This window comes from Butyricicoccus sp. AM32-19 (genome assembly GCF_003480365.1).
In the GTDB taxonomy this organism is placed as follows: Bacteria; Bacillota; Clostridia; order Oscillospirales; family Butyricicoccaceae; genus Agathobaculum; species Agathobaculum butyriciproducens.
Genome location: NZ_QUIX01000012.1, coordinates 1 through 57,671, shown reverse-complemented (window position 1 = coordinate 57,671; position 57,671 = coordinate 1). Strand labels below are relative to the sequence as shown.

At 56.2% G+C, this 57,671-nt stretch carries 52 protein-coding genes, 4 tRNA genes and 2 pseudogenes; 41 read left to right on the top strand and 17 right to left on the bottom strand.

Features of this window, described 5'->3' with window-relative positions:
• Nucleotides 1-160 precede the first annotated feature (160 nt).
• From DW806_RS10560 to DW806_RS10390, 35 genes are all read left to right on the top strand, one after another.
• The gene (locus DW806_RS10560; protein ID WP_243022714.1) at nucleotides 161-1,531 is read left to right on the top strand and encodes a TrkH family potassium uptake protein; all 1,371 of its coding nucleotides are present in this window, start codon (nucleotides 161-163) and stop codon (nucleotides 1,529-1,531) included.
• Between the two features lie 91 nt (nucleotides 1,532-1,622).
• Nucleotides 1,623-2,279: a potassium channel family protein gene (locus tag DW806_RS10555; protein ID WP_118285384.1), complete on the top strand. Its 657-nt coding sequence runs from the start codon at nucleotides 1,623-1,625 to the stop codon at nucleotides 2,277-2,279.
• Nucleotides 2,276-3,043: a TrmH family RNA methyltransferase gene (locus DW806_RS10550; protein WP_118729920.1), complete on the top strand. Its 768-nt coding sequence runs from the start codon at nucleotides 2,276-2,278 to the stop codon at nucleotides 3,041-3,043. Before DW806_RS10555 ends, DW806_RS10550 begins: the two co-directional genes overlap by 4 nt.
• 13 nt (nucleotides 3,044-3,056) lie before the next feature.
• Entirely contained in the window at nucleotides 3,057-4,304 is a 1,248-nt protein-coding gene (gene dprA / locus DW806_RS10545) for a DNA-processing protein DprA (protein ID WP_118729919.1), read from the top strand.
• A 286-nt stretch (nucleotides 4,305-4,590) separates the two neighbouring features.
• On the top strand, nucleotides 4,591-7,077 hold the full coding sequence (gene topA, locus DW806_RS10540; protein ID WP_118729918.1) for a type I DNA topoisomerase: 2,487 nt from the start codon (nucleotides 4,591-4,593) through the stop codon (nucleotides 7,075-7,077).
• The gene (trmFO, locus tag DW806_RS10535) at nucleotides 7,074-8,378 is read left to right on the top strand and encodes a methylenetetrahydrofolate--tRNA-(uracil(54)-C(5))-methyltransferase (FADH(2)-oxidizing) TrmFO (RefSeq protein WP_118729917.1); all 1,305 of its coding nucleotides are present in this window, start codon (nucleotides 7,074-7,076) and stop codon (nucleotides 8,376-8,378) included. Before topA ends, trmFO begins: the two co-directional genes overlap by 4 nt.
• Nucleotide 8,379: 1 nt before the next feature.
• Entirely contained in the window at nucleotides 8,380-9,396 is a 1,017-nt protein-coding gene (gene plsX / locus DW806_RS10530) for a phosphate acyltransferase PlsX (protein WP_117489291.1), read from the top strand.
• A gap of 22 nt (nucleotides 9,397-9,418) precedes the next feature.
• Nucleotides 9,419-10,087: a ribonuclease III gene (rnc, locus tag DW806_RS10525; protein WP_117750987.1), complete on the top strand. Its 669-nt coding sequence runs from the start codon at nucleotides 9,419-9,421 to the stop codon at nucleotides 10,085-10,087.
• Between the two features lie 392 nt (nucleotides 10,088-10,479).
• Entirely contained in the window at nucleotides 10,480-14,055 is a 3,576-nt protein-coding gene (smc, locus tag DW806_RS10520; RefSeq protein ID WP_118729916.1) for a chromosome segregation protein SMC, read from the top strand.
• Nucleotides 14,056-14,077: 22 nt separating this feature from the next.
• Nucleotides 14,078-14,281 (top strand): hypothetical protein, encoded by a 204-nt coding sequence (locus DW806_RS10515; protein WP_117492604.1) that lies wholly within the window; start codon nucleotides 14,078-14,080, stop codon nucleotides 14,279-14,281.
• Nucleotides 14,282-14,332: 51 nt separating this feature from the next.
• Nucleotides 14,333-15,301, top strand: a complete 969-nt coding sequence (ftsY, locus tag DW806_RS10510; RefSeq protein ID WP_117492602.1) for a signal recognition particle-docking protein FtsY — start codon at nucleotides 14,333-14,335, stop codon at nucleotides 15,299-15,301.
• Nucleotides 15,288-16,013, top strand: a complete 726-nt coding sequence (rph, locus tag DW806_RS10505; RefSeq protein ID WP_118480377.1) for a ribonuclease PH — start codon at nucleotides 15,288-15,290, stop codon at nucleotides 16,011-16,013. Before ftsY ends, rph begins: the two co-directional genes overlap by 14 nt.
• On the top strand, nucleotides 16,013-16,585 hold the full coding sequence (gene rdgB, locus DW806_RS10500) for an RdgB/HAM1 family non-canonical purine NTP pyrophosphatase (protein WP_118480379.1): 573 nt from the start codon (nucleotides 16,013-16,015) through the stop codon (nucleotides 16,583-16,585). Before rph ends, rdgB begins: the two co-directional genes overlap by 1 nt.
• 63 nt (nucleotides 16,586-16,648) lie before the next feature.
• Entirely contained in the window at nucleotides 16,649-16,948 is a 300-nt protein-coding gene (locus DW806_RS10495) for a YhbY family RNA-binding protein (protein WP_110436450.1), read from the top strand.
• Nucleotides 16,945-17,538, top strand: a complete 594-nt coding sequence (gene nadD / locus DW806_RS10490; protein WP_118480381.1) for a nicotinate (nicotinamide) nucleotide adenylyltransferase — start codon at nucleotides 16,945-16,947, stop codon at nucleotides 17,536-17,538. Before DW806_RS10495 ends, nadD begins: the two co-directional genes overlap by 4 nt.
• Nucleotides 17,539-17,688: 150 nt before the next feature.
• Entirely contained in the window at nucleotides 17,689-18,270 is a 582-nt protein-coding gene (gene yqeK, locus DW806_RS10485; protein WP_118360399.1) for a bis(5'-nucleosyl)-tetraphosphatase (symmetrical) YqeK, read from the top strand.
• Nucleotides 18,271-18,288: 18 nt separating this feature from the next.
• Nucleotides 18,289-19,794 carry an LCP family protein gene (locus DW806_RS10480; RefSeq protein WP_118729915.1) on the top strand — a complete coding sequence of 502 codons (1,506 nt, stop codon included), beginning with the start codon at nucleotides 18,289-18,291 and terminating at the stop codon, nucleotides 19,792-19,794.
• A 67-nt stretch (nucleotides 19,795-19,861) separates the two neighbouring features.
• Nucleotides 19,862-20,227 (top strand): ribosome silencing factor, encoded by a 366-nt coding sequence (gene rsfS, locus DW806_RS10475; protein WP_110436454.1) that lies wholly within the window; start codon nucleotides 19,862-19,864, stop codon nucleotides 20,225-20,227.
• An 84-nt stretch (nucleotides 20,228-20,311) separates the two neighbouring features.
• Nucleotides 20,312-22,720, top strand: a complete 2,409-nt coding sequence (gene leuS / locus DW806_RS10470; protein ID WP_118729914.1) for a leucine--tRNA ligase — start codon at nucleotides 20,312-20,314, stop codon at nucleotides 22,718-22,720.
• Between the two features lie 170 nt (nucleotides 22,721-22,890).
• The gene (rpsU, locus tag DW806_RS10465; RefSeq protein WP_031472056.1) at nucleotides 22,891-23,073 is read left to right on the top strand and encodes a 30S ribosomal protein S21; all 183 of its coding nucleotides are present in this window, start codon (nucleotides 22,891-22,893) and stop codon (nucleotides 23,071-23,073) included.
• Nucleotides 23,074-23,261: 188 nt separating this feature from the next.
• Nucleotides 23,262-23,792, top strand: coding sequence for a TIGR00730 family Rossman fold protein (locus tag DW806_RS10460; RefSeq protein WP_118729913.1), 531 nt, complete (start codon nucleotides 23,262-23,264; stop codon nucleotides 23,790-23,792).
• 631 nt (nucleotides 23,793-24,423) lie between these two features.
• A complete protein-coding gene (locus DW806_RS10455) occupies nucleotides 24,424-26,418 on the top strand; it encodes a DNA gyrase/topoisomerase IV subunit B (RefSeq protein ID WP_117492738.1) in 1,995 nt (664 codons plus the stop codon).
• A 23-nt stretch (nucleotides 26,419-26,441) separates the two neighbouring features.
• Nucleotides 26,442-27,443: an acyltransferase gene (locus DW806_RS10450; RefSeq protein WP_118729912.1), complete on the top strand. Its 1,002-nt coding sequence runs from the start codon at nucleotides 26,442-26,444 to the stop codon at nucleotides 27,441-27,443.
• Nucleotides 27,443-29,659 (top strand): DNA gyrase/topoisomerase IV subunit A, encoded by a 2,217-nt coding sequence (locus DW806_RS10445; protein ID WP_118729911.1) that lies wholly within the window; start codon nucleotides 27,443-27,445, stop codon nucleotides 29,657-29,659. The genes DW806_RS10450 and DW806_RS10445 overlap by 1 nt, the downstream gene beginning before the upstream one ends.
• A gap of 1,095 nt (nucleotides 29,660-30,754) precedes the next feature.
• Complete coding sequence (locus DW806_RS10440; protein WP_110436460.1) at nucleotides 30,755-31,069, top strand: YerC/YecD family TrpR-related protein; 315 nt, start codon at nucleotides 30,755-30,757, stop codon at nucleotides 31,067-31,069.
• Nucleotides 31,062-31,799 (top strand): class I SAM-dependent DNA methyltransferase, encoded by a 738-nt coding sequence (locus tag DW806_RS10435; RefSeq protein ID WP_118480394.1) that lies wholly within the window; start codon nucleotides 31,062-31,064, stop codon nucleotides 31,797-31,799. The genes DW806_RS10440 and DW806_RS10435 overlap by 8 nt, the downstream gene beginning before the upstream one ends.
• Before the next feature lie 3 nt (nucleotides 31,800-31,802).
• A complete protein-coding gene (gene hslO / locus DW806_RS10430; RefSeq protein ID WP_118729910.1) occupies nucleotides 31,803-32,684 on the top strand; it encodes an Hsp33 family molecular chaperone HslO in 882 nt (293 codons plus the stop codon).
• A gap of 110 nt (nucleotides 32,685-32,794) precedes the next feature.
• Nucleotides 32,795-32,871, top strand: a tRNA-Asp gene (locus DW806_RS10425).
• Between the two features lie 30 nt (nucleotides 32,872-32,901).
• A tRNA-Phe gene (locus DW806_RS10420) sits at nucleotides 32,902-32,977 on the top strand.
• 213 nt (nucleotides 32,978-33,190) lie between these two features.
• Nucleotides 33,191-33,266: transfer RNA gene (locus DW806_RS10415), tRNA-Gly, on the top strand.
• Nucleotides 33,267-33,269: 3 nt separating this feature from the next.
• Nucleotides 33,270-33,343, top strand: a tRNA-Cys gene (locus DW806_RS10410).
• 153 nt (nucleotides 33,344-33,496) lie between these two features.
• On the top strand, nucleotides 33,497-34,078 hold the full coding sequence (locus DW806_RS10405; RefSeq protein ID WP_117491049.1) for an S-layer homology domain-containing protein: 582 nt from the start codon (nucleotides 33,497-33,499) through the stop codon (nucleotides 34,076-34,078).
• A 133-nt stretch (nucleotides 34,079-34,211) separates the two neighbouring features.
• Nucleotides 34,212-34,898 carry a response regulator transcription factor gene (locus DW806_RS10400; RefSeq protein ID WP_165815475.1) on the top strand — a complete coding sequence of 229 codons (687 nt, stop codon included), beginning with the start codon at nucleotides 34,212-34,214 and terminating at the stop codon, nucleotides 34,896-34,898.
• Nucleotides 34,899-34,900: 2 nt separating this feature from the next.
• The gene (locus DW806_RS10395) at nucleotides 34,901-36,952 is read left to right on the top strand and encodes a HAMP domain-containing sensor histidine kinase (protein ID WP_158578351.1); all 2,052 of its coding nucleotides are present in this window, start codon (nucleotides 34,901-34,903) and stop codon (nucleotides 36,950-36,952) included.
• 146 nt (nucleotides 36,953-37,098) lie between these two features.
• Nucleotides 37,099-37,446, top strand: a complete 348-nt coding sequence (locus DW806_RS10390; RefSeq protein ID WP_118729908.1) for a cupin domain-containing protein — start codon at nucleotides 37,099-37,101, stop codon at nucleotides 37,444-37,446.
• A 157-nt stretch (nucleotides 37,447-37,603) separates the two neighbouring features.
• On the opposite strand, the gene DW806_RS10385 is transcribed toward DW806_RS10390, so the two are convergent.
• The 17 genes from DW806_RS10385 to DW806_RS15740 all read right to left on the bottom strand — a co-directional run bounded on the left by DW806_RS10385 (nucleotide 37,604) and on the right by DW806_RS15740 (nucleotide 52,002).
• On the bottom strand, nucleotides 37,604-39,331 hold the full coding sequence (locus DW806_RS10385) for an ABC transporter ATP-binding protein (RefSeq protein ID WP_118729907.1): 1,728 nt from the start codon (nucleotides 39,329-39,331) through the stop codon (nucleotides 37,604-37,606).
• The gene (locus DW806_RS10380; RefSeq protein WP_188885469.1) at nucleotides 39,328-41,103 is read right to left on the bottom strand and encodes an ABC transporter ATP-binding protein; all 1,776 of its coding nucleotides are present in this window, start codon (nucleotides 41,101-41,103) and stop codon (nucleotides 39,328-39,330) included. Before DW806_RS10380 ends, DW806_RS10385 begins: the two co-directional genes overlap by 4 nt.
• 168 nt (nucleotides 41,104-41,271) lie before the next feature.
• Nucleotides 41,272-42,114, bottom strand: a complete 843-nt coding sequence (locus DW806_RS10375; protein ID WP_118729906.1) for a class I SAM-dependent methyltransferase — start codon at nucleotides 42,112-42,114, stop codon at nucleotides 41,272-41,274.
• The gene (locus DW806_RS15225) at nucleotides 42,104-42,277 is read right to left on the bottom strand and encodes a hypothetical protein (RefSeq protein WP_158578350.1); all 174 of its coding nucleotides are present in this window, start codon (nucleotides 42,275-42,277) and stop codon (nucleotides 42,104-42,106) included. Before DW806_RS15225 ends, DW806_RS10375 begins: the two co-directional genes overlap by 11 nt.
• Nucleotides 42,278-42,289: 12 nt before the next feature.
• On the bottom strand, nucleotides 42,290-42,925 hold the full coding sequence (locus DW806_RS10370; protein ID WP_118729905.1) for an L-2-amino-thiazoline-4-carboxylic acid hydrolase: 636 nt from the start codon (nucleotides 42,923-42,925) through the stop codon (nucleotides 42,290-42,292).
• A 1-nt stretch (nucleotide 42,926) separates the two neighbouring features.
• Nucleotides 42,927-43,859, bottom strand: coding sequence for an acyl-CoA thioester hydrolase/BAAT C-terminal domain-containing protein (locus DW806_RS10365; protein ID WP_118729904.1), 933 nt, complete (start codon nucleotides 43,857-43,859; stop codon nucleotides 42,927-42,929).
• Nucleotides 43,856-44,632 carry an alpha/beta fold hydrolase gene (locus DW806_RS10360; protein ID WP_118729903.1) on the bottom strand — a complete coding sequence of 259 codons (777 nt, stop codon included), beginning with the start codon at nucleotides 44,630-44,632 and terminating at the stop codon, nucleotides 43,856-43,858. Before DW806_RS10360 ends, DW806_RS10365 begins: the two co-directional genes overlap by 4 nt.
• Nucleotides 44,629-45,492, bottom strand: coding sequence for an MBL fold metallo-hydrolase (locus DW806_RS10355; RefSeq protein WP_118729902.1), 864 nt, complete (start codon nucleotides 45,490-45,492; stop codon nucleotides 44,629-44,631). Before DW806_RS10355 ends, DW806_RS10360 begins: the two co-directional genes overlap by 4 nt.
• Nucleotides 45,493-45,505: 13 nt before the next feature.
• Nucleotides 45,506-45,991 carry a hypothetical protein gene (locus DW806_RS10350; RefSeq protein WP_118729901.1) on the bottom strand — a complete coding sequence of 162 codons (486 nt, stop codon included), beginning with the start codon at nucleotides 45,989-45,991 and terminating at the stop codon, nucleotides 45,506-45,508.
• A gap of 3 nt (nucleotides 45,992-45,994) precedes the next feature.
• On the bottom strand, nucleotides 45,995-46,612 hold the full coding sequence (locus tag DW806_RS10345) for a class I SAM-dependent methyltransferase (protein ID WP_118729900.1): 618 nt from the start codon (nucleotides 46,610-46,612) through the stop codon (nucleotides 45,995-45,997).
• Nucleotides 46,613-46,618: 6 nt separating this feature from the next.
• A complete protein-coding gene (locus DW806_RS10340; RefSeq protein ID WP_118729899.1) occupies nucleotides 46,619-47,407 on the bottom strand; it encodes a class I SAM-dependent methyltransferase in 789 nt (262 codons plus the stop codon).
• 1 nt (nucleotide 47,408) lies between these two features.
• The gene (locus DW806_RS10335) at nucleotides 47,409-48,197 is read right to left on the bottom strand and encodes an alpha/beta fold hydrolase (RefSeq protein WP_118729898.1); all 789 of its coding nucleotides are present in this window, start codon (nucleotides 48,195-48,197) and stop codon (nucleotides 47,409-47,411) included.
• A gap of 3 nt (nucleotides 48,198-48,200) precedes the next feature.
• Entirely contained in the window at nucleotides 48,201-48,815 is a 615-nt protein-coding gene (locus DW806_RS10330) for a class I SAM-dependent methyltransferase (protein ID WP_118729897.1), read from the bottom strand.
• 116 nt (nucleotides 48,816-48,931) lie between these two features.
• Nucleotides 48,932-49,510 carry a TetR/AcrR family transcriptional regulator gene (locus DW806_RS10325; protein ID WP_118729896.1) on the bottom strand — a complete coding sequence of 193 codons (579 nt, stop codon included), beginning with the start codon at nucleotides 49,508-49,510 and terminating at the stop codon, nucleotides 48,932-48,934.
• Between the two features lie 101 nt (nucleotides 49,511-49,611).
• Nucleotides 49,612-50,853, bottom strand: a complete 1,242-nt coding sequence (locus tag DW806_RS15450; protein ID WP_199677302.1) for a hypothetical protein — start codon at nucleotides 50,851-50,853, stop codon at nucleotides 49,612-49,614.
• Between the two features lie 30 nt (nucleotides 50,854-50,883).
• Nucleotides 50,884-51,396, bottom strand: a complete 513-nt coding sequence (locus tag DW806_RS15745; RefSeq protein ID WP_243022713.1) for a DUF6076 domain-containing protein — start codon at nucleotides 51,394-51,396, stop codon at nucleotides 50,884-50,886.
• A gap of 45 nt (nucleotides 51,397-51,441) precedes the next feature.
• On the bottom strand, nucleotides 51,442-52,002 hold the full coding sequence (locus tag DW806_RS15740; protein ID WP_243022712.1) for a hypothetical protein: 561 nt from the start codon (nucleotides 52,000-52,002) through the stop codon (nucleotides 51,442-51,444).
• Nucleotides 52,003-52,185: 183 nt separating this feature from the next.
• Here DW806_RS15740 and DW806_RS10305 point away from each other — a divergent pair, with 183 nt between their 5' ends.
• From DW806_RS10305 to DW806_RS10275, 6 genes and pseudogenes are all read left to right on the top strand, one after another.
• Nucleotides 52,186-52,779 carry a CHC2 zinc finger domain-containing protein gene (locus DW806_RS10305; protein WP_118729893.1) on the top strand — a complete coding sequence of 198 codons (594 nt, stop codon included), beginning with the start codon at nucleotides 52,186-52,188 and terminating at the stop codon, nucleotides 52,777-52,779.
• Nucleotides 52,776-54,135, top strand: a pseudogene (locus tag DW806_RS10300) (DNA primase family protein). Before DW806_RS10305 ends, DW806_RS10300 begins: the two are co-directional and overlap by 4 nt.
• Before the next feature lie 421 nt (nucleotides 54,136-54,556).
• Nucleotides 54,557-54,775, top strand: a complete 219-nt coding sequence (locus tag DW806_RS10290; protein ID WP_118729891.1) for an LLM class flavin-dependent oxidoreductase — start codon at nucleotides 54,557-54,559, stop codon at nucleotides 54,773-54,775.
• 291 nt (nucleotides 54,776-55,066) lie between these two features.
• Nucleotides 55,067-55,384 carry a DUF3847 domain-containing protein gene (locus DW806_RS10285; RefSeq protein WP_118729890.1) on the top strand — a complete coding sequence of 106 codons (318 nt, stop codon included), beginning with the start codon at nucleotides 55,067-55,069 and terminating at the stop codon, nucleotides 55,382-55,384.
• A 2-nt stretch (nucleotides 55,385-55,386) separates the two neighbouring features.
• Nucleotides 55,387-56,347 (top strand): annotated as a pseudogene (gene mobQ, locus DW806_RS15735) (MobQ family relaxase); the annotation flags it as partial.
• A 734-nt stretch (nucleotides 56,348-57,081) separates the two neighbouring features.
• Nucleotides 57,082-57,671, top strand: a 590-nt coding sequence (locus DW806_RS10275) for a recombinase family protein (RefSeq protein ID WP_243022710.1), incomplete at its 3' end; no start/stop codon positions are given.

Sequence of the window (57,671 nt, the reverse complement as noted above, 5' to 3'; positions counted from 1 at the left end):
ATTCCGCAAATCGCTTGACTTCTCGAAAAATTTCGGGTATAAGATTATATTGAACAGACAAAAATTCGATGATATACTACTATATAATTGTATGCCTGTTTAAAGCCTGAACGGTACGTTCAGGCTTTCAGCGTATCATCGTTAAAGGAGGGGATTTATCGTGCAGACGCAGATTTTTATGGTGCATAAGCGGCATCTGGGACTGCGGGCGCCGACGGTGCTTGCCGTCGGCTTTGCGCTGACGATTCTGGTGGGTGCGCTGGTGCTGATGCTGCCGGTTTCGGCGGCAGACGGACAGATAACGCCGTTTCTCGACGCGCTGTTTACAGCAGCCTCGGCGAGCTGTGTTACCGGACTCGTCACGGTCAGCACGGCGGTGCACTGGTCGGTATTCGGCAAGTGCGTCATCCTGCTGCTGATTCAGATCGGCGGACTCGGCTTTATGTCCGTCGCGGCTATTGCGTCGTTTGTCCTGCGGCGAACGATCACGCTGCACGAGCGCATGGTGATGAGCGCGGGGCTTAATCTGTCGGACGGCGGCGGCATTGTCCGTCTGACACGGCGCGTGCTGTTCGGCACGTTCATCATCGAAGGGACGGGAGCGGTTCTGCTGTCCTGCCGGTTCGTGCCGCATTACGGTTTCCCGAAGGGAATCACAATGGGCGTGTTCCACGCGGTTTCGGCATTCTGCAACGCAGGCTTTGACCTGATGGGCACACCGGACGATCCGTTTCAGTCGCTCATCGGCTGGGCGGAGGATCCGCTCGTGAACATTACGGTGATGGCGCTCATCGTGCTCGGCGGTCTCGGCTTTTTCGTGTGGAGTGACGTGTGGGACAAGCACAGTTTCCGCCGCCTGAGCCTGCACACGAAAATCGTGCTGACGGCCACGGCAGGACTGCTGCTGTTCGGCTTCGGCTGGACGCTGCTGTTCGAGTGGAGCAATCCGGCAACGCTCGGTGCGTTTGATACTCCGCACAAGCTGCTTGCGGCGGCGTTTGAGTCCGTGACCCTGCGCACGGCAGGCTTCAACACCATCGACCTCGGCGCGCTTACCGGCCCGAGTCAGGCGGTGTCGTGCCTGCTCATGTTCATCGGCGGATCGCCCGGCTCAACAGCAGGCGGCATCAAGACCGTGACGGCGGCCGTGCTCGTGCTCACGGCCATCAGCGCCTTCTGCGGGCGCACAACGGTTTCGGCGTTCGGCCGGACGATTGCGCCGCGCAGCATCATGAACGCCGTAACCCTGCTCATGGCAGGCGGCGTGCTCTGTCTGGTCGGCGCCTGTGCGATCGCCGGAATCGAGGACGCACCGTTTCACCAGTGCCTGTTTGAAGCGGTCTCCGCGTTCGGCACGGTCGGTGTGTCCATGGGTCTGACACCGACGTTGGCGGCGGCTTCGCGCGTTATTCTGATCGTGATGATGTATATGGGCCGTGTCGGTGTGCTGACGCTCGGCGTTGCCGTTTTCATGCGCCGCAGAGAGCCGCCAAGGCTCAAATACCCGGACGCAGATGTATTTATTGGTTGAGGCAGCATTCCGCAATTACATTTTCGGCATTTTGCGTGATGATGCCTTTATGGTGAAGTAGATTAAGCAGTTATCCAAAGGAGAGACAGATATGAAATCCTTTCTGGTGATCGGCATGGGCCGATTCGGTACCGCCGTTGCGCAGGAGCTGACCGAGCTTGGTCAGGAGGTTCTTGCCATCGACGAGAACGTCGAGAGCGTGCAGCGCATCGCGGATGATGTGACGCAGGTCATGCAGGGCGACGCGCAGGACGAAGCCGTGCTGGGGGCCGTCGGCGTGCGCAACTTCGACTGCTGTATTGTTGCGGTAGGTACGGATATGGAGGCGAGCATCCTCATCACAGTCATGCTCAAGGATCTGGGCGCGCAATACATCATTGCCAAAGCGAGAAGCACTGTGCATGCCAAGGTGCTCGAACGCGTCGGTGCGGACCGTGTTGTCCTGCCGGAGAGCGAAATGGGCTGCAAGCTGGCACAGCGCCTGGCACATACCAACGTGGTGGATTTTATCGGCGTGTCGGACGAATACAGTATTCTGGAGATACACGCGCCGAAAAGCTGGGTCGGCAGATCGCTGGTGCAGCTTGACGTGCGGCAGAAGCATAAAGTGAATGTGCTCGCCGTCCGTCATGGTGAACAGGGTGCACTGGATGCAAGTCCTAAGCCGGATAGAGCCATCGAGGCGGATGATCTTCTGTTTATCATGGGCGAAAATAAATTTGTGAGCAGGGTGGTGGAACTGGATTGATTGAGATACAGAGCCGTCAGAATGCCGCGCTCAAGCACCTTGCGCGGCTGGGACGGGAACGAAAATACCGCCGGAGCACGGAGGAAATGCTGTGCGAGGGCGAAAAAATGCTGGGAGAAGCACTGCGTTCGGGCGCGAAGCTGAAAACCGTGCTTGTGAGAGACGGCTGGGACAGTCCGTTCATCAAAGAGGCGGAAGGGCAGGGAGCTGTCCTGTATTCTGCACCGGATGCGCTGTTCAAACTCGCAAGTGAGGTGGAAACGCCGCAGAACGTCATCTTTTCCTGCGAGCAGCCGCAGTGGACGGCAGACGCGCTGGACGGAGCCGGGCAGGTGCTCCTGCTGGACGGCTTACAGGACCCGGGCAACCTTGGCACGATCTTACGCACCGCCGAAGCGTTCGCGCTCGGCGCCGTTGTGTTGTGCGAGGGCTGCGCCGATCCGTTTTCACCCAAGGTCGTGCGCTCGACGATGGGCGCGGTGTTCCGTCTGCCGTGCGTGACGCTGCCGCTTGCGGAGGCCGCCGAACGGCTGCACCGGAACGGTCTGCCGCTGTATGCCACCGCGCTGCACGAGGACAGCGTGCCGCTTTCCTCGGTGTCGCTTTCCAAAGCCGCCGTTATCATCGGCAGTGAGGGAAAGGGCGTGACCGAGCAGGCGCTCCGTCTGTCCGATAAGCGCGTTATCATTCCCATGAAGGGCCGTGCCGAATCGCTCAATGCGGGCGTTGCCGCGGCCATCGTGATCTACGAAATGACAAAATGAGGAGGCGGGCACTATGCCGTCAAGACTCAGCTATGTTTGGCTTTCGCTCAAGCGCGGACTCGGCTCGCGCACAGCTGCCGAGGTACTCGATGCCTTCGGCTCTCCGGAGGCGGTGTTCGCTGCCGACCGGCAGGCACTGACAGCTGCGCCGTGTGAGCTGCGCAAGACCCATGTCGATCTGCTGTGCGACAAGGATACGTCCGAAGCCGAGCAGGTCATCCGGTCCTGCACGGAAAAGAATATCCAGATCATTACCATCGGCGACAGCGCTTATCCGGACCGCCTGCGGGCGATCCCAGATCCGCCGACCGTGCTGTATGTGCGCGGACGCTGGCCGGATTTCGACAGCGTTCCCGCCGTAGCCGTCGTCGGCACGCGCAAGGCGACGCCGTATGGCCTGAAAGTCGCCGATCAGATCGGCACAACGCTGGCCCGGACGGGCATGATAACCGTCAGCGGCATGGCGCTCGGCAATGACGGCGCGGCACACCGCGGTGCGCTGAAGGCGGGCGGTCTGACCGTCGCCGTGCTGGCGGGCGGTCCCGATGTGTGTTATCCGCCGCAGCACCGCAGCCTGATGGGCGATATCCTGCTCATGGGGGCTATCATCAGCGAATATCCGCCCGGCACCGAGCCGCACGGACGCAATTACCATCAGCGCAACCGCATCATCAGCGGTCTGTCGGTCGCGTCCGTCATCGTGGAGGCGAGCGACTGGCGTTCGGGTGCGCTCATTACCGCGCGTCACGCGCTCGATCAGGGACGCGATGTGTACGCCGTGCCCGGCCCGATAGACGCGCCGCAGTCGCAGTCGTGCAATGAGTTGATCGAAAAAGGCGAAGCCGCGCTGCTCAGCAGCCCGGTGACGCTCGTGCGCGCCTACGGCGGCATGATGCCCGAACAGGCGGTACAGCAGGCGTTCCGGCGCCAGACCGGCGAGTATCCGGAACCGGCTGCCAGAAGTGCATGGGAGGACATTCGCAGGCGTGAGCAGCAGGCCGAACAGCGCCGCGCCGCTGCCGCAGAAAAGGCGAAAGCCGAACCCAAAACACCGTCAGCAGCCGCAAAACCGCTGCCGGACGGCTTAAATGAGGATGAAAAAACCATCGTCACGCTTGTGCGGGATGGTGTGAGCACGCCCGAGGAGCTGATCGACCGCTGCGGTCTGGCAGCGCCGCGGGTGATGAGCCTTGTCACCATGCTGGAAATGGATGGGATTCTGCGCCGCGAAAAGGGCAGACTCATCCTCGGCACCTGGTGATAAGCAGGAGAGAGAAGAAAAGAAATACACGCATTCCGCACCGTTGGGTGCGCATTCAATAGAATTTCCGCAGGAAATTCATAAAAAGGGGGAGCATGGTCCAGACCACCTTCTCTTGCCGCTACGCGGCAATTCACCTTGTGTATCACCCTTTTTATAGAAGTGCGGAGAAAAGATTCGACGAAGGAGAAACTTTTCTCCGCATGGGATGTATCCGAACCCGCGGTTCGGTACATCCTCTCGTACGCAAGCGTGGTTGCGTACGAAATAGTTTTTGGAGGTTTTTATGTCTAAATTAGTCATCGTGGAGTCCCCGGCCAAGGCAAAGACGATCGGAAAATATCTCGGTTCGGACTATGTCGTCAAGGCTTCGATGGGACATCTGCGCGATCTGCCGAAAAAGAAAATGAGCATCGATATCGAGCACGATTTCCAGCCGGAATATGTGCCGATCGAGGGTAAAGATAAAATCATCAAGGAAATCCGCAGCGAAATCCGCAAGAGCGATTTCGTCTATCTCGCAACTGACCCTGACCGCGAGGGAGAAGCGATTTCGTGGCACATCAAGGAGCTGTTCAAGCTCAAGGACAAGAATTCCCGCCGCGTGACCTTTAACGAGATCACCAAGCAGGCGGTCCGCTCGGGCATCGAGAACCCGCGCGATATTGATATCGATCTGGTAAATGCACAGCAGGCACGCCGTATTCTCGACCGAATCGTTGGCTATCAGCTATCGCCGTTCCTGTGGCGCAAGGTCAAGCGCGGTCTGTCCGCAGGCCGTGTGCAGAGCGTTGCAACCCGTCTGGTCGTGGACCGTGAGAACGAAATCCGCGCATTCGTGCCGGAGGAATACTGGTCGATCGAGGCCCTGCTGCAGACCGCGGACGGCGGCAGGTTTTCAGCGCGCTACTATGGCGACGCGAACGGCAAGGCTGAGCTGAAAAACGAAGAGCAGGCGATGCATGTTGTCAACGCTGTTACCGGCAAGCCGTTCACCGTCGGCAATATCAAGCGCGGCAAGAAAAAGCGCACCGCCGCACCTCCGTTCATCACCTCGACGCTGCAGCAGGAAGCCAGCCGCAAGCTGAATATGACGCCGCGCCGCACGATGAGCATCGCACAGGAGCTGTACGAAGGTATTGAACTCGGTGAATACGGTCTGACCGGTCTTATCACCTACATGCGTACTGACTCGCTCCGCCTGGCGGATGAGGCCACCGCTGCCGCTGCCGGATTCATTCGCGGTCGCTACGGCGAGGAATATTATCCGGGCAAGCCGCGTGTGTTCAAGACCAAGGGCAACGCGCAGGACGCGCACGAAGCCATTCGTCCGTCCAACGTGCAGCTGCTGCCTGAAGAAATCCGCAAGTACCTGACGCCCGATCAGTTCAAGCTGTACCGCCTGATCTGGTCGCGCTTTGTGGCTTGCCAGATGGCAGACGCCATTCTCGATACGGTTTCCGCCGACATTGTCTGCGAGGGTCAGGTGTTCCGTGCATCCGGTCATACGGTCGCGTTCCCGGGCTTTACTGCGGTTTACGAGGAGGGCACGGACGACGAGAAAAAGCAGGATTCCGCAGGAAAGCCGCTGCCGCGCTTCGATCAGGGCGACAAGCTGACCGCCGAGAAGATCGAGCCGTCCCAGCACTTTACGCAGCCGCCGGCTCGCTACACCGAGGCATCGCTCATCCGCGCGATGGAGGAACGCGGCATCGGCCGTCCGTCCACCTACGCGCCGACGATTTCCACCATCATTGACCGCGATTACGTCACCAAGGAGAACAAGGCGCTCCGTCCGACACCGCTCGGCGAAGGCGTTACCGGCCTGCTGGTTGACGAGTTCAAGTCGGTTGCCGATTACGAGTTCACCGCCAACATGGAGCACGAGCTGGACGAGGTCGAAGCGGGCAAGCTGAACTATATCCAGCTGCTGCACAACTTCTATGACGGCTTTGAAGCCGCGCTCAAGCAGGCGGAGATCGACCTCGAGGGCAAGCGCATCAAGATTCAGGACGAGGTGACCGACGTTATCTGCGAGAAATGCGGACGCAACATGGTCATCAAGTCCGGCCGGTTCGGCAAGTTCCTTGCGTGCCCCGGTTTCCCGGAGTGCACCAACACCAAGCCCATCACCGAGGACACCGGCGCTGCGTGCCCGGTCTGCGGTGCAAAGGTCGTCAAGAAAAAGTCCGCACGCGGCTATGTGTACTACTCGTGCGACACCTATCCGACCTGCCAGTTTATGACGTGGGACAAGCCGCTCAAGACCAAGTGCCCGAACTGCGATTCCTCGCTGTTCCGCCACACCGACCGCGATTCCAAGGAGGTCACGGACGTTTGTCTGCGTGAGGGCTGCGGCTACAAGGAACTGGTCAAGGAGGGTCTGTCGCCTGAGGAGACCGAAAAGCGCCGCAAGATGCGCGAAGCGCGTGCCGCCAAGGCTGCGGAACGTGCTGCCGCAAAGGAAGCCGCCGAGAAGAACGGCGAGACCGAGGAAAAGGTCAAGAAGGCAACGAAAAAGGCAACGACTAAGAAATCCACCGCAAAGAAAACCCTGCCGTGGATGACCAAGACCACCAATAAATTCAAAAAGCTGAAGGACGAGGCCGTACAGGAGCTGACTGCCAAGCAGCAGGAGCAGTACGCCAAGGCTCTGGCAAAGTATGAAGCAGAAAAGGCGGCTGAGAAGGCGAAAAAAGCCGCTGAGAAGAAAGCAGCAGCGAAAAAGCCTGCCGCAAAGAAAAAGACCACGGCAAAGGAGAGCGCCGAATGAGTGAAATGGTAACAGTAGTCGGCGCGGGACTGGCCGGCTGTGAGGCTGCATGGCAGCTGGCACAGCGCGGTATCTCCGTGCGCCTGTGTGAGATGAAGCCGGTGCAGCACACGCCTGCGCACCACTCGGACGATTTCGCCGAGCTGGTGTGCTCCAACTCGCTGCGCTCGGATGAGCTGGCGAACGCCGCCGGTCTGCTCAAGGAGGAGCTGCGCCGTCTGGACAGCCTTATCCTCTCCTGTGCGGATGCACACCGCGTAGAGGCGGGCGGCGCACTGGCGGTTGACCGCGAAGCCTTCGCGGCAGCCGTCACCGAGAAGATCAAAAACCACCCGAATATCGAGGTGGTCTACGGTGAGGTAACGGAGATTCCGGAAGGCAGAGTCGTAATCGCCTCAGGCCCGCTGACCTCGGATACGCTGTTTGACGCCATCCACGCTAAGGTCGGCGGCGATTTCCTGCACTTTTACGATGCCGCCGCGCCGATTGTCACGGCTGAGAGCATCGATATGGATTCCGCCTACGAGGCTTCCCGCTACGGCAAGGGTACCGCAGATTACATCAACTGCCCGTTCTCCCGCGAGGAGTACGAGGCGTTCTGGAACGCACTGACCACCGCTGAGGAAGCGCCGGTGCACGGCTTCGAGGACTCTAAGGTGTTCGAGGGCTGCATGCCCATCGAGGTCAACGCGCGCCGCGGCTTTGACACGCTGCGCTTCGGCATTTTGAAGCCCATCGGTCTGCCGGACCCGAAAACCGGAAAGGATCCGTATGCGGTCCTGCAGCTGCGCCGCGACAACGCGAACGGTACGCTGTACAATCTGGTCGGCTGCCAGACCCACCTGAAATTCGGTGAGCAGAAGCGCGTGTTCTCCATGATCCCGGCGCTGAAAAACGCCGAGTTCGTGCGCTACGGTGTCATGCACCGCAACACATTTCTGGATTCTCCGCGCCTGCTGGACGCGACTTACGCGCTCAAATCCGACCCGCGCATCCGTTTTGCGGGCCAGATGACCGGCGTAGAAGGCTATGTGGAGTCCACCGCCTCCGGCTGGGTGGCAGGCGTGGCAACGGCCATGGACGTGCTCGGCAAACCGATGCCGACACTCGACCGTCTGACCGCCACCGGTGCACTGGCGACCTATATTTCCGACCACACGGTTGCGAAATTCCAGCCGATGAACGTAAACTTCGGCATTATCGAGCCGCTCGGCTATAAAATCAAGGGCAAGCGGGAGAAGAACACCAAAATCTCCGAGCGGGCGCTCGAGCAGATCGAAAAACTGAAGGGAGAGCTTTAATATGAGGATCATCGTTGATGCGATGGGCGGCGATAACGCGCCCGAATCCGCTGTATGGGGCGGTGCGCTGGCTGCGAAGGAATACGGCGAGGAAGTGCTGCTGGTCGGCAAGCCGGAGGTCGTAGCGAATGTCCTCAAGGAGAAGGGACTTTCCGATGTCAAGGGCATTACCATCATGCCCGCAAACGATCTGGTCGATATGCACGACGATCCCGCAACGGTACTCCGCCGCAAGCCGGATTCGTCCATGGCGGTAGCGTTCAAGCTGCTCAAGGCCGGTGAGGGCGATGCGCTCGTTTCCGCGGGCAACACCGGCGCACTGCTCACCGGCGCGACGCTGTACGGCGGCCGCATCAAGGGCATCCGACGCGGTGCGCTGGCACCGGTTATGCCGTGCGCGAACGGTCAGGTTATGCTGTGCGATGCGGGTGCAAACACCGAATGCACCGCCGAAATGCTGCTGCAGTTTGCGTTCCTCGCTTCGCTGTACGCGGAGAAGATCAACGGGGTCGTCAAGCCGCGTGTCGGTCTTGTCAACAACGGCACGGAGGATACCAAGGGTGATCCGCTCCGCAAGGAGGCTTACGCGCTGCTGAAAAAGGCGGGCGACGAGGGCCGTCTGAATTTTGTCGGCAACGTAGAGGGCAGCATGGTGCCGCTCGGTGCGTGTGATGTTGCTGTCTGCGACGGATTTACCGGCAATGTGCAGCTCAAGACCATCGAGGGTGTAGCCAAGTTCATGTCGAAAGAGATCAAGGGCGTGTTCATGGCCTCTGTCGGTACCAAGCTGGGCTATCTGCTGTGCAAGAAAGGCATGGACGACTTCCGCGAGGTGTTCAATCAGGACAAGATCGGCGGCGCGCCGTTCCTCGGCATCGCAAAGCCGGTCATCAAGGCGCACGGCTCGTCCAACGAAATTGCGGTGATGAACGCGGTCCGTCAGGCCATCGCGTACACCAAATCCGGCATGATCGATGCAGTAAAGGAAAACATTCAGTACATGACGGTTTCCGAGTGATCCACAGGAAGAAGGAACAAAAATGCTGAAAATTGACTATAAATTCAAGGATGAAAGCCTGCTCCGGCTGGCGATGACGCATTCGTCCTACGCGAATGAGCACCACGGCACGCACCTGCAGTGCAACGAGCGCCTGGAGTTTCTGGGCGATTCTGTGCTGGGCTTTGTCACGGCGGGTTACCTGTTCACACACTATCCCGATCTGCCGGAGGGTGATTTGACCAAGCTGCGCGCGGCAGTCGTCTGCGAGGGCGCACTGGATGAGATCGCGCACGAGATCGGTATCCCCGAAGCCATCCGTCTGGGACACGGTGAGGAGATGGGCGGCGGACGCAAGCGTGCGTCCATTCTCGCTGACGCGACAGAGGCTCTGCTCGGCGCTATCTTTATGGACGGCGGCATCGAGCCTGCCCGTGCGTTCGTGCTGCGGTTTATCCCGCATAAGGTCGAGGTTGCGCTGGCAGGCGGCGCGTTCAAGGACTACAAGACCATGCTGCAGGAGATCGTGCAGAAGAACAAGCAGGAAACGCTGGAATACCGTCTGGCAGGGCAGTCCGGCCCGGACCACGACAAGCGGTTCACCATGGAGCTGCTGCTCAACTCCAATGTGTTCGCGCAGGGCATCGGCAAGAGCAAAAAGGAAGCCGAGCAGATGGCGGCGAAGAAGGCTTTGGAAAATATGGGATGCTGACGCTTATCGCCAAACCGCAATAGAGATAAACGGCAAAGAGGTCGAGAAATCGACCTCTTTTGAGGCTGTCGAAAAACTAACGTTTTCCGAGCAGCCTCTCGATCGAAACCACGCTTTCGATCGAATTTCGAAGAAAAACCGCGCCTTGCAGGCACATTTTTTCTTCCCTTGTATAAATTCCGAGATACATGCTCTCGGAATTTATGAATTTGCTCCGCAAATTCTATTTTATGCGTGCTGCCGCACGAAGCAAAAGAGTCGAAATGCAGCTTTTTCGACAGACTGCAAAGAGGTCGAGAAATCGACCTCTTTTTTCTGTGTGACGCAGTTAGTCGTTGAAAAGATACTGCCGCAGTGGTAAAATAAAACTATCTATAATAAAGAGGTGGCATATGGTTCTCAAAAGCCTGATTTTACAGGGCTTCAAGTCGTTCCCGGATCGCACCGAGATCAAATTTCTCGGCGGTATTACGGCGATCGTCGGTCCGAACGGCTCGGGAAAATCGAATATTTCGGATGCCATCCGGTGGGTTCTGGGGGAGCAGTCCTCGCGGTCTCTGCGCGGCGCGAAGATGGAGGACGTGATCTTCGGTGGCACAGCCAGGCGCGGTCCGGTCGGCTTTGCCGAGGTTTCGCTCATTCTGGACAATTCGGCGCATGTGTTCCGCTCGGAATTTACCGAAATTATGGTCACGCGCCGGTACTACCGCTCGGGCGAGAGCGAGTATTTCCTCAACAAAAAGCACTGCCGCCTCAAGGACGTGCACGAGCTGTTTATGGATACCGGTCTGGGCCGCGACGGCTATTCCAGCATCGGACAGGGCCGCATTGACGAGATCCTGTCCTTCAAGAGCGAGGATCGGCGTGAAATCTTTGAGGAAGCCGCAGGCATCACCAAGTTCCGCTACCGTAAGGAGGAAGCCGAGCGCAGATTGTCAGCCACCGAGGAAAATCTGGTGCGTATCCGCGACCTGTACGGCGAGCTGGAAAACCGGCTCGGGCCGCTCGAGCAGCAGGCTGGCAAGGCGAAAAGGTTTCTGCATCTGCGGGATGAGCTGCGCGTGCTTGAGGTCTCGCTGTGGCTGCTGTCGCTTGAGCAGCTCAAGAATGACACTGCCAAGCTGAATAAAGACCGGACAACCTGCGAAAAGCAGCTTGCGGATGCAAAACAGCAGCAGGAAACGCTGTATGCGCAGTCCGAGCAGCTGGCCGAGTCACTGCGCGAGATTGACCGGGAAACTGAGCGTCTGCGGAACGAGCTGCGCGAAGCCGAGCAGTTTGCCGCCGAGCAGATCAGCCGTGAGGCAGTTATTCAGGCGAACATCCGCAACTGCGAGGAGAATATCGAGCGCACACGGCAGGAGAGCGCGCACCGCGCCGAGCAGGTGCAGAGCATGGATGCACAGCTTGCCGAACGGCGCGAGCGTATTTCTGTGCTGAATGAGCAGGAGAAGGCACAGTCGGCTGAACTGGATGCACTCCGAAAACAGTCTGCCGAGCAGGAGCAGCAGCGCACACAGGCCGAGCAGGCACTTCGGCAGGCCGAGCAGGCGCAGCGCGGGCAGGAGCGCACGCTGCATGAGCTCGAACTCGACCGAACAGCCGCCGAGAGCGGTCTGGCGGGCATGAACGACCGCAAAATGACGCTGGATTCCGAAATCGCAGCAGCGGCACAGCAGCTGGATACCGAAAAGCAGGCACAGGACAATCTCGAGCGGGAACTGACCGCGTGCGAGCAAACGCTTGCCGAAACGGCAAAGCAGGCGCAGACGGCCGCCGCTCAGGCGGAGACCTGCCGCCGAAAGGCCGAGCAGGCGCAGAACGACCTGCGAGCAGCGCAGTCCTCGCTGAGCGAAATGCAGAGCCGCGTGAAAATGCTGACCGACATGCAGCATGAGTACGAGGGCTTCTCACGATCGGTGAAAGCCGTTATGCGGCAGGCTGAAAAGGGTGCGATGAACGGCGTGCACGGCCCGGTTTCCGCGCTCATCACGACCGAAAAGCGGTTCGTGACGGCAATCGACACTGCACTCGGTGCGTCAGCGTCCTCCATCGTGGTGGACAGCACGAGCGTGGGCAAGCAGTGCATTTCGTACCTCAAGCGCACGGACGGCGGCCGCGCGACCTTCCTGCCGCTGGATACCATTCGGGCAAACAGCCTGCGGGAGACCGGCCTGGAACGGCAGAACGGCTGCTTCGGCACCGCGGATGCTCTCGTCAGATTTAATGAAAAATATAAGAATATTGTGTGCAATCTGCTGGCGCGCACGGTCATTTCGGAGAATATGGACACCGCGCTAGCACTGGCCAAGGCGTACGGACACCGGTTTCGCATTGTCACCTTAGACGGACAAATCCTGCAGGCAGGCGGTGCCATGACAGGCGGCTCGGCCTCCCGCGGCACCGGCGCACTGGCGCGGGCGGAACGCCTGCACGCCGCCGAGGAGCGCGTGCGCGCACTCGAGCAGGAGCGAAAAACGCTGGCACAGACCGAGCAGGCTGCAGGACAGGAACTGGAATCGCTTGCCGCGCAGGCGCAGGCCATCGAAACCGACCGCCGGCACGCGGAGCAGGAGAGAGCCGGACTTGCTGCTTCGGTAAAACAGCATAAATTCCTGCTGGAAAGCCTGCAGAAACGGTATGACAGCCTGATTTCTGAACAAACTAACTTCACAGCAACGCAGCAGAAGTATGAACAGACACTTGCCGCCTGCACGGAGCGCCGGTCTGCCGCAGAGCAGGCGCTTGCAGCTGCCGAGCAGGTCTGCACCGAGCACCGTACGGCAGTGAACGCCGCCGCGGAACAGCTGGCGCAGACGGCTTCGCGCATCACAGCCGCGCAGACCGCGCTCGCGGAGACGCGCACGGCGCAGGACAGCGAAGCACGCGCACTCGCGGAACTTGAGCGGCTCAAGGCCGACCTCGACGCGGGCGTGTCCGGTGCGGAGCAGACGATTGCAGGCTTTGCGGCGGAAATCGCACGCCTGACCGATGAACTCACCCAAGTCCGCGCAGCCAAGCACGGACGCGACACGACCGCCCGGCTGCTCAGCGAACAGCTTGCGCGGCAGACCGGCAGGCGCGAACAGACCGAGGGCGAACGGGTCCGTCTGGAAAAGGCGGCACAGAGCCGCAACGAGGAAATCCTTGAACTCGAACGCGAGACCGCCCGACTGGAAAACCGCGCCGGACAGCTGAAAACCGAGGAAACACAGATTCTGGATAAAATGTGGGAAAGCTACGAGCTGACACCCACACCGGCGGCAGAGATTGCCAAACCGATTGAAAACCTCGGTGAAACGCGCGGCCGTGTGCAGGAACTGCGCCTGAAAATGCGGGCGCTCGGCAACGTCAATCTGGATGCGGTGGACGAATTTCAGCGCGTGCAGGAGCGGTACAGCTTTCTGCGGGAGCAGAAGGACGACCTCGAGACCGCGCAGACCGATCTGCGCAAGGTCATCGACCAGCTGACCGTCAGCATGAAGGAGATTTTCGCGTCCGAGTTCGCCAAGCTGAATGTGTACTTCCGCGATACCTTCCGCGAGATTTTCGGCGGCGGACACGCCGAACTGCAGCTTGCCGATACCTCGGATATTCTGAACTGCGGTATCGACATCCGCGTGTCTCCACCGGGCAAGGCGGTTAAAACGATTACGCTGCTTTCGGGCGGTGAAAAGGCGTTTGTCGCTATTGCGCTGTACTTTGCGATTCTCAAGCTGCGGCCTACGCCGTTCTGCGTGCTCGATGAGATCGAAGCCGCGCTCGATGATGTAAACGTGCAGCGGTTTGCAAAATACATTCGCCGCCTGACAGATTCGACACAATTTATTGTAATTACCCACAGACGTGGTACAATGGAAGAAGCAGATATGCTCTACGGCGTGACCATGCAGGAGCAGGGCGTTTCCAAAATGCTGATGCTCAATCTGGCTGAGGCAGAAAAACGGCTCAAAAATACCATTAAGTAATGGAAAATGGAGAATTGCGGCAATGGATATGCGAAGCGCAAAATATCCGTATCGGCTGGATGTGGAAAGGCGATTGCCGGACGGCTCTCTTACGACAGACGGCTATGCGGCGCGGCATCCGGTTGAGTTTCGGCACTGGGGACACGCCCGCGGCTATGTTCTCTGGGGTGAGCGGATTGACCGCACGGACTGGGAAAACTGGCGTATCAACTACTATGGGAAATAATAACTAAATACGGATTCCTGATTTGCAAGATAAAAACATAAGGAGATAAGCATGGGATTTTTTGATAAAATTAAGCAGGGCTTCAAGAAAACCTCGGATGCGGTGAGCCATTCGCTGGACAGCGTGTTTGCGGCATTTGTCAAGATCGACGATGATTTGCTCGAGGAGCTGGAAGAAGCACTCATCCTGTCGGACGTCGGTGCATCCACGGCGGCGAAGATCGTCGCTGAGGTGGAAAAGCGCGCCAAGCTGCGCAAGACCACCACGGCAGACGAGCTGCGCGATTTACTCCGCGAGGTGCTGACCGACAACATGCTCGATAACCAGCCGCTGAATACGGACGGCAAGCCGGCGGTCATTCTGGTAATCGGCGTCAACGGTGTCGGCAAGACGACCTCGATCGGCAAGCTGGCGGCCCGCTATGTCAATGAGGGTAAAAAGGTTATGCTGTCGGCGGCGGATACCTTCCGCGCAGCGGCAGCGGACCAGCTCGAAATCTGGGCTAAACGTGCCGGTGCGGACATCGTTCGCCACGGCGAGGGCGCAGACCCGGCAGCTGTTGTGTTTGACTCCATCTCGGCGGCCAAGGCACGCGGCAGCGATATTATCATCGTGGATACGGCAGGCCGTCTGCACAACAAGGCCAACCTGATGAACGAGCTGGCGAAGATCGACCGCGTTATCTCCCGCGAGCTGCCGGATGCGTCGCGCGAAACGCTGCTCGTGCTGGACGCGACCACCGGTCAGAATGCGGTTCATCAGGCTGAGGAGTTCAACAAGGCTGCCGAGCTGACCGGCATTATTCTCACCAAGCTGGACGGCACCGCAAAGGGCGGCATCGTAATCGCCATTTCGGCAGGACTGGGTGTTCCGGTCAAGCTGGTCGGCGTTGGCGAGGGCATTGACGATCTGATCGACTTTGATCGTGCGGCATTCCTGGAGGCCATCCTGCCGCCGGTTCATGAAAACGCAGAAAACGACGAGGAACAGACCGAGGAGGACGAAAATGCAGAGACCTGACGGAAGAACCAAGGGCGCAATGCGTCCGGTGAAGATTACCACTGATTATACGATGTACGCGGAAGGCTCGGTGCTGGTTGAGATGGGCAACACCAAGGTCATCTGCACCGCGTCGGTCGAGGAAAAGGTACCGCCGTTCCTCGAGGGCAAGGGCCTCGGCTGGGTAACCGCCGAGTACGCAATGCTCCCGCGTGCGACCAGCACCCGCAAAAAACGCGATATCAAGTCGCTCAAGCTGGACGGTCGCTCGAGCGAGATCCAGCGTCTGATCGGTCGTGCGCTGCGTGCGGTCGTTGACCGCGAAGCACTCGGTGAGCGCCAGATCACGATTGACTGCGATGTTATTCAGGCGGACGGCGGCACGCGCTGCGCGTCCATCACCGGCGGATTTGTTGCACTGTGGCTTGCATGCAAAAAGCTGCTGGCCGATGGCGTGATCGAGAAAATGCCGCTCACCGCACAGGTTGCAGCCGTTTCGGTCGGCATTTTTGAAGACGAAGCCGTACTCGACCTCAACTACGCCGAGGACAGCCACGCCATCGTGGACTGCAACGTGGTTATGACGAGCAAGGGTGAGTTCATCGAGGTGCAGGGCACCGGCGAGGGCCGTCCGTTCACGGATACCGAGCTGCGCAAGCTGCTCGGACTCGGCAAGCGCGGCTGCCTGACGCTGTGCCGCAAGCAGGCCAAGGTGATGGGGGAAAGTCTGTAATGCAGTTTGTACTTGCTTCCCATAACAAGAAAAAGCTGGCAGAGCTGTCCGCTATCGTGAGCAGCCTCGGCATCGAAATCATTCCGCTGCCGGAGGGTGCGCCCGAACCCGAGGAAAACGGCAAAACCTTCGAGGAAAACGCCATGATCAAGGCAAAATCCGCCGCAGCATTCACCGGTCTGCCCGCTCTCGCGGACGACAGCGGCCTGTGCGTGGATGCGTTGGACGGCGCTCCCGGTATCTACTCCGCGCGCTACTGCGAGGGTACGGACGAGGACCGCAATGCCTTCCTGCTGCAAAATATGCAGGATAAGGAAAACCGCGCCTGCCGTTTCGTGTGCGCGATCGCGTGTGTGCTTGCGGACGGCGAAACGCTCACCGTGCGCGGTGAATGTGAAGGAGAACTGCTCCGCGAGAACCACGGTGCAGGCGGCTTCGGCTATGACCCGCTGTTCTATGTCGAGAAATACGGCTGTACCTTCGGCGAACTGCCCGCAGAGGTCAAGAATACAATCTCTCATCGGGCAAATGCTTTGAATAAGCTGAAAGAAGTCTTAAAGGATAAAATATAAGCGAATCCGTAGGGCAGCCCGCCCTACGAAAAAAATATAACGAAATTACAGGAGTTTACATTTATGCTTAACACAAAACAACGCGCACAGCTTCGTGCAATGGCAAACCCTCTGGCGGTCACGCTGATCATCGGCAAGGAAGGCGTAACCGACGCGGTAGAACGCGAACTGGACGCGCTGCTCGAATCCCATGAACTGGTCAAGGGCAAGGTGCTCGAGAGTGCGATGCTGACGCCGCGCACGGTATCCGAGGCGCTCTGTGAGGCCACCGGCGCGGACGCTGTACAGTGCATCGGCTCCAAGTTTGTGCTGTACCGCCAGTCCAGCGATGAGGACAAGCGCAAGATCGTTCTGGTAAAATGAGAACAGGGATTCTCGGCGGCACGTTCAATCCGCCGCATCTGGGACATCTGCACGCGGCGGAACTCGCGCACCGTGCGCTGAACTTAGATCGGGTGCTGTTCATTCCGACCAATATTCCGCCGCACAAGGCGCTGCCGGAGAACACCGCTTCCGCAGAGGACCGGTGCGAAATGGTGCGCTTGCTGACCGAGCAGACACCGTGGGCGCAGCTCGACACCATCGAGATCGACCGCGGCGGCGCAAGCTACACGGTGGACACGCTCCGCGCGCTTCATGCACGCGGTGAGACCGACCTGCACCTGATCGTCGGCACGGATATGCTGCTCTCGTTTGACAGGATCTGGCGTGCGCCGGACGAGATCGCGCGGCTGGCTTCGCTTGCTGTCTGCGCCCGCGAAAACGAGGACTGGGACGCGCTGCGTGAAAAGGCGGCGGCGCTCAAGGACTCGCTCGGTGCAACCGTAGAACTGGTGCAGGGCGACAGCCTGACCATTTCCTCAACCGAGCTGCGGCAGGGCGGTGCACTGCGATGCTATACACCGGAATCGGTCGCGGATTACATCGAAGAAAAGCATTTGTACGGCTATTAAGCCTGTAAAATACAGGTTTGACAGATAAATACAGCAGCTTGTTCAAAACCAGTATTTTTGTATGACTTAGGAACAGCCTGCGGCTCGTTCCTCCTTGTCGGCAAAGCTGCAGTTTTGCGGCAAGAAATACAGAGAAAGGCGGGAAAAGTTATGTTATGTAATGAAGAAATGCGTAAAAGTATCCTTTCCAGACTGCAGGGCTACCGCTATGAGCACTCTCTCGGCGTGGAGCGTGCGGCGATCATGCTGGCAGAAAAGTACGGCGAGGACCCGGAAAAAGCGGGTACTGCAGGCATTCTGCATGACATAACAAAATATCTTTCTCCGCAAGAACAGTTGAATTTATGCGAGAAATACGGTATAATACCCTGTACCGTCGAAAAAAGCGAGCCGAAAATGCTGCACGGAAAGACGGCGGCAGCCATCGCGCGGGCCGAATACCACATGCCCGAGGATATCTGCGATGCCATCGCCTGCCACACCACCGGCAAGAACCATATGACGCTGCTTGACAAGATCTTGTATTTGGCGGATTACATCGAAGAAACTCGTGATTTTCCCGGCGTGGACAAGGCGCGTGAGCTGGCACAGATCGATATCGACAGTGCCCTGCTCTACTGCTATGACCAGACGCTGACCGAGTTGGTCGCACGCGGAAAACTCATCCACAGTGATACCATTGCCGCTTATAATGATATGATCCGGCAGGGTGTCAGCTGGCGGGACAAGTAAAATGGAGGCAGGAATCGTTTGAAACTATTCGGAGGAAGCGGCGGCAGGAAAAACCGCAACGGAGACAGCACTCCGGCACAGCAGGCAGCGCCCAAGCCGGAAGGGAACCACCAGCCGATCTCGGCACCCAAGCCGGGCGGCAAAAAGGGAAAGGCTCCGAAGGAGAAAAAAAAGCTGACACCCAGACAGAAGGGCAAGCGCATTGCCATCGTTATGGCGGTTGTGCTGGTGCTGTTCGCGTGCGCAGCTGCTGCTGCGGTGTGGTTCGTCCGTTCGCCGCAGGCGACGATCAAGGACAAGGAAAACGGCGATAAGGTCGATGTGAGCAGCCTGCTCAACTCGGGCACCCGTATTGACGATGTGTTTACGTTCGTGGTCGGCGCAGTTGATGAGGACGAAACACGAACAGACGCTTTGATGGTCGCAACCATGGATACCAAGGATAAGACCATCAACGTCATGAACATCCCGCGCGACACCATGTGCAACAACACGGCGACCGGCGCGAGCAAGAAGATCAACGCGGCCTACGGCATGGATACCGGCGGCAAGGGCGGCAACATCGAGCAGACGAGCAAGGAAATCGAGCGTCTGATGGGCTTCCGGCCGGATAAATACGTTATCGTCAACTTTGACGGCATTGCAGCCATCGTGGATGCGATCGGCGGCGTGGATTATGACGTGCCGTTCGATATGAAGTACGATGATCCGTCGCAGAATCTGCACATCGACCTGAAAAAAGGCCAGCAGCCTCTGGACGGCAAGCAGACCGTCGGCTTCCTGCGCTGGAGACACAACAACGATTACACCGTACAGTACACCAACGGCGATGAAGGCCGTGTAGAGAATCAGCAGAAGTTCCTCAAGGCGCTGGCAGGTCAGGTGCTGCAGCTCAAGAACGTGACCAAGATCCGCTCGATCGCAGAGGCCGTGTTCAAGAACGTCAAGACCGACTTCAGCGCCGGCGAGCTGCTGTGGATGGGCATGCAGGCCATGCAGATCGACAACAGCAGCATTCAGTTCTTTACACTGCCCGGCTACGGCAAGATGAGCACGGCGGGCACCTCGGTGCAGTATTCGTTCTTCTTCCCGTATTACGACCAGACGCTGGAACTGGTAAACAAGTATTTCAACCCCTACGAGGAGCCGATCTCCAAGCTGGACATTGTCGGCGGACCGGATACCACTACTTACTCGGGCGGCTATGTAAGCTCGGGCGAGGAAGATAATGTATGGGGTGACACCTCCGGCTCGTACGATTACAGCGAAGATTATTACGAAGAACCGGATTACAGCTACGATGAGCCATCCTACGACAACAGCGGCTCGGACGGCGATTATTCGGATAATAATGACTACTCGGGCGGCGACAGCGGCGGAGACTCTTCCGGCGGCGACAACGGCAGCGGCTCCGGTGAGGAGAGCGGCGGCGACTACTCCGGCGGCGATTACACCGGCGGCGGAGAGGACAGCGGTGCTTCCTCCGGCGGGGACGACGGCGGAACATACGATCCCGAGGCATAATAAAGGCAATATACCATAATCGGCAGAAAGGCAAATCCTTTTCTGCCGCACAAAAGGAGTTTATACTTTGACTGCAAAAGAAACTGTAAAGGCGATCTGCGAAGCGCTGATCGAGAAAAAGGCTCAGGGCATTGAGGTGCTGCATGTTGAGCGCCTGACCGAGCTGACCGAGTATTTCGTCATCTGCTCTGCGTCCTCCACTACGCAGGTTAAGGCACTGGCGGACAATGTAGAGTGGCACCTGAAGTACGATCACGACGAGATGCCGCACCACACCGAGGGCTATGAATCCGCACAGTGGATGCTGCTGGACTACGGCTGCGCTGTACTGCATGTATTCATGCCGGAGGCACGCAAGTTCTACAATCTGGAGAACCTGTGGAAGGACGGCACGCCGGTAACGCTTGAAGAGCTGGGCATCGAGGACAAGTAAAATACCGACATGCGGCGGCCCCGGAAACGTGTCCGCCGCGTTGTCGTGCTCAAAATCAAAAACTCACTTTAGGGGGAGAATCCGTTGAAGTACGATCATAAACAAGTAGAAAAGAAATGGCAGGACATCTGGGACGAGAAGCAGTGCTTCCATGCCGAGAATGACTCGGACAAGGAGAAGTTCTACGCGCTCGTAGAGTTCCCGTATCCGTCCGGTCAGGGTCTGCATGTAGGCCATCCGCGCTCCTACACCGCACTGGATATCGTTGCGCGCAAAAAGCGCATGCAGGGCTACAACGTGCTGTATCCGATGGGCTGGGACGCATTCGGTCTGCCGACTGAGAACTTTGCCATCAAGAACCATGTTCATCCGGCAGAGGTTACCAAGAAGAACATCGCACGCTTCAAGAGCCAGCTCAAGAGCCTTGGTCTGTCGTTCGACTGGTCGCGTGAGATCAACACCACCGACCCGAGCTACTACAAGTGGACTCAGTGGATTTTCCTGCAGCTGTTCAAGAAGGGCCTGGCCTACAAGAAGGAAATGAGCGTAAACTGGTGCACCTCCTGCAAGTGCGTTCTGGCGAACGAGGAGGTTGTCAACGGCGTTTGTGAGCGCTGCGGCAGCGAGGTCGTTCACAAGACCAAGAGCCAGTGGATGCTCGCCATCACCAAGTACGCACAGCGCCTGATCGACGATCTGGATGATGTGGATTACATCGAGCGCGTTAAGATTCAGCAGCGCAACTGGATCGGCCGTTCCACCGGCGCTGAGGTGGATTTCAAGACTACTGAGGGCGACACGCTGACCGTTTACACCACCCGTCCGGACACCCTGTTCGGCGCGACCTACATGGTAATCTCTCCGGAGCACCCGATGATCGAGCAGTGGGCGGACAAGCTGAACAACATCGAGGACGTTCGCGCATACCGTGAGGAGGCTGCCCGCAAGTCCGACTTCGAGCGTACCGAGCTGAACAAGGACAAGACCGGCGTTAAGCTGGACGGCGTTGCCGCAATCAATCCGGTAAACGGCAAGCAGATCCCGATCTTCGTTTCCGACTATGTTCTCATGGGCTACGGCACCGGTGCCATCATGGCTGTCCCGGCGCACGATGACCGCGACTGGGAGTTTGCTAAGAAGTTCGGCTGTGAGATCATCGAGGTCGTTTCCGGCGGCGAGGATGTCCAGAAGGCTGCATTCACCGCAAAGGATGAGACCGGCATTCTGGTAAATTCCGATTTTCTGAACGGCAAGACCGTTAAGGACGCTATCCCGGCTATGATCGAGTGGCTGGGTGAAAAGGGCATCGGCCATGCCAAGGTGCAGTACAAGCTGCGTGACTGGGTATTCTCCCGTCAGCGTTACTGGGGCGAGCCGATTCCGATCGTCAAGTGCGACAAGTGCGGCTATGTGGCTCTGCCGGAGGATCAGCTGCCGCTTGAGCTGCCGAACGTAACCAGCTACGAGCCGACCGACAACGGCGAGTCTCCGCTGGCGCACATGACCGACTGGGTAAACACCACCTGTCCGTGCTGCGGCGGTCCGGCAAAGCGCGAGACCGATACCATGCCGCAGTGGGCCGGTTCCTCCTGGTACTTCCTGCGCTATATGGACCCGCACAACGACAAGGCGCTTGCCTCGCCGGAAGCACTGAAATACTGGTCTCCGGTTGACTGGTACAACGGCGGCATGGAGCACACCACGCTGCATCTGCTGTACAGCCGTTTCTGGCATAAGTTCCTGTATGACATCGGCGTAGTGCCGACCAAGGAGCCGTATGCAAAGCGCACCAGCCACGGCATGATCCTCGGCGAGAACGGCGAGAAGATGTCCAAGAGCCGCGGCAACGTCGTCAACCCGGACGAGATCGTTGACACCTACGGCGCAGATACCATGCGTCTGTACGAGATGTTCATCGGCGACTTTGAGAAGGCTGCTCCGTGGAGCCCGAAGTCCATCAAGGGCTGCCGCCGCTTCCTCGAGCGCGTATGGGCACTGGCTGACAAGGTGCAGGACGGCGACACCTACTCCGAGCAGCACGAGGTGCTCATGAACCGTACCATCAAGAAGGTGGGCGAGGACGCAGACAACCTCAAGGCCAACACCGCTATCGCAGCGCTGATGACCATGCTCAACGAGTTCTACGACAAGGGCGTAAACAAGGCTGAGTACAAGACCTTCCTGGCGCTGCTCAATCCGTTTGCACCGCATATCACCGAGGAGCTGTGGCAGCAGCTCGGCGAGACCGGTCTGCTCTCCGTAGCGCCGTGGCCGACCTACGACGAGGCCAAGACCGTCGAGAGCACGGTAGAGCTGGCGGTACAGGTAAACGGCAAGCTGAAGTGCACCATCAAGCTGGCAGTCGATGCCGACAAGCAGACCGCGATCGATACCGCAATGGCAGAGGAAAAGGTACAGCACGCCATCGAGGGCAAGCAGATCGTCAAGCAGATCGTTGTTCCGGGCAAGATCGTAAACCTTGTCGTAAAGTAAGAAGGAATGCCGGATTTCCGCGTCAAAAAGAAAAAATCGAAAACTACGGGAAAAAGTAGTTGACATTGACGCGGAAATTCGATATAATATCCTTACGGTTTTGTGTATGGATGTATACAAACTGTGCTAAGCGATCCCCATGAGGGGAACGTGCGGAGGGAGGGAAAACTGTGTCGGAGATCCGCATCAAGGAAAATGAGTCTATTGACAGCGCACTGCGTCGCTTCAAGCGTTCGTGTGCCAAGGCGGGTACGCTTTCCGAGCTCCGCAAGCGTGAGCATTATGAAAGCCCGAGCGTAAAGCGCCGCAAGAAGTCTGAGGCTGCACGCGCAAAGAAGAAGAAGTTCCGCTAAAATAGAATTTCCAGAGAGCAGATGGTTAAACGTCTGCTCTTTTCTTTTTTCTGCACCGACCCAGCAGGGCGCATGAACCCACTTGCGCAGTTTGTGTACCCCGATTAGCTGGTGCAAATTAGCAAATCAGAATTTCCAGCATTACCGCCGATAACCCTGCATACACCTGTATAATGGAGGACAAAATTATGAATATAACCGTATATCTGGGTGCAAACGAGGGCCGCGAGCCTGCCCTTAAAACCGCCGTGCGCGAGCTTGGCGCATGGATTGGCGGGCACGGCCATACACTGGTCTACGGCGGCTCACGGGTCGGTTTGATGGGCGCGGTCGCGGAGAGCGTACTGGCCGCAGGCGGCAAGGTAATCGGCGTAGAGCCGCGCTTTTTTATCGAGCAGGAGCTGCAGCTGGACGGTCTGACCGAGCTGATCGTCACCGAGGATATGACCGATCGCAAAACCAAAATGATCGAGCTTGGAGACGCGTTCATCGCCTTTCCGGGCGGTACGGGCACGCTCGAGGAGATTGCCGAGGTGATGAGCAAGCTGGCGCTGAACCATCTGGATGCACCGTGCATTTTCTATAATCTCAACGGCTATTACGACCATATGAAGGCACTGCTCGACCACATGATCGAGATGGAGCTGTCCACCAAAGAACGGCAGAAGAAAATCTATTTTGCGGATACTCTGGAAGAAGTGACGGCTCTGCTGAATTAAAAATGGACGTATCGGGTTTGCGGTCGCGTCATTTTCAATTTAGAAACGGTATGTTTACGGTTTCTTCAAACTTTCTACATACTTTAGACATGGGATTCCTGTATCCTGTAATCACAGCAAGGGAACAGCAAGCTGAGTGCTAAAAACCACTTGCCATCCCTTTTGAAATAGATACTTCATAGGGAATCTTTTTCTCCGACTGTGTGAGCAGTCAATCCTTCAAAAATCTGTCTGGCCCTGTGGGACGGAATACCGCGCAGGCTCCCGGACAGTCCAAAAACAAGAGGTGCAAGACACCCATTGGGCAATACCACACAATTTCCGCAAAGTACCGCGGTAGCGCGACCGGAGTCTGCGCAAGAAGCCGCTGCTTTAATTGCGCGGTGTTGCCCCATACAACGCGCTTTCAGCAGGAACTGAGAGCGCGCATTTTTGCGTTCGGGCAAAATGGGGGATCAAGGCAGTGGTTTGTCTGGTTTTAGCATTTCTATGGATTGCAAAAACAGAACAATTGTTCTGTTTTATTGACATAAACAATGATATGGTGTAAAATTGATATAAATGACTATTTCATATCTGAACAGATATAATAAAGTAAGTAAAACTTCGGAAATTGGGAGTTAAAGTATATATGAGCAAAGCAAAGCCGTCATACGGCAACGAAAGCATCTCCTCGCTGAAGGGTGCGGACCGTGTGCGCAAGCGCCCGGGCGTTATCTTCGGCTCGGACGGACTGGAGGGCTGCGAGCACGCGGTCTTTGAGATTCTGTCCAACTCGATCGACGAGGCACGAGAGGGACACGGCACCGAGATCATCACCACACGCTATGCGGACGGCTCGATCGAAGTCGCTGACCATGGCCGCGGTATCCCGATCGAATGGAACGAAAACGAGCAGCGCTACAACTGGGAGCTGGTCTTCTGCGAGCTGTACGCAGGTGGCAAGTACAAGAACGATACCGGCGAAAACTATGAGTTTTCGCTCGGCCTTAACGGTCTGGGCACTTGCGCGACGCAGTATTCCTCGGAGTACATGGACGTCACCGTCATCCGTGACGGCTTCGAGTACGGCCTGCACTTTGAAAAGGGCGAAAACAAGACCGGCACCAAGGAAGGCTACACCAAGAAGGCGACGAACGCGCGCAAAACCGGCACGACCATCCGCTGGAAGCCCGATCTTGAGGTCTTCACGGATATCAACATCCCTGTGGATTATTATCTGGATACGCTCAAGCGGCAGGCGGTCGTCAACAGCCATATCAAGTTTGTGCTGAAAAATCAGGTGGGAAGCAGGTACGAGACCACCGAATTTCTTTATCAGAACGGCATTGTGGACTATGTGACCGAGCTGGCAGGCGAAAATCCGCTGACCTCGGTGCAGTTCCTCGAGGGCGAACGACGCGGACGCGACCGCGCCGACAAGGCCGAGTACAAGGTGAAGCTGTCGTGCGCGTTCTGCTTCTCCTCGGCGGTGTCGCAGATCGAGTACTACCACAACTCCTCGTGGCTGGAGCACGGCGGTGCACCGGACAAGGCCGTTCGCTCGGCGTTCGTGTCCGCCATCGATGCGTATCTCAAGCAGAACAACAAGTACAACAAGAGCGAGAGCAAGGTCACTTATCAGGATATTTTCGACAGCCTCGTGCTTGTCACCAACTGCTTCTCCACTCAGACCTCCTACGAGAACCAGACCAAGAAGGCCATCACCAACAAGTTCATCCAGGAGGCCATGACCGAGTTCCTAAAGGAAGGACTCGAGATCTACTTTATCGAGAACAAGGCCGAGGCAGACAAGATCGCCGAGCAGATCCTGATCAACAAGCGCAGCCGCGAACAGGCGGAAAAGGCGCGTCTGAATATCAAAAAGAAGCTGTCCGGCAATATTGACCTCGCTAACCGTGTGCAGAAGTTCGTGGACTGCCGCACCAAGGATGCGTCCCGCCGTGAGCTGTATATCGTCGAGGGCGATTCCGCACTCGGTTCGGTAAAACAGGGCCGCGACAGTGAATTTCAGGCCATCATGCCGGTGCGCGGCAAAATCCTCAACTGCCTCAAGGCGGATTACGATAAAATCTTTAAGAATGACATCATCACCGACCTTCTCAAAGTCCTCGGCTGCGGTGTCGAGGTGCGCGGCAAGGCGGCAAAGGACCTTTCTGCGTTCGACCTCGAAAGCCTGCGCTGGCACCGTATCATCATCTGCACCGATGCCGATGTGGACGGCTTCCAGATCCGCACGCTCATTCTGACCATGCTGTACCGTCTGGTGCCAACGCTCATCGAACAGGGCTACGTTTATATTGCGGAGTCGCCGCTGTATGAGATCACCTACCGTGACAAGAGCTATTTTGCGTTCGATGAGAGCGAAAAAGCGGCTATCCTCAAAAAGCTGGAGGGCAAAAAGATTCTTATCCAGCGCTCCAAGGGTCTCGGCGAGAACCAGCCCGAAATGATGTGGGAGACCACCATGAACCCCGAAAACCGCCGCCTGATCCGCATTACGCCGGATGAAGCGGCTGCCACGAGCGAAATGTTCGACCTGCTGCTCGGCGACAACCTTGCCGGACGCAAGGAGTATATCGCCGAGAATGGCGCGGATTATCTCGAGCTGGCAGATATTTCGTAAGGGCAAAAGTGGGGGATAGCGACATGAGGATTCGGCAAATGGACGGCCTGCGGGCAGTTGCGGCGCTGGCCGTGGTGATGATACACGTTTCGGCAGGCCGCATGAACCCGGTCGGTGTATCCTGCAATCAGATAGCGCGGTTTGCTGTGCCGCTGTTTATCATGCTGTCCGGCTACGGACACATGTACTCGTGGCTGCAGCATAGCGGTCAGTCTGCGGTGCAGACGGCAAAGCGGCGGCTGAAACGCGTGCTGCCGGCATATCTGATCTGGTCGGTCCTTTACCTTGCGGTGGACGCCGTGTTCGGCAAACCGCATGCACATCCGATCAAAAACATTCTGACAGGCGGCAGTTACGTCCACTTGTATTACATATTCATACTGGTGCAGCTGATCCTGCTCAGCGAGCTGTTCTGCCGTGCGGTAGAGCGGCATCCGGCGGTGACGCTGCTCCTGTCCGCAGGCCTGACCTTCGGTATGGAGATTGTCCTTTACCTGCTGACCGTCGGTCAGCTGCAGTGGCAGTTTCCGGTGGCGCCGATCAGTCTGTTCGTGTGCTGGCCGCTGTTCTACAACATCGGTGCATGGCTGGCGAAATCTGGTCTGAGCAACCGACTGCGCCTGCGCGTCTGTCTGCCGCTATGGGTGCTTTCGGCGATGCTGGTGCTGATGACGGAAGAGAATTCTGCGGCAGCCTATAAAATGGGTCTGCGGCCGGACGCAACGGTTTACACACTGCTGACATGGGCCGTGCTGTGGGCACTGTTCAGCAGGCTGCCGGAGATTCCGAAGCCGCTGCAGTTTATCGCGCGGCATTCCTTCGGACTGTATCTGGCACATCCGCTGGTGCTGCGTCTGTGGAACGAATGGACGACACGGCAGCCGCAGGTTACTTATCTGCGGCTGTGGCAGATGTTTGCGCTTGCGGGCGGATTGGCGATTGCGGTCACACTGTCTTATCTGCCGTTCGGCGAGTATCTGGGCGGCGCAAAACGTAGAAAGAAAATCCTGCAAAGGAGAGCATAATGGCAAAAAAGAAAACCGACGAACCAAAAGTATATAAAGAACACCCTTCGGTCGATCAGCGCATCACGGACACGCTGCGCGAGAACTACATGCCGTACGCGATGAGCGTTATCGTGTCCCGCGCGATCCCGGAGATTGACGGCTTCAAGCCGTCTCACCGCAAGCTGCTGTACACCATGTACAAGATGGGCCTGCTGAACGGCAACCGCACCAAATCCGCGAACATCGTGGGTCAGACCATGAAGCTGAACCCGCATGGCGATGCGGCTATCTACGAGACTATGGTGCGCCTGACACGCGGCAATGAGGCGCTTCTCATGCCGTTTGTGGACAGCAAGGGCAACTTCGGCAAGGTATATTCGCGCGATATGGCATACGCCGCGCCGCGTTATACCGAGGCAAAGCTGGATGCGTTCTGTGCCGAGCTGTTCCGCGATATCGACACCGACGCGGTGGATTTTGTGGATAACTATGACGGCGAGATGAAGGAGCCGACGCTGTTGCCGACGACCTACCCGAACATTCTCGTGTCCGCGAATACCGGCATTGCGGTCGGCATGGCATCCAATTTCTGCGGCTTTAACCTCGCGGAAGTCTGCCGCACGACCATCGAGCTTATCAAAAACCCCGAGCACGACATTCTTTCCACGCTGCCTGCGCCGGATTTTACCACCGGCGGCGAACTCATCTACGATGAAGCGGAAATGCGTGCCATCTACCGCACCGGACGCGGCTCGTTCAAGGTGCGTGCAAAATGGGCGTACAACAAGAAAGACAACCTGATCGAGATCACGGAGATTCCGTACACGACCACCATCGAGGCCATCATCGACAAGATCGCCGAGCTGGTCAAGAACGGCAAGGTGCGCGAGATTGCCGATGTGCGCGACGAGACCGACCTTTCCGGTCTGAAGATCGCCATCGACCTCAAGCGCGGCACCGACCCGGAAAAGCTGATGGCCAAGCTGATGAAGATGACCACCCTGCAGGACAGCTTCTCCTGCAACTTCAACGTGCTGATTGCAGGCATGCCGCGCGTGCTCGGCGTAGCCGAGCTGCTCGATGAGTGGACGGCGTGGCGCACCGAATGCGTTCGCCGCCGCGTGTTCTTCGACCTCAACAAGAAGAAGGACAAGCTGCATCTGCTGCTCGGTCTGCGTAAAATCCTGCTCGATATCGACAAGGCGATTAAAATCATCCGCGAGACCGAAGAGGACGCAAATGTTATCCCGAACCTGATGGAAGGCTTCGGCATCGACAAAATCCAGGCCGAATTTATTGCGGATATCCGTCTGCGCAACATCAACAAGGAGTATATCCTGAAGCGCACGCAGGAGACCGAAGCACTCGAAAACGAGATTAAAAAGCTGGAGGAAATCGTCAAATCCAAGGCGAAGATCCGCAATATCATCATCAAGGAGCTGGAGCAGATCATCAAGAAGTACCCGTCCGAGCGCCGCACGCGCATCATCACTGCGGACAACGTGCAGCAGTTCGACGAGGAGGATCACATCGAGGATTATCCGGTGCTGCTGTTCCTCACCCGCGAGGGCTACTTCAAGAAGATTACGCCGCAGTCGTGGCGCATGTCGCAGGACCATAAGCTCAAAGAGGGCGATGAGGTGTTCTGGACGGCTGAGGCGACCAACAAGAACGAAATTATCTTTTTCACCAATATGCAGCAGGCGTACAAGGCGCACCTGTACGATTTTGAGGACAGCAAGGCGTCTGTGCTCGGTGATTACCTTGCGTCCAAGCTGGAGATGGACGAGGGCGAAACGCCGGTTTATGCCGTCCTGCCGGGTGACTACAAGGGCAGTATGGTCGTTGTGTTCAAAAACGGCAAGGCAGCCCGGTTTTCGATGGAATCCTTCGAGACCAAGACCAACCGACGCCGCCTGACCGGCGCGTACTCGGATAAGGCACCGGCTGTGGCGTTCTTCCACCCAATCGAGGAGGAGAGCGAGGTCACCATGTTCTCGACTGCCAACCGTGCGCTCACGTTCCGCGCGAGCATGCTCGATGTCAAGACAACCCGTTCCACGCAGGGCGTGCAGACCATGGTGCTGCGCGGCAAGCATACCATTACGCGGGCGTGCCGCACCGAGGACGCCGCGCTCAGCGATAACGCGCGCTACCGCTGTCGCAGTATTCCGTCCATCGGCGCATTGCTTACCGATGAGGATCTGCCGGATAAGCAGCTCAAATTGATTTAATGCGAAACGCAGAGGGTTTCCTCTGCGTTTTTTTCTTTGCACCGATTCTGCGGGGGACACGAACTGCCGCAGGCGTGTTCGTCCTGACGGGGCGGCTCTTTTTCTGCACCGGCTGAGCGGGGTGCGCGAACTGCGTCAGCGTGTTCGTCCCTAACGGGCGGAGAGTTTTTCGCTGAACCTCAGCGAGGGGATTCGCCGCGCCCCGCGGCAGGGCAAGAGGGTAGACACCAAGGTTTCTACCCTCTTAACTCCCACTTCCTTTTGGGAGAGTCTGGCGCAGATTGCCGACATGTGACCGCTGTGAAATAAGGGGAACGGCAGAGGAGTTTTTCTACCGTAGGGGAGCACAGTGTGCTCCCATGTCGAGACATATTCGCAGTGTCGGATACTGTTCTGCTACACTTGTGGGTTCATCTACGCAAGCGCGGCATGACAGTGCCGCGCAACCCTTTGGCACGTTATACCGGAAGGCACCTGCGAATTTAGGTGTTTGGCACAATTTATCCTCGTAGGTGCTGTCTATCATAACGCGCTAACGAATTGCGCGACACTGTCATGTCGCGCCTGCGGAGAGTTGCCGGTCTGTGTAGCAGTATGTTATCTGACACTGCGAATCGGTTGCGAAAGATACGGAAGAAAAAATCCTCTGCCGTACCCCTTTTCGCAGCGGTCACATGTAGGAAATCTGCACCAGATTAGGAAGCAAGGGAAAGGTAGGAGTTCAAAGAGGAAGGAAAACCGCAGGTTGTCCTTCCTTTTTGCCCCCGCGGCGGGCGCCGCAACGCTCCCGCCGTCCGCAGACGGCGAATCCTCCCGCTAAGGTTCAGCGGAAAACTCCCCGCCCGTTAGGGGCGAACCTGCCTGCGGCAGTTCGTGTGCCCCGGTCAGCCGGTGCTGAAAAAACTGCCGCCCGGACAGGGTGAACCGCCTGCGCGGTTCAGGTGTCCTAATCGCCTGGTGCAGCGAAAAAGAGTGCCGCACACGGACATCTGTCCACCCGTGAAAACCAAATATTTTTACGCTTTACACTATAAAAGCGATGTGCTATAATATAGGGTATAAGAGCGAAAAAACGAATGTAGGGAGGGATAGACCATGAATCGAAAGTTGAAGGACGAGGATATGGACATTCTGTTCCGCGGTATTCTCAAGCTGCAGACGGTCGAGGATTGCTACGACTTTTTTGAAGATCTGTGCACGATCGCTGAACTGCGTGCCATGGTGCAGCGCTTTCAGGTGGCGCGTATGCTGGATGAGGGCCGCATTTACAGTGACATCGTGCAGGAGACCGGCGCGTCCACCGCGACGATCAGCCGCGTGAACAAGTGCCTTGTGTATGGCTCGGACGGCTACCGCAAGATGCTCGACCGGCTCAAGGAGGACGAAACAGCAGAGGAGAGCCATGAATAGTTACGAAACCCTGTCGGAATACTATGACCGCTTCACGGATGACGTGGGCTACGAGGAATGGGCAGACTTTTTCGAGCGCCTGTTTGAGCGGGAGGGCGTAAAGCCGTCGCTGGTGCTCGATCTGGCGTGCGGCACGGGCAGTCTGACGCGCATTCTGGCGCAGCGCGGCTATGATATGATCGGCGCGGACGCATCGCCGGAAATGCTCATGCAGGCGCTGCAGAACACGCTGGACTGCGAGCCGCGTCCTCTGCTGCTCAATCAGCGTATGGAAGAGCTGGACCTGTACGGCGCGGTAGACGCGTGCCTGTGCTGTCTGGACAGCGTAAACTACGTCACTGAGCCGGAAGCACTGCAGACTGCCTTTGAGCGCGTACACACGTTCCTCAATCCGGACGGCCTGTTCGTATTCGACATCAACACAGCCGAGAAATTCGCCCGCATTGACGGCGAAAGCTATGTCCGCGAGGATGACTGTGTATTCTGCGTATGGCAGGCGGCGGTCGAGGACGGCCTGTGCGCCTACCAGTTCGATATTTTCGAGCAGGAGGACGATGTGTGGCACCGTGCGCAGGAAACGCACGAGGAGCGCATCTACGAGCCTGCACAGCTGACCGCCATGCTGGAGCAGGCCGGTTTTACCGAGATCAAAACCTATGGCGACCAGTCCTTTGCGCCCGTACAGGGCGGCGAGGACCGCATTTACTTTACAGCACGAAAGAGAGATTAACTTATGAGCGATACGTTACTTCGCGCGATCGCCCGTGATGCGGGCATCCAGATTTGTGCAGCCAGCACGACCGAGCTGGTCGAGCGCGCACACGAAATCCACAGCACCACGCCGCTGGCTACCGCAGCCCTCGGACGAACGCTGACCGCGACTGCCATCATGGGCAGCCAGCTCAAGGCCGAGGACGGCTCTGTGACCGTGCAGATCAAGGGCAACGGCCCGCTCGGCGCGATCGTCTGCGTCGGTGATTCGGACGGCTATGTGCGCGGCTATCTGCAGGACCCGGCTGTCGATCTGCCGCTGCGTGCGGACGGCAAGCTGAATGTAGGCGGCGGTGTCGGCCGCGGCTATCTGATGGTCATTAAGGACATTGGCATGAAGGACCCGATCACGGGCACAGTTGCGCTCGTCAACGGCGAGATTGCCGAGGACCTGACCCGCTATTTCGCGGAGAGCGAGCAGATCCCGTCGGCGTGCGCGCTCGGCGTGCTCGTGGATACCGACTGCTCGGTCAAGTGCGCCGGCGGCTGGCTCGTGCAGCTTATGCCGGGCGTGAAGGATTCCGACATTGACAAGCTGGAGGCCAATCTGGCAAAGCTGGAGAGCATGACTGCTATGCTCGATAAGGGCATGAGCCTCGAGGACATTATCCGCGCGGTGCTCGATGGCTTTGAGGTAGATTTTCTGCAGACCAGTGAAATCGGCTATCGCTGTGCGTGCAGCCGTGAAAAAGTAGAGCGCGCCCTGATCAGCATGGGAAAAACCGAACTTTGCAAGATGGCGGAAGAACAGGAAAATAGTGAGGTAACCTGCCAGTTTTGCGATAAAATCTATCGTTTCAGCCGCGCAGAGTTGCAGGAACTTTTAACACACGCAACGAAATAAAAAGAAAATAAAAAAACTTTGAAAAAAGTGTTGACATTTGGGCACAGGTTCTGTATAATAAACATCGTCGCTGAGAGATACGAACGAAAACGAAACAGCGACGACGGCCTGGCCCGGTAGCTCAGTTGGTTAGAGCGCTAGCCTGTCACGCTAGAGGCCGTGGGTTCAAGTCCCATCCGGGTCGCCATTCTTCAATCGGAAACGATTGAAGAAATATGCCTCTGTAGCTCAGTCGGTAGAGCAGGGGACTGAAAATCCCCGTGTCGGTGGTTCGATTCCGCCCGGAGGCACCATTTTTATAATGAGTGCCCCAAGCACTCATTATAAAAATAATCCCTTTCGAGTAAGGAATCGAAAGCTGGCTCTTGGAAATATGCCGGTGGCATATTTCAACCAGCGTGGCTTTTGCCGCAGCAAAAGCGATTCCGCCCGTGAGCGTTAAACCCGAAGCGTCCGGTAACTAATCGGCACTGACAAAAATCGCGTTAGCGCGAAAAACTAAATATGCGGCTGTAGCTCATCTGGTAGAGCGCCACCTTGCCAAGGTGGAGGTAGCGAGTTCGAGCCTCGTCAGCCGCTCCACATGGTACCATAGCCAAGCGGTAAGGCGTGGGACTGCAACTCCCTGATCCCCAGTTCGATTCTGGGTGGTACCTCCAAAAGACTGATGTGAAAACATCAGTCTTTTTGTTTTGCACAAAATCACACGAATTTGCACAAATTCAGGTAAAGGTTGACAAATACTGTAGACTGTGTTATATTCCACTTATGGATGCACTACGGCGTCCATGCAATAAAAGGAGGAATTTAATATGAAACTCAGAAAGCGACTGATCGCGCTGAGCATGGCGGCAGCCTGCGCAGCAACTTCGTTTGCCGGTGCAGCGTTTACTGACCAGAGCGACATTAAGGTGGACGATTATGTGCTCACCAGAATGCAGGAGCTGAACATCATCAAGGGTTACGAGGACGGCTCGTTCAAGCCGAATAAGATCGTTACCCGCGCAGAGATGGCGAAAATGATTTACGTTCTGCGTAATGGTCATGACGACGCAAGTTTATATACCAATAAGTTCGACAGTGCGTTCACGGACATCAACGACAGCTGGGCCAAGGTGTATATTGAGTATTGCGAGGCTAATCATTTTGTTCGCGGTCGGACGACCACAAAATATTGCCCGAATGAGCCAGTCACAACGGTTGAAGCGGCAAAAATGCTGTTGCTTGAGCTGCGTTACAGTCCACAGTTTCTCGCCGGACGGGAATGGAAAGACACGGTAATGGAAAAAGCGGAAAACATCGGTCTGCTGAACGGTGTTGCGGTTGGACAGGACGATCCTCTGCCGCGTCAGTACGCTGCACAGATGGTTTACACTGCACGCAACACCCCGTAAAGATAGCAAAGAAAAGTCCCTCGATCGAGGGACTTTTTTTCATCTTCATAAAATCTAAAGAAATTCCCTGCGGAAAACAACAGAAACCTGTGGTAAGATAGAAGTAACGAAAGGGGGAAGGGAAATGGAAAAGCTGACTGTTCTGGTGGTGGACGATGACCGCGAGATCGTGGAAAGCATTGCGATATTCCTGCAGGCAGACGGATATTTGGTGCGCAAGGCGTACAACGGTCTGGAGGCGCTCGACATCGTAATGACCGAGAACGTACACCTTATCATTCTTGACATTATGATGCCCGAGCTGGACGGAATCAAAACCTTATTAAAGGTAAGGGAAAGTAAAAACCTGCCGATCATCCTGCTGTCGGCCAAGAGCGAGGACGCGGACAAAATCCTCGGACTGACCGCGGGTGCGGATGATTACATTACAAAGCCGTTTAACCCGTCCGAGCTGGTTGCGCGCGTGAAAAGCCAGCTGCGGCGCTACACTCAGCTGGGCGCGATGCAGATAAAGGAAACGCAGATTGCTATCCGCGGACTGGTGCTCGACACCGAGAGCAAAAGCGTGACGGTGGACGGCGAAGCCGTTCGTCTCACACCGCTCGAATACAAAATACTTGAGCTGCTGTGCCGTCACCCGGGAAGGGTGTTCTCCACCGAGGAGATTTACCGACAGGTGTGGAATGACGATATTGTCAGTGACAACGCCATTGCCGTCCATGTGCGGCACATCCGCGAAAAGATAGAGATCAACCCGAAGGAGCCGCGCTATCTTAAGGTAGTATGGGGTGTCGGCTACAAAATCGAAAGGAGCGAGTGAGTATGAATATCAAGGGGATCTTACGCAGTACGGTAGTAAAGCTTATCGCGTTTGCAGGCATTGTGGGGTGCTTCGCAGGTGCACTGTTTCTCGTTGAGAACACGATAACAGATTTTGCCGCGAATGGCCTTGACCAAATGGTCTATCGCTTTGAGGGTGATTTTGCCGACTCGTCCTATATGCATCAGCAGCTCGGCATAATGTGTGCTGAAATGGCGAATGCGTTTGAGGATGGTATGGACGCAGCGGAATTCAGCAGGCAGCATACGGATTTTGCGGGAAACTATTTCGGCAGAATGGGCGATAAAACGGTCGGCGATGACACGCTGACCGAAGCCGCGGCAAAAAAATCTGCGTTTTACATGATCACACGGCCGGGTGGCAATGTGCAGTCCAATGTGGGAATGTACTACGGCTATCCGCTTGCGGTTTACGATGAGGAAACGGACAGTTACGGCTACTACACCGAGGAGGATGCGGCAGAGGAAGGCTGGAAGTTCAATAAGTTCAATCCGTACCCGTCTAACACCCTGCTGCTGGTGCGCTTCACGGACGCACAGGCTGCACCCATCAAGGCTGAGTGGGAAACGCAGAAAACGCAGATTACCGGCGTGCTCCATCGGGCGATTGTGTTGACGTGCATTGCACTGGTGCTGTTCGTGTTCCTGCTGTTCGTCACCGGCCGCAAGCCGGAGGATGAGGACGTGCACCTTGTCACTATCGACCGTCTGCCGGTGGAAGTGAACGTGCTGTGCTTCTGGGCGGTGCTCGGCACGGCAGGCGGACTGAATCTGGCACTGATGGGTGAATTGCTGAACGGCACAAACGACATGTCGATATTGCTCGTACCGTCCATCCTGTTTTTCGTCGCGGCGTTTGCGTTCGCACTTGAACTTACGCTGTCGCTTGTGCGCGTAATCAAGAACCGCAGCTTCGTCAAGCAGTGCTGGTCGATTCGATTCATCCTCTGGTGCTGGCGAACCTTTATTAAGGTATGCAAGTGCATCCGGCAAAGTTTCGGAAAACTGCGCCGCATGCTGTTCCGCGACTACAAAACGCGCAACGTTGTGCTGCTCTTTACGGCGTATTCGATTGTTCTCGCGTTCCTTGCGGCGGTGTTCGGCGGAGTGGGCGGCTCGTTTTTTGCCTTCGTGCTCGGCATGGTCTGGTTCCTCGCGGCAGGTTACTTTCTCATCAAACGCATCACCGGCTTTGAGCGTATCGTGGATGCGCTGCGCCGGCTGCGTGCGGGTGATCTCAGCTTCAAGCTGACCGACATGCCGGAGGGCGTGTTTGCTGAAATGGCCGAGGATATTAACTCGCTTGGTGACGGCATGCAGGCGGCGCTGCAGAACGAAGTCCGCGCGGAACGCATGAAAAGCGAACTGATCACCAACGTCAGCCACGATCTGAAAACGCCGCTGACCAGCATCCTCAACTATTCCGATCTGCTCGGCAAAATGGATTTAACGCCGGAGGAGGCGAACGACTACGCCCGCATTATCCATCAAAAGGGTCTGCGGCTCAAGAATCTGACGAGCGACCTGTTCGATATCTCCAAGGTGCAGTCGGGCGCAGAGCAGATCATCAGCGAACGGCTGGATGCATGCACGCTCGCCCGGCAGGCGCTCGCGGAGCAGGACAAGGCCGTGCAGGAGAGCGGATTGACCGTCAAAGCCGCCATTCCCGAGCGGGAGCTGCCCATTTGGGCGGACGGACGAAAGCTGTCCCGCGTGCTGGAGAATCTCATCGGCAACTGCGTGAAATATGCGCTCAAGGGCACGCGCGTGTTCCTCTCTGTTACAGAGGAGAACGGTCGGGCCATTATTGAACTCAAAAACACCGCCAACTACGAGATGGACTTTGCCGCTGATGAGATCACCGAACGGTTTGTCCGCGGTGACGCGGCGCGCTCGACTGAGGGCAGCGGTCTGGGTCTCGCCATTGCAAAAAGCTATACCGAGGCCTGCGGCGGCACGTTCGATGTCTCGGTGGACGGCGATCAGTTTAAGGTGCGTATCGGCTTTCCGGTGTACGGTATGACTGCAAAGTAAATTCTTCGCGGAAATGGAAATCTTATCTTGTAATTTGGATTACAACCGCTATAATAGGAATTGACAAGAAACTGCGCGAGCGGTAAGGGCAACACCGCAGCTTCAATCATGCGATATTGCCCAGGACAAGAAAGGCGGAAAGAATTATGATTACGACTGCAAGCGAACATCGGGTAGATAAGGTAGAGCAGATGGCTGGCGGCAAGGGACACGTTATCATCGAGCACCTGCTCGGTGAGAAGGAGCTGGACGGCAAGTGCGGCCTGTATGCAAAGGTAACCATCGAGCCGAACTGCACGCTCGGCTTCCACGAGCACCACGGCGAGACCGAGACCTATTACATCCTGAGCGGTGAAGGCTCGTATAACGACGGTGAGAAGTCCTATCCGGTCAAGGCCGGCGACGTGACCTTCTGTCCGGACGGCACCGGTCATGCGCTGGATAATACCGGCGATACCGACCTCGTGTTCATGGCACTGATCATTATGAAGTAAGCGCAGAGACGCAAAGAACCCGAAGCCTTGGCTTAACAGTGATAAGGAAGTAATTTAAACATGACTGTTAGCTGACGGATTCGGGTGCTAAAAAGGACATCTATTCTTTTGAGTAGATGTCCTTTTTTGTTGTGCCGGGAGGCTGTTTTGAATTGGGTCAGATGGCCCAGCGCTGGCTTTCGGTCTGCAGATCCACCATGTGGGTGTACTGGCCGTTCCGGGCATAAAGTGCATCGGGTGCGCCCTGTTCGGCCACCACGCCGTCGGACAGCACCACGATTTTATCCGCACCGGCCACAGTGCGCATCCGGTGGGCGATGATAAGGACGGTTTTGTGTTTTATGAGCCGGGAAAGAGCCTCCTGAATGGCAGTTTCGTTCTCTACGTCCAGACTGGCGGTGGCTTCGTCCAGCAGAATGATGGGCGCATCCTTCAGGAAGGCGCGGGCAATGGAAATGCGCTGACGCTCGCCGCCGGAAAGAGCGCAGCCATTCTCGCCGATGTTCGTGTTCCACTTGTCCGGCAGCTTTTCGGCAAATTCCTCGCAGTTTGCCAGCTTTGCCGCCGCAAGGACCTCCTCGTCGGTGGCACCTTTGCGCCCCAGACGGATATTTTCCAGTATCGTGTTGTCAAACAGAGTCACATCCTGAAACACGATGGAATACAGGCTCATGAGCCTTTCCGGGTCGATTCGGGAAACCTCCATGCCGCCCACGGTGATGCTGCCCTTCTGGTAGTCCCAGAACCGTGCCGCCAGCCGGGAAACGGTAGTCTTGCCGCCGCCGGAGGGACCCACCAGTGCCGTGACCTCGCCCTGCTTTGCGGTAAAGGAGACATCCCGCAGCACCGTTTCGCCGGAGTTGTAGGCAAAGCCCACATGGTCGAACACGATATCGCAGCCCTGATTGGTCAGCTGCTCGCTGCCGGTCTGCAGGGGAGCATCCAGGATCTCGTTCATCCGCCCCACATTGGTGCGCATGGCAATGACCGCTGCCAGATTCTGCAACGCGCCCTGCATAGGGTCGTACATCCGGGAGGCCGCCATCAGGAACAGAAACAGGGTCAGCACATCGATACTGCCCTGCACCAGCAGCACCGAGCCGGTGAGTGCCACCGATGCAATGCCCAGCTTGAGCACCATGCTCGCAGAGGACACAAACAGCGCTGTTTCCAGCTCTGCCACGATGGACTGCTTTTCCACAGCCCGAATTTTGCCGGAAAGACCGGACAGATACCGCTGCTCCGCATTACTGGCTTTCAGGTCACGGAGGGTTTCGATGTACTCCTGAATGCCGTCCGCACAGGCCATTTTCGCCGCCATGGTCTTGGCCTGCACCTTGTCCTGCACCCGGTAGCTGCCCACCACGATGGCGGCGGATACCGGGATGACCCACAGGGCTGCCAGCGCCATCCGCCAGTCAAAAGTGAACAGGCTCAGGGCAATGAGCACCGTAGAGATGAGGGAGCCGAATAGACCGGGGATGAAGTGGGAACAGTCCTTTTCCAACACCTCGCAGTCTGCCATGATGGTGCTGGTCAGGTCGGCAAGATCCCGCTTGCCGAAAAAGGACAGGGGCAGCTTGCGCAGCCGTTCCGCAAGGGTCAGGCGGCGGGTGCCGCTCTCTTTATAAGTCGTAAAATAGGTGCCGTTATACTGGAACCATGTGGTCAGCAAGATCAGCGCAAAGCAGGCCGCACACCCCAGCAGATAAAAGGCGGTTCTCCCGCTCGTTGAGCCTGCCAGCAGATCTTTTACCAGGAGATACAGCAACCCGGTAGGCAGCATGAACGCCATGTTCTGGAACGCACAGGCCAGAACGCCCTTTACAAGCCCCTTTGCGCCCTCCGGGGAGCTGGCCGTGGCGTGTTGAATTTTTTCGATCATCTTTCCCCCTCCTTTGCGACCTTCCACTGCACCGATGCCTGATACTCCTGCCACATCCGGGCAAACAGACCGTTCTGCGTGCACAGCTCATCCTTTGTGCCGAATTCTGCAATTTGCCCATCCTGTACCACATAGATGCAGTCGGCGTTGGCTACGGTGGACAGGCGGTGTGCGATCATCAGCACGGTTTTGCCCTTGGCAAGCCGGGCAAAAGCCGCCTGCACCTTAGCTTCATTGTCCGGGTCGGCAAAAGCGGTGGCCTCGTCCAGAATCAGGATGGGCGCATTTTTCAGCATGGCGCGTGCAATGGCAATGCGCTGCTGCTCGCCGCCGGACAGATACACGCCCTTGGTGCCGATAACAGTATGGATGCCCGCCGGGAACTTTTCTATAATATCCATGCACTGCGCCGCTTTCAACGCTGCCAGCACCTCGGCTTCGGTGGCCTGCGGTCTGCCCAGACGGACATTATCCAGAATGCTGCCCTTGAGCAGGCGGTTGTTCTGGAACACAAAGGAGATGGTATCCATCAGCTCTTCCTTGGGGATTGCCCGCACATCCGCTCCGCCTACTCGGACGCTGCCGCTCTGCACATCAAAGAACCGGCAGACAAGGTTTGCCAGCGTAGATTTTCCGCCGCCGGAGGGGCCTACAAAAGCCACAGTCCGTCCCGGCTGAATCTCCAGCGAAACGCCCTTAATAACCTCGTTTTTTCCGTCGTAGCTGAAACGCACGTTCTGCAGCGCGACAGAAGCATCCTGCGGGTGCTGCGGAACAGCCTGAACCTGCATGGGCGCTGCCTCCAGCACCGAGTCGATGCGTGCCAGCGCATCCGCTACCACCATCTTGTTCTCGCTCATGTACATTATGCGGGTCAAAGTCAGGGAAATCACCGGCGTGATGATGATATAGAACAGCAGGTTCAGCAGAAATTCCGGGGTCACGCCGTGTGTCGTGAACAGCAGCCCGCCTGCAATCAGAAAGGCGAACACGCCGTTGACGGCGGCGGTGTAGAACATCATGGGCAGGCGCAGGTCTTTGGTGTAGGAGATGACCCACTTTTCGTACTCATCAATGGTGGTCTTGAATTTTTTGAAGGAAAACACACTCTGCCCGAAGGTCTTGACCACCGGAATGCCCCGGACGTATTCCACTGCCTCGTTGGACATGGCCTCCAAGGCGTTGCCGTACTGCCGCATTTTTTCAACCATCCGCTTGCCGGTCATGGTCGCCATAATGAGGAAAGCCAGCACCACCGGCGCAAGGCTCAGCAGCCCCAACCTCCAGTCGAACGCCAACAGCAGCACCAGCAGCCCCACCGGGGTGGCGATGGCATTGTACTGGTCGGGCAGCTGGTGGGCAAGATAGGTCTCGGCGGCTCCGGTGCTCTCGTGGATGATCTTGCGCAGCTTACCGCTGCCGAAGGTCTCAGCAAAGCCCAGCGGCAGCACTGCCAGATGCTCCGATACTGCCAGCCGCAGATTTGTCGCCACCCGGAACGCCGACAGATGGGAGCACATCAGCGCCGCAATGTAAATAATGTAAGACAGCACTGCGAATAACACTGCCATCCAGCCGTAATGAGGAATGTTCACCGCCTGCGCATAGTTTGGCGCCGCGTTCAGCACATCCCGCAGAATCATCCATATGTATACAAAAGGCACCAGCGCCACCAGCGCACTGGCCGCAGACAGCATCCACGAAGCGTAGGTGAAATATCGGTGGTTCCCGGCGTAACCCATCAGCCGGGAAAGATCGGATTGTTTTTTCAATTAAATCACGTCCTTTCTTCCGCATGGCGAAATTCCAGATGATAAGCAAGGCACAAAAGCAGCAAATTTCTTTTTCATACGGTACCTCCTGAAGTTCTTTGGTTAGCGTTCTCTAACTGCCGGATATTCTAACATGATTTGTGCTTTCAAACTATTCCGTTTTGTTTCCTATATTGTTTGTTCAAATCCAATCTTCACGATCTGCATATTCATCACTCCGTCACCGACCCTTGCAAGAAAGCGGAAAAATCCGCTGACGGACGGGTCTTTCAGGTCGTGGTAGCCCAGCATATAGCCCCGGCTGGCGATATGCAGGCGACTGTCCCATGCACCGATCTCGCGCTTGGCGTCCGAAACGGCGAAGTACGCGCCGACATCCTTGATTTCCGCATCCTTCAGCCATGTTTTCAGCATCAGCTTTACTGCCTTCTCATTGGCGGCATCGAACGCCAGTACAGCGCCCGGAAAAGCGTCTGCCATAGCACGTACCAGTGTTTTTACCTGCTCCTTTAGGAAATAGTAGAACACTCCCGCAGCAAAGAAGACCGCACCGCCGGAGGCGTCGATTCTCTCAAACCACGATGTATCGTTGAGGTCGCAGGGGATGTTTTCCTCCCGATCCCTGGCCGGGAGTAGCTCGTTGCGCACAGCGATGACGTCAGGAAAGTCCAGATTGTAGAGCTTGCACTTACCGTTATCGCAAGCCCGACCTGTGCGGTCCAACCCGCAGCCGAGATTCACCACCGCCGCATTGGGATGACTTTTCAGATACTCCCGCACCTCGAAGGCAAGGTCGTTCTGCCGCATGGCAACCTCTAAAAAGCCAAACCGCTGCATGAGTCTGTGGGATTTCTTCTGAAGCGCCGAAAAATTATAGTCCACCGCATTCACCAGCCGCAGTGCCGTTTCGTCCCGATAGAGGCTTGGATATACCTCTGCGCACATTTTCCGTGTATAGAGTGGGATGATCAGCGTTTCCTGTACAGTGTTTTTCTCGATTTTATAGTTCATGGTTTTCCCCCTCCCTGCAAGTAATTCCCACACTCTGCCTCCAGCGCCTGCCATAGGTCTTTGCCATTTCCTCCGCCACCGGCAGTGCGCCGCGATAGCATACGCCGCCGTGGGGCATCACCATCAGTTCCGGGTACTCTTGTCCGAACTCAAAATATTTCAATACTCCGCCACCTCACACTCGTTTCTTTTGATATCCGCAGTCGCAGTAAGGGTCGCCGGAGGCCAGCGTGTACTGCCGCACAAAATTCGTCACGCCGCCCGCCTCGCTCATGGCGTAGTCCAAATGACACATGGCGGGTGTCAGGTCATAAAGCCCCAGCTCCTGCATCAGCGTGCAGATGCCGCATTTCGTGAAGCGCCCCTCATAACCGCTGCCGTCGGGATACTCGTAAAAGTCCATATTCCACGAGTAGGGGTTGCGGTCAGCCGCCTTCCGGGCGGCGGTGGCTTTCATGGCGGCAATATCCTTGGGCGTGAACTTCGACTTGCCGCTTTGGCGGCAGAACCATTTCATCAGCGGCGTCATCTGCGCTTTCTCATAGTAGTCGGTAAGGCTTTCCACATCGGGACGGCGCGGCATGGAGAGGACAAACGCCCCCAGCATGGCGCAGCCAATGATGTTCATGCTGAACCGATCACCTTTTTCAAATTCGGGCAGCTTTGCGATGATCTCACGGTACTTCGGCTTGGCCTTTTCCGTGATCTTACGTGCGGTGTCCGGGTCATAGCCCAGTACCGCCGTCAGCTGCGCTTGAAAGGACTTCGCAAACACTACCCATATGGCTAGGGGCATTCCCATCCAACGCATCTCACTTCGCTCCTTTCCATTCTGCCAGAGTCCGGTTCATCCGCTTCTCGATGTCTATCCGGGTCTGGCGGCATTCCTTGGGATATTTCTTTGCTGCCTGAAACGCCAACTTTACAAACAGACCGGAGCCAACCGGCAGCATGATTTTCAGCATCCCCTCCGGAAAGACAAAGTGGGTGCCGTGAGCATAAACCATTGTTTCAATCTCGCATTCATGCGGCTTTTCCGCAAGGCGCTTTTTCATACGGCGGATATACTTTGCGGTATCCCACAGCGCATCGTCCTCCGCGCCGATCAGCAGCAGCTTTCCCCGGATGTTTTCAACAGGAATATATTCCTCCGGCTCGATCGGATGCATCACCTCGGAATCGTCAAACAGCTTGCGGGAGTTAACCATATCACCAGTGCGCTTGCTCTCTGCGGCGACACAGTGCCAATAGTCGGGATGCTGATAGCAAAACGGCATATAGGGCAGCGGCTTGCCCCGGTAGGAGAACAGCGACTCGCCCTCGACCGGCCATTCCTTGCAGCCGTCCCTTTTGCCCTGCATGAAACCCTGCCACACAAAATCGCTGGGCGTCATGGCAATGGTCAGGGTAACATCCGGGAACATGGCAGCCGCTGTCAGCGCGAGCGTTCCCGTAGTCGAAGCACCGGCAATGCCAATTTTATGGTTGCCGTTGGCTTTCAGCCACGAAATGGCCGTCTCCACACGCTCCAGCGGATAATTATGATGGCCGTAATCCTTTTTCGCAGGCGACATGGTGAGCACATTTACGCCCCGCCCGCAGAGCCATTTCACAGCTGAACGCGCAAGCCGATCCTCCGGATCGTCACCAATCATCGCAATGACCGCGCAGTCCGATCCGTCGGCACACGCCCAGTACGCGCCGTAAAAGCCGGCGGTCTCCACATCAAAGTGCTGATGCTTCATCGCTTTCCCTCCATGATATCCTTCACCAACTGCACCCAGCGCTCCGGATAACAGGCCAGCAGCTCCTCGTGCTGCAAGTCCTGCTCATGAATGGCTGGGTTTGCAAAGTGCCGTTCATAGCGCTCGCGGTATTTCTCACCCATTTTGAGCGCATAGAAAATATGAATCTCTGTTCCCGGAACGTTGATCTTGTCCGGCAGCGGGGTGACAAGGTCGGAATAGAACTGATTCTTGCAGCTCTGCACGGTCACATAAGGTCGTGCGCCGCTGAGCATCTCCATGAACGCTTGCACATAACCGCCCATTTCCGACTTTCGCTGCGTGAGGCGTTTTTGCAGCAATCGACTCTTGAACCGTCCGTCTCGAATAAGCGGATAAATCAGCGGTAGGAGCAGATTTGTTTGCAGCTTTGCCGCAATGGGAGATGCTTGGTCAAGATCAGAGCTGCCGAGAATTCCGTAATCCATATGAATATTCTGCCGCGCCGCCAGCAGCCCCACAAAAGAGCCGCCCAGCGAGCAGCCATAGCTCGCCCAGATATGTCCATCGCAATGTTTCTGAATGTAAGATTCTATTTTCTCTGTTTCCTCCAGCATAGTGGGAAACTCGGTATGTTCCGTTTCATCGAAACCATCGTAGCTGACGCAGAGAACGCGATACCTGTCCGACAGCAGCGGAATGACCCGTCCAAAATTGCCCTTCCAGTGGCAGCAGGTGCCGGGAAGCAGTAGGATGACCGGGGCATTTTCTGCGCCGAAGGAATAAACCTTCATCTTCCCACCCTCTTCAGGAACCCACTCTTTGCCATTTTTTCCGTGTCATCCGATTCATCATAAGCGTCATAAGGCGCGGTGGGGTCGGGAACCCGCTTTCGGAACGGTGAGCAAAGCTTGTCCTTATGGGCAAAGGCGAACTCGAAGTTGTCCGTCCAGCCGGTGTGACCGGTGAGAAACAGCGGATGCAGGTCACGGCTTTGCAGCTTCTGCTCCAGCGCCGCCAGCGACTTTACCGCCAGTTTGTTGCTTTCTGCCAGAGAGGAAATGAAGCTGTAGCCGCCGTCCGCGCCGAACCAGAGAGTGTCGCCGGTGAAGAGATATTTGTCGTCAATGAGATAGACCATATGACCCCATGTGTGACCGGGGACAAGGAAGCACTCAATTTTGATACCGTCAATCTCGAAAGTCTCGCCGTCATGCAGCAGCACCTTTTCGTTGTTAATTGTGACCTGCGGCAATTTATAGAGATGGTATATGACTTTTCGCCGCACCTCGCCGGTGAGATACCGGTTTTCAATCTCGCCGATATAGAGCTTTGCGCTCCGGAACAAACCGGGGCTGTCTGCCTCCACCGCGCCCACGTGGTCGGTGTCCTGATGAGTGATGAGGATGTGCCGGACGGACTGCGGGTCGATGCCCAGCCAGCCCATTTTTTCTGCCAGCCGGTCGTAGTTATACCCGGCGTCAATCATGATGGTGGTGCCGCCCTTGCGGTAGAAGAAGATGTTCGCCACCCACTCCCGCACGCAGGCCACGCGCTCATCCACCCAGCCAGTGTTCAGCGGCTTGAATATTTCCTTGCCGCGGTACATCTTGCTCATTTCTCTTTTCTGAAACTCGGTGGCTTTCTTTGACATCGGTATTTCCTCCTTACAGCAGCATTCCGATTCCCGCAAGGAGCAGGGAAATCATGGCCATTCCCAGTGTTCCGAACAGCCATTTCTTCTGCTTGTCTGCTTTCGAGATGTACGGCATCAGATCCTCTGTCCCCGGTATTACCCACGCCTTGGTGTGTCCGACCCAATAGCCGTCGATGCCAAGCCGGTCGATGAGATTCATCACAGACAGGATTACAAAGCACTGCCAGAAACCGCCCCCAAAAGTCTGCGCACCATTGATGGCATACACGAAAATGAGCACATAAGCAAGATATCCCGGAACGCAGATCAGCTTGAAGCGCAGCGAGTTTTGCTTGATCTTTTCCTTTGTGGTCAGACCCAGCGCAACGCACCGTTCCTGTACCTTCGAGTCATACAAATGCACCATGCCGACAGCGCCCTTGTGGATGCCGATGGCGCACACCAAAACCAGCAGCGCCCCCAGCCCCAGTCCTTCCAGAATCGTTTGCAGCAGCATTCCTTATTCCTCCCGCTTCTGTCCTGTCACGCAGAGCCAGCCAATTTTGTTTTTATGGATTTGAACATTGCAGAATTCAGCGTTTTCCAGAAATGTTTTCAGCTCATCGCCGCTGTATATGGTCATACCGCCGATAATCTCCGTCCACTTCTCATCCTTGTCCGTGTCGCCACTGCTCTCGTTGCAGATGAGAAAGGTTCCGCCGGGCTTCAGCACCCGATAAATCACCCGAAAACATTGCGGCAGATTCGGCCAGAAGTAGACTGTCTCAAAAGCGGTGACCGCATCGAACCAGTCATCTGCGAAGATCATATCCGCCACACTGCCTTGCAGGACGGCACAGCGCCCCTCCGCGATGGCGGTCTCGTTGACCTTTTTCGTCTTCTCCACGCTGACGGGCGAATAGTCGATGCCCTTCACGATCCCCTGCGGGTATTTTTTCAGCAGCCTTTTCATGTTCGCACCGCCACCGCAGCCGCAGTCCAGCACCTTTGCATCTGATAAAAGCGGCAGGAATTTCATGCCCCAATCCGCAAGGGGCGCATGGCACAGATTCATCAGGTTCACCATGACTTTTCCACCAAAACCGGTTGGCTTTCTGGTGTTCTCAAAAAAGGACATCACCCATCACTCCTTTTCCACCACAATGATCTTATTGGAAATATTCCGCACGGCGGGCAGCTTTTCCAGCAGTTTATAGATCGGTGCGAATGCCGCCATGCCCTCGGTTAAGCTGTGCTCCTCCACGAATCCAAAATCCGACAGCAGTTCGGCAAGTGCTTTCCCATTCTTGATTCCCCAGTTGAATTTTGCATTGCTTGCGTCAATGGATTTCTCCTTGAAGTGCCGCGCCATCGCAGGATTCATGGTTTCCACAAAGACTGTGGCTTTCTCAAATCGGCGGGAAATCACCGTGAAAATGCGCTGCACATCCGCTTCTGACAGGTACATAGTCAGCCCCTCGATGACGATCAGCACCGGCGCATTCTGCTCGCTGATTTTGCTGCCCCAATCGTCCATGGCAGACATGGCGATCTGCGAAATCGTGCCGCTTTCCGGCAGCAGCTTCTCACGCACGGCCATGGCCTCCGGAAGGTCCAGGTTATACCAATGCGCATAACTTGCCATCCGATAGCACCGGGTATCCAGCCCGCAGGCGATGTTGACCACCACCGCGCCGGGGTGCGACGCAAGCCATTTCTTCGTCATCCGGTCGAGCACGATGGTGCGGGTGATAACGCCGCTGTGCATGGCTGTATCCTTGTCCGCAAGGGAAAAATCGTAGTCCAGCTTTTCGATGAGTTCTTCCGCTTTTGCATCGTGAATCGCGCCGCGTCCCCGGCTCTCCTTCGCCCTTGCGTAAATGGTTTGCAGCATAGTCTCCGGCACGCCGGAGAGTTTGATCTTTTCTCTCATATCATCTTTCCTCCGCTTGCATAGTCAGAAATTTTTCCGCATACCGGCAGAATTTTTCCGGGTGTACCATCACCAGCTCCGCATGGGCCATCTTGGGGATGCCATGGATGCGCGCCTTAGGAAAATAGCGCTTGATGAACCGGATATCCCGCCTGCGATCCTTCTTTTCATCGTCGCCGTACCAGTAGGTGATTTTCGCACCGATTTTAGCGGAGCGCTTCGGAAGCGCATAGTTGTTGGCAGACCAGAATACATTGCGGATCGTCCGATCGGAAAAGGTTTTGAGATAGGCTTCCATGGCGTCGTACTCCTTTTTGGGGTCGTGCCCTGCGGGGGTGAACCGTTCCGGCGGAAAGGCCGCTTCCAGAATTTTTCGGCTGTTCGCCGCCATTTTAAAGGACACAATATCCCGCCAAAGCAGCAGCTTTCGCACCGGGTAGGGCAGCTGATAAGGGATGATCCCGCCGTCGATGATGGCTCGGTCGATGGGCATTTTCCCCAATGCCAACATACGGGTCAGGCAGGCACCACCCATGGAGCAGCCATATGCTCCGTCCAGTTGTGAGATGCCGCGGCTTTTCAGGTAAGAGATCACCTCATCCACGGTCTGCTCGACTGAGGTGAAATCCCCGGGATACTCCGGCTGATGGCCGTCATACACCACCTGAAAAACATGCCATCTCTGAGAAAGCAGCGTGATCGTGTCGGCAAAGGCCCATACAGGCTCTGCCGTGCAGGGGAAAAACAGCAGCGTCCGCTCCTGCGCCTGCCCGTGTTCCAATATCTGCATGGATCACCCCTCCGATTTCACGCACTCTGCATAGGTCAGCGGGAACGAGGCTTTCAGCACGGCGCTTTTCTGCACCGTCCAGCCGTTTTCCCGGAGAAATGCCAGATATTCGTGACTTGTCCACTTGCTGTGGAGAGGGAAGCCCGCCAGCTTCATGAAAAATGCTTTGCCCTTTCCACGAAAGTCATTACCGGCATGAGTAAAGGTCGGTGCGACCAGTATCCCGTCCTCTTTCAGCACCCGACGAATTTCAGAGAGGGCTGTTTCCGGCTCCGGCACGATATGCAGCGCATTGGCCACGATGACCACGTCAAAGCTTTCGTCGGCATAAGGCAGGTGGAACATATCCTGCACGGAGAAATGCAGCTTGGTGGATCGGTTGTCCCGCTTCGCTTCTGCGATCATCTCCGGCGAAGCGTCTGTGGCATCAATATGAGCGGCACTGTTTACAATGTTTTTGGCAATCAGCCCCGTGCCTGTGGCCAGCTCCAGCACGGTTTTGTGCCGCACCACGGGGCGCAGCAGCTCGTACATCTGCTCATAAGCTGCGGCGTCCTTTCGCATGAAGCGGTCGTACCGCCCGGCGTTTTTATCCCAGAAATTTTGACTGTTTCTCATGATTTCGCCCTCACAACGAGATGTTAAACTACTCTAACTCACACAGATGACACAAGCGAGTTAGAATAAGCTAACTGTATCCCTTTTGAAAAGCCGCATCACTGCGGCTTTTCCGCTTATGCAAATAGCTCCCGGCAGGCGCCCCGCACCAGCGTTTCCAGCACCTGCGGGTAAAGCACCCCAATCTGCTCCTGATGGGAGACGGTTAAAATCAAGCCCCGCACTGTGGCGGCAGCCAGCGCCATACCGCCCTTGGGCTGCAAGCCGCCCATCTCCAGCAGGGTACGGATGTGCGTCTCGCCATCGTGGTAGTGGGCGGTCTTCACTTCCTCCGGCAGTCGGTGCAGGAGAAAATCCGCGTCATTTTCGATGAACACAAAGGCTTTTGTCTTGGAGAGCCAACGGCAGACCGCTAGGATCGCTGCTGCCGTGCGGTCGGCAGGCAATAAGGCTGTATTTTCCTGCAAAGACTTCTGCGCCGCCGCGAAGCACTCGGTATGAATGTCCTCCAGTACAGCGAAAAACAGCAGCTCTTTGGAATCAAAGAATTTATAAAACGATCCCTTGGAAATACCGACGGAATTTGTCAGCTGCTCCACTGAGGTTTTCCGCATCCCGATGGTAATGCCGCAGCGCCGGGCTTCCCGGATTAGGTCATTGCGGATCTGTTCATTCTGTTCATCTGTAAAAGCCACTGCGCACGCTCCTTGGATTTATGACCATATTGTTCATTTCAGTCAAATTGTAGCACGATCCGAAGATGTTGTCAACGGCGTCGTTTTGCTTTCCATCATGATCAAATCAGATCCAGCCTTTCCATCTCAAACGGCACAACCACGGATTTCAGCAGTCTCGTCTCCGGCAAACCCTGCACAAACCGTATCGCCGTCTTTGCAAAGATATTGCTTTTCACCGTGTCCCAATCCGCCAGCTTTACGATCTCCGCCATGCCGTTTTCAAAATCCAACCGAAGCTTGTCCCATTCGCCGTCGTTGTCTGCCTGATACAGGTAGACAGCGGCGGCTATTTTTTCCTTCTTGCGGCGCTCGGTCTGTTTCAGCGTCACGGTATGGATCACACCGCTTTCCAGCAGCTTCCGCCGCAGTTTGTCTAATGTACGCCGGTAGAACCGCTCCGCACCGCTGGCTGTCGTTCCTTCAAAATCCACCGCTAAATCTTCAAAGGTGGACTGCGTGGACAAGGGGCTGACGCGCCCGCAGGTCATGCAGATGGCGTTCCGCTTTTCCAGATACCATTGCTCTTTGTAGGAAAGCTGCTCAAACGCCGCCGTGACCGTCTTTGCCTGAATCCCGTTCCAGAGGATTTCGGCGTAGTTCCAGCTATCGTCGCGCGTCACATCCTCGCCGGTTTCTTCGCCGTCCTCATCCTGCTCCGTGCGGTAGAGGGAAACAATGCTGCGGTTGCGCTGGGCAATAGTCAGCAGCTCATCCGCAGATACGCTATCGTCCTTGTACCCGCTTTGAGCGGCAAACGCGGAAACTATCTCCGCGCGTCTCTTACCCGAATTGTTATAGATTGCGCCGATCTGACGCACACGCCGGTACTCCGCAAGACTGGCAAAGGAACCGACTTCTCCCATCATACGGCAGAACAGCAGCCCGTCCTGAATATAATGCTTTGCGTATTTCAGGAATTCTGTTTCCTGCGCCGGGTCGAACCTCGGCAGGCAAAACAGCAGCATTTGCAGGAGTTCCAGCTTATAGTCCAGAAACCGCGCCGGGTCGTAGCGGTCAATGCCATTGCGGGTAAGAAACCGGTAAATCACGCTGTTCAGACGCTTTTCAAAGTGGTGCAGGAAGAAGGAAAAGTATGCAAGGTCTTTGTGACGGACAGCTTCGCGTATGTAGTCGTTCAGCTCCATTTGCGGCGGTTCCGGGTCAAGCTGAAAGACGTTCCGGACTTCGCACATGGTCAGGCTGTCCTCATTGGCGAACGGCACTTTGGACGCATAACCGGACAGCTCCCATGTGTAGCCCGCAAGCTGTGCCGGTATCAGTTTGTTACGGTTATCCTCCATGTCTGCACCTCCCACCGCTATGGCGTTCCATTACCGCTCCATCGTTTCCTTCGCTTCCGCCAGCAGAGCCGCCTGCTCCATCTCGGCGGCATAGCCGCCCTGCGCATAGCCGCTGTCTTGCAGGGCTTTCTCCAGCTTGCTTTTTGCCAGTGCTTTCATTGCGGCGGCGGTCTGCTCATCGAGTGTGCCGCGGCCAAGATACTGCGTGATCGTGTTGAACCGCTTCGTATAGATTTTCTTGATGGGATGGTCGGCGGCAAGCTCCCGTCCACGAAGATTCCCGACTTGGCGGCAGGTGCGCCCACGTTTGTCTCCGGGAGCCAGACCGTCACAGTACTTGGCATATCTTGCGTCAGTGGTCAGAAACCATTTCCCACAGACCGCGCATTTCCTCGGCGCGTGTCCGACGCATAAACCTTCAAAAAGATCGGCGCGGAACATCCCAACGAAGGATACAAAATGCATCCGCTTGACAAGCTGCGCCTGCGTATTTCCGAGACGGATCGCAGGGACATACTGCACTGTCGCATTGGTCAGTGCCATCCATGAGGGATTGCTTTCCTCCAGAGTCACGTTTTCCTTGAAAAACTACCCGAATGCAGCGGCGTATCCCGCAGGCGTTCGTATTTCGGCATTCTCTTGCAGAAATTCTGCAAACGCCGTCATAGTTTTCTTGTACTGGTGCAGGGAATAGCTCAAATGCCCCAGCACTGGAATAACGCGCACCAGCAGCGCCGCCAAGGGATGCGCTCCTGTGATATTGCTGGCTGCCTGCTGCTCCATCGGGAGCTGCAAATACTCGTTCAGCTCGGTAAATGCTTCCTCGGAAAACGCCTGCATGAGATAATCTTCAAACTGCTTTCTGTCCAAGCGGGAGAACGGTTGGACATCATGCAGCGCATGAATGATGGTCTGTCCCGCCTCCTGCGCTTTTGGAAGAAGCTGCCTATCCACATTCTTTGCCCCGATGCCGGTCAGCAGCAGATTCAAGGTCATGCACGGCTGGTCCAACCGCGCAATCGTTCCGTCGGGGATATTCAGTACCGCACAGCCAATCGTGCCGGTCGGCATGACGCTGCCTGCGTAGGTTACGGTATCCTGCCAGAAATCCAGAGACAGCACATTGTGACGGATAAGCTCCTGTGCCATGCTGCGTCCTCCTGTCATGTTTTTCTATTTTAATTATACCACGAGAATATGAACGTGGAAAGACCTGTCATGTTTTTTAAATGAACTTGTCATGCCATCCGCCTGCTTTTTGCGAATCCGAACATAAAACAGGCAGAGAGGTGTGAAAGCTGCCTCTCCAATCTATTTTACGGAGGATAACGCATGAATTGTTTTCAGAACGTCAAATATGGCGTAAGCTGCCGGGAGGCGGCGGAGCGGTACGGCGTGGAGGTCAACCACTGCGGCATGGCGCTTTGCCCGTTCCACAATGACCGGCATCCCAGCCTGTATGCGGCAGACGATCACTATTATTGCTTCGCCTGCGGGGAGCACGGAGATGTGATCGACTTTGCCGCAAAGCTATTCGGCTTGCCGCTCTACGAGGCGGCGCAGCGTTTGGCAACAGACTTTCACCTCACACCGGACAAACCGCCCAGCGCAGCGGCGCTCCACGCAAAGCGTGTCCGAACAGAAGCACAGCAGCTCAGAGAAAACGAGTGGCTGTGCTTTTCTATTCTATCAGATTATGCCCGTGTGCTGCGGGACTGGAAGGTACGCTGTGCGCTGCAATCTTCGGAGGAAGCGCCGGATGAACGATTTGCAGAAGCCTGCCACAAGCTGGATAAAGTGGAGTATTACTTGGATATTCTGTGCGAGGGTGATTCCTATGAACGTGCCGAAGTGGTCAGTTATCTGCTTGCAGATGGTCGGTTGGACAAGCTCAAGAAAACAATCGATGGGAGGGACGCCGCGTGAACAAGAAGTATGCAGGGCTTGATTTCCCAGCATGGTTCGACGGCAAGGACATCAATGAGGCAGCCTTTTGCCGGGAGTTTTTGTCAAAGAACAAGCTCATCTATGCGGACAACGCATTTTTCACACCGGATGGGCGGCTGACAGACCCGCTGCTGCTGAACGAGAAAATCTATGCCGAACTGGAGTGCTGTGCCGCAAAAAAACATTCCGCACGCCATTTCCAAGATCGTGGAGATCATGAAGCTGGCGGCTCATGCAGAGAGCTTCCCGCCGAAGCCGGATGAGATTCATGTGCAGAACGGGACGTTCCGCATCGATGGCAGCTTTCTCGCAGGACGTTCTGAAATCGTGCGCAGCCGGTTTCCCATTGCTTACAATCCGCAGGCGGAGGAGCCGGTTGTCTGGCTGCGTTTTCTCTCCGATCTGCTCTACCCGGAGGACATTCCCACCTTTCAGGAATATATCGGCTATTGCCTCGTTCCCAGCACCAAGGGGCAGCGCATGATGATCCTCAAGGGCGAGGGCGGCGAAGGAAAATCGCAAATCGGTCCCGTGCTGGCGCGGCTGTTTGGCTGCAATATGAAGGACGGCAGCATCGCAAAAATTTCCGACAACCGGTTTGCCCGCGCCGATCTGGAGCACATTCATCTTCTTGTGGATGACGATATGAAAATGGAGGCTCTGAAGCAGACCAACTATGTCAAATCCATCGTTACCGCACAGGATAAGATGGATCTGGAACGCAAAAGCGTCCAGAGCTATCAGGGGTGGATGTATGCCCGGCTGCTGGCATTCTCCAATGGCGATCTGCAATCCCTCTACGACCGCAGCAACGGCTTTTACCGCCGCCAACTGATCCTGACCACAAAAGAGAAGCCTGCCAATCGTGTGGACGATCCTGACATTGCCGAGAAGATGAAGCGAGAGGTCGAGGGCATTTTTCTCTGGGCGCTTGAGGGCTTGCAGCGGCTTGCGGCAAACAGCTTCCGATTCACGGAAAGCCCCCGGACACTGAACAATCGGGAGTACGTCAAGCGTGACGCCAACAATGCCATCGACTTTATGGAATCCACCGGCTATATTCGGCTGAAGGCGGATATGTCTGTCACCTCCAAGGAGCTGTATGCCATTTACGGAATCTGGTGCGATGAAAACGGGCTGACACCTATCAGGCAGCGCTCGTTCAGCGATTTTTTGATGCGGAATCTGAAAACGTACAATCTGGAGCATACGAATACCGTCACGAACGCTACCGGGCGCAGAGTGTGGGGGTATCTGGGCATCGAGCCGCTGATCAGTCCCCATATATCTGAGAATTGGAGCAAATCGCTATGTACGTATGTACCGGAAAGCTGACGCGCACCCAATCGTGAACAAATCTGCCCATGCCGTGAAATGCTGCCTGCCCTGCACCATCGGTACGTATGTACACAGCAAAATGCCCTAATTCTACTATGTACAGAGTAGCGGTGAGATGCCCAAAAAGGCACTTTGAAATCAATCCTTGTGAAATTCATGAAAATTTTCACTGTAAGCCGAACGCAATGCACCGTCCGGTGGTTTACCGTAGTGTGAAGCCATTGCACTGGGATGTGGTATATCCCACCGTTCCGCATGACCTCGCCCAGAACGATGAAGCTGATAGGGTGCTGCTGCGAATAGGGCATCACGGGCGGAAATCTGAGCGGATTTGCGGCACGGAGGATTTTTTATTCCACCGCACACCAGCATTACCGATACGAAACCACACTACACGAAATTACGGAGGTAAAAATTGATGAAATCCAATCTGAGAAACGAAATCAAATCGTACATCGTCCGTCAAGGAATGACCATGCAGGGGGTGGTCGATCTGCTGCATGACGAACACGGCTGGTCTGACAGCGTATCCAACCTGTCCAACAAGCTCCAGCGGGAGTCCCTACGCTACACAGAGGCTGTTCAGCTTGCCGACGCGCTGAGGTATGAAATCGTCTGGCAGCGAAAGAAAAACTGACGAACCGAGAATATCCCGAAAGTCCCACCGGGACGAAGGGCGCACTTCTATACATGGTCAAGCCCTGTATGTGCGTCCTGCGGAGCCTATCGCCCGGACAGTTGTGTGTCCGGGCTGTTTTGCGTCACTTTGTTCCGTACAAGGGGCTGGTCTCCACCGGAGACCCGCGCCCCCTTGCGATGCTTGCGCATCTATCCCTGCCCACTTTGCAGCGGAAACCATCTGCTGACGCAGACAATTTCCACCGCAAAGTCTGAACAACTATTTCACCAATTTTGAAGGAGGTTAACCATGCCAAAACAGAAAAACCTTGCTGAGCTGAATGCCGAGAAAGAAAACATTGAGCGGCAGCTTACACAGGAGCAGCACAAGAAGCAGCGTCTGGAAAACCGAATCGCCTACTATGAGCGCGGCGACCGAACCAAACGCGCACACAACCTGATCGTCCGCAGCGCGGATATAGAAAGCATTGCTCCGCTGACGAAGCTGTTGACACGTGCTGAGTTTTATGCCTTGGCCGAAAAGGTTTTTGACCTGCCGGTGGTCAAAGGTCTGCTCATGGCAGCGGTCAACGAACACAACCGGGCGGAACAGAAAGAGGGGTGCTGAGTATCGCGTTATTTCATTTTCATGTAACCCAAATCAAACGCAGCGCGGGGCAATCCGCCGTGGCGTCTGCCGCCTACCGTGCTGGGGAAAAGCTGCACAGCGAATACTACGGCGAGATCAGCGACTACACCCGCAAGGGCGACGTAATCTGTTCGGAAATCCTGCTGCCATCTCATGCGCCGCCGGAGTATGCAGACCGAGAAACGCTCTGGAATGCGGTTGAAAAAGCCGAACGCGGAAAGAAAGCACAGATTGCCTACAGCTTTGACATTGCCTTGCAGAACGAGTTTTCCATGCAGGAGAACATCGATCTTACAAGGCAATTTTTGTTGGAGCAGTTTGTGAATTGGGGCATGGTGGTGGACTTTGCCGTTCACTCGCCAGACAAAGAGGACGGCGGCATTTCTAACCCGCATTTTCATGTCATGTGTCCGATTCATCCTATTGAGTCAGACGGCAGGTGGGGCAATAAGCAGCGGCGGGAATATGTGTTGGACGAGCATGGTGAGCGTATTCTGGATGAGGTGGGCAACTACATGTTCAACGCTGTGCCGACCACCGACTGGGGCAGTCCCGAAACCTTGGAGCATTGGCGGCAGGCGTGGGCTGATCTGTGCAATCGGAAGTTTGCGGAGAAAGGTTTGGATTGCCGGATCGACCACCGCAGCTATGCCCGTCAAGGCATTGAACAGATTCCTACCGTCCATGAGGGGCCGTCTGTCCGCGCAATGGGAGCGAAGGGCATCCGTACCAACAAGGTCGACTTCAACCGCTGGGTTCGCAAAACCAACGCCATGCTGCGGAAAACAAAAAATAAAATCGCCTCTTTGCTGGAATGGCTGAAAGCGGTTAAGGAAGAACTCTCCAAGCCGCAGCCGCCTATGCTGAACGATCTGCTGATGACCTATTACAATAACCGCAATAAAGGCGCATACAGCACAAAGGCCAAGACAGCCAACTTACAGCGGTATGCGGATGCATTCCGCTTTTTGCAGGAGAAGCAGCTTTTTACCACCGATGATCTGGATGCCGCGCTGCATTCCATGCAGAACAGCATCAGCGCAATGAAAGCGTCTGCCGGGGAAAAGCAATCCCGCATCAAAGAACTGGACGAGCTGCTGCGCATGGCACAGTATTATGTCGATGGAAAACCGGTTGCGGATAAGCTGGGAAGCATCCGTTTTGAAAAATCCAGACAAAAATACAAGTCGGAGCATGACGATACGCTGCGGACGTTTTATATGGCGGAACGCAAGCTGAAATCGTATTTCAAGGATGGCAAGCTACCCATCACCGCATGGTGCAGAGAGCGTGAGCGGTTGGAGCAGGAGCGGCAGCAGACACAACTGCACAGCCGCAAAAACGAAATAGAATTATGAGAAAGGAATCGTATATGGAAAAATTATCAGCATTGACGAAATCAACCGTGCCGTGATGGAGGGGAAAGACGATTTGGTCTTTGAGCTTTGCAAGGCCTTTGACCATGAGAGCTGCTTTGATCCGATCTTTGACCCGCCGGAGTCCTTTTATTTTTTCTGACCGGGAGGTGGCTTGTTAATGATAGTGACACAAAACTATGGTAATAATTCCAAGCACACCGATTCTGTCGGCTGACCCGAACGTGAAGGAGGACGTTATGACGGATCAGCAAAAAATTACGATACTCTACTGCCGCCTCAGCAACGAGGATTCGCAGGATGGCGAGATGCGTACAGGAGGGCTTTGAACTGGTAAAGCAGGGATTGGTAGGCTGCTGGCTTTGCAAAGACCTATCTCGCTTTGGTCGTGATTACCTGACTGTAGGCCAGTACATCGACATCATCTTCCCCAGCTACGATGTGCGCTTCATTGCCGTCAACGACGGCGTGGACAGCCAGCGCGGGGACGGTGAGGGCTTTGCCGCAATCCGCAACTTATTTAACGAGTGGTATCCAAGAGATACCTCCAAGAAAGTCCGCACCAGTCTGCGTCAGCGCGGCACCAGCGGCAAGCATCTGGGCAAACCGCCCTATGGCTACCGCTGCGACCCGAACGACAAGGACAAGTGGATTATGGATGAGGATGCCGCCCCGATTGTCAAGCGCATCTTTGACCTCTGCATTGACGGCAAAGGCCCGGAGCAGATTTCGAGGATTCTTGAAAGGGATCAGGTTCTCACGACCAAGGCGCTGTATGCCAGTCGTAAGGGAAAGCCGATGCCCAAGAACCCGTATGGCTGGAGCGATCAATCCATCGTAGGGATTCTGGAACGGCAGGAATACACCGGATGCACCTGCAATTTCAAGAC

What these genes read in the sequence shown, in the direction of transcription:
- DW806_RS10360 (WP_118729903.1), bottom strand. Translation starts at nt 44,632, where the DNA reads ATGAAGGTTTATTCCTTCGGCGCAGAAAATGCCCCGGTCATCCTACTG.
- DW806_RS10370 (WP_118729905.1), bottom strand. Translation starts at nt 42,925, where the DNA reads ATGCGTTGGATGGGAATGCCCCTAGCCATATGGGTAGTGTTTGCGAAG.
- DW806_RS10460 (WP_118729913.1), top strand. Translation starts at nt 23,262, where the DNA reads ATGAATATAACCGTATATCTGGGTGCAAACGAGGGCCGCGAGCCTGCC.
- DW806_RS10435 (WP_118480394.1), top strand. Translation starts at nt 31,062, where the DNA reads ATGAATAGTTACGAAACCCTGTCGGAATACTATGACCGCTTCACGGAT.
- DW806_RS10385 (WP_118729907.1), bottom strand. Translation starts at nt 39,331, where the DNA reads ATGATCGAAAAAATTCAACACGCCACGGCCAGCTCCCCGGAGGGCGCA.
- smc (WP_118729916.1), top strand. Translation starts at nt 10,480, where the DNA reads ATGGTTCTCAAAAGCCTGATTTTACAGGGCTTCAAGTCGTTCCCGGAT.
- DW806_RS10290 (WP_118729891.1), top strand. Translation starts at nt 54,557, where the DNA reads ATGAAATCCAATCTGAGAAACGAAATCAAATCGTACATCGTCCGTCAA.
- topA (WP_118729918.1), top strand. Translation starts at nt 4,591, where the DNA reads ATGTCTAAATTAGTCATCGTGGAGTCCCCGGCCAAGGCAAAGACGATC.
- rdgB (WP_118480379.1), top strand. Translation starts at nt 16,013, where the DNA reads ATGCAGTTTGTACTTGCTTCCCATAACAAGAAAAAGCTGGCAGAGCTG.
- DW806_RS10555 (WP_118285384.1), top strand. Translation starts at nt 1,623, where the DNA reads ATGAAATCCTTTCTGGTGATCGGCATGGGCCGATTCGGTACCGCCGTT.
- yqeK (WP_118360399.1), top strand. Translation starts at nt 17,689, where the DNA reads ATGTTATGTAATGAAGAAATGCGTAAAAGTATCCTTTCCAGACTGCAG.
- DW806_RS10495 (WP_110436450.1), top strand. Translation starts at nt 16,649, where the DNA reads ATGCTTAACACAAAACAACGCGCACAGCTTCGTGCAATGGCAAACCCT.
- DW806_RS10330 (WP_118729897.1), bottom strand. Translation starts at nt 48,815, where the DNA reads ATGAGAAACAGTCAAAATTTCTGGGATAAAAACGCCGGGCGGTACGAC.
- DW806_RS10345 (WP_118729900.1), bottom strand. Translation starts at nt 46,612, where the DNA reads ATGTCCTTTTTTGAGAACACCAGAAAGCCAACCGGTTTTGGTGGAAAA.
- DW806_RS10305 (WP_118729893.1), top strand. Translation starts at nt 52,186, where the DNA reads ATGAATTGTTTTCAGAACGTCAAATATGGCGTAAGCTGCCGGGAGGCG.
- DW806_RS10450 (WP_118729912.1), top strand. Translation starts at nt 26,442, where the DNA reads ATGAGGATTCGGCAAATGGACGGCCTGCGGGCAGTTGCGGCGCTGGCC.
- DW806_RS10515 (WP_117492604.1), top strand. Translation starts at nt 14,078, where the DNA reads ATGGATATGCGAAGCGCAAAATATCCGTATCGGCTGGATGTGGAAAGG.
- DW806_RS10390 (WP_118729908.1), top strand. Translation starts at nt 37,099, where the DNA reads ATGATTACGACTGCAAGCGAACATCGGGTAGATAAGGTAGAGCAGATG.
- DW806_RS10405 (WP_117491049.1), top strand. Translation starts at nt 33,497, where the DNA reads ATGAAACTCAGAAAGCGACTGATCGCGCTGAGCATGGCGGCAGCCTGC.
- ftsY (WP_117492602.1), top strand. Translation starts at nt 14,333, where the DNA reads ATGGGATTTTTTGATAAAATTAAGCAGGGCTTCAAGAAAACCTCGGAT.
- rnc (WP_117750987.1), top strand. Translation starts at nt 9,419, where the DNA reads ATGCTGAAAATTGACTATAAATTCAAGGATGAAAGCCTGCTCCGGCTG.
- DW806_RS10335 (WP_118729898.1), bottom strand. Translation starts at nt 48,197, where the DNA reads ATGCAGATATTGGAACACGGGCAGGCGCAGGAGCGGACGCTGCTGTTT.
- DW806_RS15740 (WP_243022712.1), bottom strand. Translation starts at nt 52,002, where the DNA reads ATGGCACAGGAGCTTATCCGTCACAATGTGCTGTCTCTGGATTTCTGG.
- DW806_RS10285 (WP_118729890.1), top strand. Translation starts at nt 55,067, where the DNA reads ATGCCAAAACAGAAAAACCTTGCTGAGCTGAATGCCGAGAAAGAAAAC.
- dprA (WP_118729919.1), top strand. Translation starts at nt 3,057, where the DNA reads ATGCCGTCAAGACTCAGCTATGTTTGGCTTTCGCTCAAGCGCGGACTC.
- DW806_RS10355 (WP_118729902.1), bottom strand. Translation starts at nt 45,492, where the DNA reads ATGTCAAAGAAAGCCACCGAGTTTCAGAAAAGAGAAATGAGCAAGATG.
- DW806_RS10365 (WP_118729904.1), bottom strand. Translation starts at nt 43,859, where the DNA reads ATGAAGCATCAGCACTTTGATGTGGAGACCGCCGGCTTTTACGGCGCG.
- DW806_RS10375 (WP_118729906.1), bottom strand. Translation starts at nt 42,114, where the DNA reads ATGAACTATAAAATCGAGAAAAACACTGTACAGGAAACGCTGATCATC.
- DW806_RS10350 (WP_118729901.1), bottom strand. Translation starts at nt 45,991, where the DNA reads ATGCTGCTGCAAACGATTCTGGAAGGACTGGGGCTGGGGGCGCTGCTG.
- rph (WP_118480377.1), top strand. Translation starts at nt 15,288, where the DNA reads ATGCAGAGACCTGACGGAAGAACCAAGGGCGCAATGCGTCCGGTGAAG.
- DW806_RS10340 (WP_118729899.1), bottom strand. Translation starts at nt 47,407, where the DNA reads ATGAGAGAAAAGATCAAACTCTCCGGCGTGCCGGAGACTATGCTGCAA.
- plsX (WP_117489291.1), top strand. Translation starts at nt 8,380, where the DNA reads ATGAGGATCATCGTTGATGCGATGGGCGGCGATAACGCGCCCGAATCC.
- DW806_RS15745 (WP_243022713.1), bottom strand. Translation starts at nt 51,396, where the DNA reads ATGGCACTGACCAATGCGACAGTGCAGTATGTCCCTGCGATCCGTCTC.
- DW806_RS10445 (WP_118729911.1), top strand. Translation starts at nt 27,443, where the DNA reads ATGGCAAAAAAGAAAACCGACGAACCAAAAGTATATAAAGAACACCCT.
- DW806_RS15450 (WP_199677302.1), bottom strand. Translation starts at nt 50,853, where the DNA reads ATGGAGGATAACCGTAACAAACTGATACCGGCACAGCTTGCGGGCTAC.
- DW806_RS10395 (WP_158578351.1), top strand. Translation starts at nt 34,901, where the DNA reads ATGAATATCAAGGGGATCTTACGCAGTACGGTAGTAAAGCTTATCGCG.
- nadD (WP_118480381.1), top strand. Translation starts at nt 16,945, where the DNA reads ATGAGAACAGGGATTCTCGGCGGCACGTTCAATCCGCCGCATCTGGGA.
- DW806_RS10455 (WP_117492738.1), top strand. Translation starts at nt 24,424, where the DNA reads ATGAGCAAAGCAAAGCCGTCATACGGCAACGAAAGCATCTCCTCGCTG.
- DW806_RS10440 (WP_110436460.1), top strand. Translation starts at nt 30,755, where the DNA reads ATGAATCGAAAGTTGAAGGACGAGGATATGGACATTCTGTTCCGCGGT.
- hslO (WP_118729910.1), top strand. Translation starts at nt 31,803, where the DNA reads ATGAGCGATACGTTACTTCGCGCGATCGCCCGTGATGCGGGCATCCAG.
- trmFO (WP_118729917.1), top strand. Translation starts at nt 7,074, where the DNA reads ATGAGTGAAATGGTAACAGTAGTCGGCGCGGGACTGGCCGGCTGTGAG.